The sequence below is a fragment of the Streptomyces sp. NPDC041713 genome, assembly GCF_055591085.1.
Genome location: NZ_JBVIZY010000021.1, coordinates 9,671 through 65,189, shown reverse-complemented (window position 1 = coordinate 65,189; position 55,519 = coordinate 9,671). Strand labels below are relative to the sequence as shown.

Genomic DNA, 55,519 nt, shown 5'->3' with positions numbered 1-55,519 from the left:
CAACGGCTCGATCACCGCCCACGCTTGATCAGTCAGCTCATGACGACGCACCACGAACAGACCAACGACGCCACCACATTGCGGACACGACCTAGCCGTCGAGGCCTGCGAGCGCTGCCCGCGCCTTCTTCGAACAGGCCGGCACTTCGCCACCCGCCCAGTCATCGCCGAGGCCTCACCCGCTGGGGCACATTTTGCTGCCCTGCTCTTGGCCGCACTCGGCATGTTTCCTCATCGAGGGCAGCGCCTTCGGCCTGTGACGTGGCGTGCGCACCTCGCCGTGTCAGAGGCCCTGCACCGGCATCGGCACACCGCCGAAGAGGCCACCGAGCAGATGGCCCGCGAATCGCAGACCCGCCTGTTCACGGGGCGTCAGATCATTGGGCCCGTCGGTGGGGACGGCGGTCGCGGTGCCCGCGGCGAGACAGACTGCGGCAGATCGCCTGGCGAGGACGACGGCGAGACGACGGAGCATGGGAGTTCGTTGGTCGGTGGATGGCCGACGTGTGGCTGGACGCCTACGACTCTTCGCCTTCCGCGACGCACGACGCGGAAGGCGGGGCTGAGGGGCGCCCCGATCGGCTGAGCGGGCCCCATAAACCAGGAGGCTGCTCGGCGGTAGCCTGCCTGCGTGGTTGAGGTCTGGGGTGAAGATCAGTTGATCGCGGACGGCTTCGAGCGTGTGTACGCCGAGTCGGAGTGGTACGACGGGCCGTGGGCGGGTCTTGCTGGCATCGACGGGACGCCTCACTACTTCGAGATGCGCGTCTACGACCACAGCCATGAAGTCGATGAGTACCGGGTCTGGCCCGCAAGCGAGGCGGTGGCGGAGCTGGAGCGTGAGCAGTGGGCGATCTTCGCCAGGTGGTATGGGCGCCGTGAGGCGGGCGAGGTCGGACAGGAGAGCCATCCGGGCCACGGCGGGGTCGACGCCCGCTATGACGAGCTGGAGGCGCTGTTGGCGCCGCACCGCTTGGCGCCGGACGACGCCCGTCGGCTCGTGTGTGAGCTGCGGTTCGTTGCTGGTGTCGACGTTCGCTACCGAGTCGAAGGGCCCGACTACTGGCTTCGGTGGCGTCCGAGGCCGCCGTTGACCACGGGGTGTTGTGTGGACAGCCAATGATCACGTGGCGACCTCGGACGCCGGCGTAGTGCCTGCCCACTGGCAGGAGCATTCCAAGGACTGATGAGCCGGATCGTCGGCCGGTTCTCCCGAGTTCAACCCCGTCGCCGGGTGCAGCAGTTGGTCTCCGGGCTGCTGTCGACCTGCCGAGGAAGGACTGCTTTACGCATCACCAATAGGCGCACATAGCGCGGCATGTATGCGTGTACGGGCCGTTGGGATATGGATCAGCCAAGAGCTGATCCAGGGGCCGGAGGACTTGAGTAGCCAGCGCGCAGTGCAGTGGCGGGGCGTGGGCGGGAATTTTGGGAGGAGGATTTGCGTCAAACCTCCGTGCATAAGGCTCAGACTTCCCATCGTGTATCTAGGCTCACCACGACCACCACAGACCACCCACGGGCTCAACAGTCTCGTTGCAAGCCCGCCTTGAGTTGCTGGGGGAACGTTCGTGCGCTTGTTACACAAGACCGCGATGGCTGCTACTGCCGTCGCTTGCCTTACGTCAGTACTGACACCGGGGGCGGCCACGGCCGCAGAGGAGGATGCCGAGGCCTCCCGTGGCCCGGCTGACATCCAGGTGCTGTCCAACGACGAGTACGTCGCAGAATTTGGGGTGCAGCGGGCTTTGAGTGAGGGGGTGCCGCTCCCGGGGAACCCCGCCGAAACCGAGGAGCCCGGCGTAGTCCCGCCTGACCCGTCCATTCCTTGGTACCGCGTCAACTGGTCGGCACTGGACTGGGACGGCCACGACATCCCCTACACGTCAGGGCAACAACGACTTCGGCGCCCGGCACGCGGCGAAGAAGCACAACGTGACGTCGAAGAAGTTCATCAATGCGCCCTACCATGGCAAGGCTGACCGTGTTCACGGTAAGCGGGCCGAGTACGACGGCGTCATCACCAGCGGCAGTCACGTGCGCATGAACATTCTGAGCAGTGCCGAGCGGGGTGAGAAGGGACCCGGAGGTGTCCATACTCCCGATGGCCGGCCCATTGGGACCATCACTTCCTTCTGCAAGGGGCAGACTTTGTGCCCTGACTGGGTCAACGACATCTGATCGGTAGAGGCAGTCAGCGGACGCTGGCCGGAGGATTCTGGAGACATGGACGATTTCCCGGCCCGCGTCTTGCTGACGCTTCGCCGTTTCATCGGCGCCCCGCTGCCTGGGACGGACTACTACGTGCAGGCTGCCCACCGGACCGGCAGTGAGCGTTACCGGGTCCGCTTGGCGAGTTCAACGGTCGAGTCTCTCCTCGTGGACCTGCCCGAGCGGTGGTCGGACGGACAACAGATCGGCGATTGGTGGTATGTCGGGGCCCTGCGGCACGTAGCGCAGCGAGCCCTGGCCGAAGACCTTCCGTACGCGCGCAGCAATGAGGGACTGCGGGTAATCGATGTCGCAGCACTGGAATCCGCAGGTCTACTGAGTAGAAACAGCGAAGTCTCAGCTCAGGACGCCCTTGACTACGTGATCGCCGACTTGGTGGGAGATCCCCTCTGGCATGGCGCGCCAGCATCCGCTGCTCCGGCTCTGTACCACCTCGTGGGCTTCGACCTGCGCACTCCCACCGTCCTGCGCCTCTACTTGAGTTGCGACTACGGCACCATCGGCGTGGATGTTTCGTTGTACGACGATGACACCCACCAGCTCCGCAACGTGGGGTGGTGGGCCTCAGCCAAACTTATGGCCATCCTCAACCCAGATGACCGTGAGACCCTTCCCGCGCATCGCGTCGATGAGGCTGTTGATCCACGGTGTGACGCGGTCTATGACCTGACCAGGTGGGCATGAGGAGCTTCCAGGCACACTGTGGGCCAGAGACTGTTGTAGGAGTTGCTTCAGCCACCACGGGCCCCGGGGGATCAGCCATTAGGTCCCCGAGGCCCGACTTTATGGAGTCGCACGGTTCAACGACGCCGCCGGCTTGGCGGTTACGCGGTAGCCGGCTGGTGCAAGTCTCGCGTTCGAGTGGGTCTTGTCGCTCTTGTCATGGTGGTGCCGTACGGGCGGCCTGTTTCGTCGGGGCGGCCGACGCGGGTGCGGGCGGGGGTGGCTGGCCCCACCCGCCCGCAGCCTGTCACAAAGGCCCGGCCGGCCGTGTGGAGTGAAACTGGCGCGAGCGGCAGGCTGCCTTCCTTGACGTCTGGGATGCGGCGGGCGTGTCTGTCGGGTCCACTGGCCGGGCTCGGTGATCTCGGGGTGTTCGGCGGCCAGCCAGCGACCGATCTTGGCGAGCACGCTGCGGTAGCCGCTGCGGATCTTCGGAGTCAGCGGGGATGTCGCGTACCAGTGCTCGACCGATGCCGCCCAGGCATCTGGGACGCCCTCCATTGCTGCCGGTCCGGCCTCGTGGCGTGACGGTGGCGGGTCCGCGTGGCCGAGTGCTGCGACCGCCCGTTGGAGGCCGTAGAAATCCTTGCCCCACTGTCCACTCATCGCCGGATGAGCGCGCAATATGGTCAGGGCGTCGGTGGACAGGTCCTCCAGCCAGCGGACTGCGGTTCAGCAGCAGCGTCTGGCAGATCACGGCCGTGAGCTTGTCGGAGTCACGGCGATAGCCCCATTCGGCCAGAACCCTGCAGATCTGTCGGACGGCGTCGTCGACGGGATCGGCCCCGAACACCCTGGTGGCCAGAGCGGGTCGCTGGAAGCGACCGAGTCGATCGAAGGCGGTGACCTCGCCGAGCAGGTAGGCATAGGCGATCACGAACGGCCGGGCATTGGGGCCGATCTGCCGGCCCCATGAGCGTCGGAAGTCGGCGCCGCTGGTGCCGACAAGATCCGCCCAGTCGCCTGGTGACCAGTCCCAGAACGCCCGGCGAAGCTCGCCGCTGCGGATCAGCACCAGACCGGCCGCGTCCCGCGCGAACCGCTGCTGGTGACGGTCGTCCGGCGGCCAGTGGAAGCCGGCGAGAGTGTCCGCCAAGGGCCGCACCAACCGCGCGATCGGGCGAAGAGACGCCGCATCGGGGCTGAGGCCATCGCGCCGCAGCTGATCAATGCCAAGCGCAGCGAGTCCTTCCGCCTCGGGCTGAGTGAGCAGGCCGCGACGGTCGTACGAAGGAAGCGATGGCGTGCAGTTCCCAATCCGACCTGGCCAGGTCGGTCAAGCACAGGTGCCGTGTGGTGTGCGTCGAGAACCGGGGCAGGTCGGCCGCGAGTGCGACGCGCCGGATCACTTTCGACCAGGTCCACAGGGTCAGCGGCTGGCCGTAGTTGCGGCGAGACTCCGATAGGAACAGCGGCCCTCGGGCCCGGCTGATCGTGGCCCGATGCGTGAGGTAGCCGGACAGCAGGACGCCGGTCGCCGCTGAGTAGGGGACGACGCGTTCGCGTCGGGTCTTCGTCGTCTCCGCCCGAATCCGAAGGGTCCGGTGGGCGGGGTCGAGATCGTCGGTCCGCAGAGAGCACAGCTCCTCGCGACGCAAGGCCGCGTCATAGGCGAGAGCGAGCATGACCCGGTTGCGTACGGGCTCCTCACGCGCGACCGCCAGCAGGTCTGGCCACTGCTGTTCGCCCGGGATCCAAGGCAGCTTCGTAAGGCGGGGCACCAGCCCTCGCTGGTGCCCGCCGAAGTTCCGGCCGGGCGTGTAGCGACCGCGGCCGACCGGGTTCGACTCCCGCAGGCTTTCCTCGATGAGGTAGTCGTAGAACAGCCGAACCGGCACCAGCCGTTGCTGCAGCGTCGCATTCGCCAGACCAGCCTCGGAGTCCAGAACGACGACATTGCCTCCGCGCCTGCTCGGCCGCGTGCTCAGCTCCTTCACGAACGCCGCAACGTGCAGGCGCTTCGCAGCAGCCGGATCGATTCCGTCCCGTTCGCAGATCAGTAGGTACTCGGCCAGGCCCCGCGCGTACGCGTCGATCGCCCGGGGAGCCCGCCCCGGATCCGTCCACACTCGGAGCCACTCGGCCGCCAGCTTATGCCGGCACAGGACGGGCCACTTCTCCTCTAGGACCACCGTGTTGCCCAACGGATCTCCTCAGTACGCGGGGACGCCGCAGGATACGAGCTGCATCCTGCGCGAGTGATTCCACGTAACTAATAGGCAGTCGGTCTACGGCTACTTCGCGCACTGGCAAAAGGACGGCATCTTCGTCCAGCTCAACGGCCTGTTGCGCGAACTCGTCCGCCAGCAGGAGGGCAAAAGCCCTGACCCGTCGGCCTGCGTGATCGACGCGCAGAGCGTGAAGACCTCCACCAGCGTCCCCGCCGCCAGCCAGGGCATCGACGCGGGCAAGAAGATCGTGGGACGCAAACGCAGCATCATCACCGACATGTCGGCCTGCTGCTGGTCGTCCTGGTCACCGCGGCAGACGTCCAGGACTCCACCGCCGGCCGCATCCTCCTCGAACAGGTGGCCGCCGATCATCCCAGCCTGCGCAAGATCTGGGTCGACGGCGGCTACCGCAAACATTTCATCGAGCACGCAGCCACCCTCGGCATCGACCTTGAGATCGTCCAACGCACGCCCGGGACCAGGGGCTTCACCCCAATTCCGAAACGCTGGGCGGTGGAGCGGACCTATGGCTGGCTGATGCTCCACCGCCGCCTGGCTCGCGACTACGAAACCCACCCGCACCGCTCCGAAGCGATGATCCACCTCGCCATGACCGACCTCATGGCCCGCCGCCTCAGCGGCGAGAACACCGTCTCCTGGCGCGCCCCGACACCAGCACACCAAAGAGCCGCATTCCGGGATGAAACAACAGGATGAAACGACCTCTCAGCGAGGGAGGCGTCAGAGGAACCCGCACACGGGAGCGTCAACTGGCCGCATCTGGCTGGGAACCGATGCAGGCCGGCTCCATACGTGGGTGATCAGGGTGGCAGTTCCAGGCTGGCGACGGCGCCGCCGTCCGGGGCGTTGTGCAGGTTCAGTGTGGCGCCCAGGACCTGTGCCTGTGCCAGTGCGATGGTCAGCCCGAGGCCGTGACCTGAGCTTCGGTCTTTTGCTCCGGTGCGGAAGCGGCGCGGTCCGTCGCGGAGCACGTCAGGCGGGAAGCCGGGGCCGTGGTCGCGGACGACGACGGTGTGGCCGTCGATGGTGACCTCGACCGGGCTTCGGCCGTGGCGGTGGGCGTTGGCGATGAGGTTGCTCACGATCCGTTCGAGGCGGCGCGGATCGGTCTCTACGGACTCGGGATTGTCCACGGTGGTGATGCGTGTAGGGAGGCCGGTGCGCGCTGCGGCGTCGCTGACGACCGCGGCGAGCGGAACGTGGGTGCGCTCGGCCTGCTCGGCTCCGGCGTCGAGGCGCGAGATCTCCAGGAGGTCTTCGACCAGGTCGCGCAGGTCGCGGACCCGGGCTCGCATCCGATCCTCTGTTTCCCCGGGAGGCAGCAGGTCGGCGGTGGCGAGCAGGCCGCCGACGGGCGTGCGTAGTTCGTGCGCGACATCTGCCGTGAACTGGCGCTCGGTTTGCAGTCGTTGGCTCAGGTTGTCGGCCATGAGGTCCACGGCGGAGGCGATGTCGGCTACTTCGTCCTGAGTCCTGGCCGGCCCGGTGCGGGCGTCGAGATCGCCGGCGCTGATGCGCTGCGCGGTCTGTGAGACCTGGCGCAGGCGGCGTCCCAGCAGTCCGGCCCCGTAGACGGCGAGCGGGGTGGCCACAGCGAGTGCGCTGAGTGAGGCGACGACGATGGTGGCGTCGAGGCGGCGCACGGTGGTCAGCTGCGGTTCGAGGTTCAGGGCAACGGCCAGCACGCGGTCGTCGGATGCTCCCACTCGCTGGGCGGCCCAGACGAACTGGCCATGGAAGGCGGTATGGCGCTCGCTGTCATTCAGCTGGCGCAGGGAGTGGGGCAGCTGAGGCGAGTCGAGTTCGGCGCCGCCGGACAGGACACCGGTGCGTCGGTAGACATCCATGGCCGAGTACAGGCGGTTATGGACATCCATCCTGGCGCGGCTCCGCATTTCGTGGGCGGTCCAGGCGTGGACCATCACGCCTACCACCACGGCGACCAGGCAGGCGGTGGCGGCGGCGAGTGCGGCGGTTTTCCAGCGCAGGGACAGACGGTGCTGGGGCCGGTTCGGGGACTGGGGCATGGGGATCAGCGCTTGAGTTTGTAGCCGAAACCGCGGACGGTCTCGATCCGGTCGCGGCCAAGCTTGGCGCGCAGCCGCTGTACGCACAGGTCAACGACTCGGCTGTCGCCGTCCCAGCCGTAGTCCCAGACGTTGCGCAGCAGCGTGTGCCGTTCAAGGACGATGCCCGGGTGCGCGGCGAACTCCAGGAGCAGCTTGAGTTCGGTGGGGGTGAGCGCGATGGGGCGCCCGGCGAGTGAGACGACCAGCCCCGCCGTGTCGATGGTGAGGTCGCCGAAGACCAGTACGTTGTCCTCGGGCGGTGTCGGCTCGGCGGGGCTGGGGTGCTCGGCTGTGGCGGGCCGCGTGTAGGTGGCGCGTCGCAGCAGGGAGCGGATACGGGCGACCAGAACCCCGGTCTCCACGGGTTTGACGACGTAGTCGTCGGCTCCCGCCTCCAGGCCGCTGACGACGTCGAGCCCGTCACCGCGGGCCGACATCATCAAAATGGGTACCAGGCTGCTCTCGCGGACCCGGCGGCACAGGCCGATCCCGTCCAGGCCGGGCAGCATTACGTCGAGGATCAGCAGGTCGAAGGGCTCATCACGGAATGCCTCCAGTCCCTCGAGACCGTCGGAGACTGCCTTCATCTGGTAGCCGTACCGCTCCAGGGCGACGGTGAAGGAGCGGCGCATCAGATCGTCGTCCTCCACCAGCAGCACCCGAACCAGTTGCTGAGGGGCCGCAGCCGGGGATGTGGACACGGGCAGGTACTCCTGTTCGGGCAGTGCTCTCTTAGTGCGGGTCTACGCATATCAGCGCGTATGGGATCCGGGGAAAGGATAGAGCGATCACGGGGCTCGGTTTGACCTGGTGCGCCTCGGCCCAGGGGTGAGTCGAACGGTGTCTGAGGCCGGTTCGATATCGGCGGTGGTCGTCGGAGGAGCCTGCCGGTCGAGGGCTTCGTTGATCAGTTCTTTGAGGAGTTCGGCGTAGGGCAGGCCGGCAGCGGCGAACATGCTGGGGACTTGTGAGTGGGCTGTCAGGCCCGGGGTGGTGTTGATCTCGTTCAGGACGAGACGGTCCGCGGTGAGGAAGAAGTCGAAGCGGGCTACTCCGGCGCAGTCCAGCTCCCGGAAGAGTACGGTCGCTGCCGTTTCGAGAGCGTCCTGCTCGGCGGCGCCAAGGGGTGCGGGGATGCGGAAGTCGGCGGTGCCGTCGTACTTCCGGCGGGTGTCGAAGATGGCCTGGCCGGGGGTGACGATCTCCAGTGCCGGGCCGGTGACCAGGGAGCCGTCGGTGCGGCGCAGGACGGCGATGTCGATCTCCCGGCCGTGGATGTATTCCTCGACCAGGACCCTGGTGTCCAGCGCCAGGGCCTCGGTCACGGCCTGCTGGTAGTCGCGGGCGTGCTCGACACGGGTGACGCCGTGGCTGGAGCCGGCCGCCACGGGTTTGACGACCACGGGCAGCGGTAGTGGGGGCGTGCCGTGTGCGGAGGTGACGGTCACGGCGCGTGCCGTGTCGATACCGGCCTGTCGGGCGATGAGCTTGGTGGTGGGCTTGTCCATGGCCAGGGCGCCTGCTCTGACTCCGGAGCCCACATAGGGCAGGCCGGCGAGGTCGCACAGAGCGGCGAGGGTGCCGTCCTCACCGTGCGGGCCGTGGACGGCGGGGAAGACGACATCACAGGAGGCGATCAGCTCGAGCGCACTGCTCAGGCCGTTCAGCGGCAGATGGTCGGGGCCGTGCCAGGTCCCGTCGGCAGCGATGGTGAGCGCGAGGGTCGTGTACGCGGCGGGCAGCGCTGCGCAGATCGCAGCGGCGGTAGCCAGCCCGACCTCGTGCTCGCAGTTCTGGCCGCCACCGATCACGGCGACACGGACCGGGCGGGCTGGGGCGGTGGTGCTCATGCGGGGATCTCCTGGGCAAGTGCTGTCCGCGTGGGGGCGGGCAGGTGTGTTCGGGTGATGCGGCGGCCGGCGCAGGAGCCGGTGTGTGTGAGCAGTTCGTGAGGCAGGGTGCCGGCCCAGGCGGCCCACTCGGCCGGGGTGGGCTCCCCTTGATCGCCGGGGCCGAAGAGCGTGGCGACATCACCCGCAGCGGCGGGGTTGTCTTCGATGTCTACGACGATCTGGTCCATGGAGAAGATGCCCACCACTGGGTGGCGGTGGCCGTTCAAGAACACCTGGGCGTGGCCGGAGGCGGCGCGCGGCAAGCCGTCGCCGTAGCCCAACGGCAGCAGCGCCAGGCGGGTGCGGCGCGGTGTGGTCCAGGTGTGCCCGTATCCGACGCAGGCGCCGGCCGCCACCTCGCGGACGGCGATGACCGGAGCGGTCAGCGTCGCCGCCCAGCGCAGCCCGGCCTCCCCGGACGGGTCGATGCCGTACAGGCCGGCCCCGGCGCGGATCAGGTCATGATGGGTGGCGGGATCGTTGAGAAGCGCTGCCGTGGCAGCCAGGTGGCACTGGCGCGGGCGCAGCCCCGCGCGGCGGGCTTCACCCACCGCTCGTTCGAAGGCCAGGCGGCCGGTGCGGTTGTGCGGGTCGCGGGGACGTTCGGCGCACGGTAGGTGTCCCATGATGCCGAGGACGTCGATCGTGCCGGACCGCTGCAGCCATACGGCCCGGCGGCACAGAGCGGGCCAGCTCTCTGGGCCCGCGCCTTCACGGCCCATGCCGACATCCGCATGCAGATGCAGGCCGGCCGGTCGGCGCACCGCACCGGCAGCGGCCGCGACGGCGTGCAGTTGCTCCTCGGATGACACCGCGAGTTCGACACCGGCTTCAAGCGCCGGGCGAAAGTCGGTGTGGACAGAGTTGAGCCAGCTCAGAATGGGTGCCGGTACTCCCGCACAGCGCAGTTCGACGGCTTCGGCGACCGTGGCGACCCCGAGCCGCTCAGCCCCGTGGCCAAGAGCCGTACGGGCAACCTCCACAGCGCCGTGCCCGAACCCGTCGGCCTTGACCACCGCCATGAACGAGGCAGCGGTGCGGGCACGCAGACGGCGGACATTGGCTGCCACTGCCGACAAGTCCACCTGAAGGACGGGCTGGCGTCGCTGTTCTTCGATCACGCCGCCCACCCTGCCCGGCGCATGCGGCACTCGTGCATCGGTCCTGTATCGAGCAGCGCCTTGTTGCGAACGCAGACGGAGCGTCCGCTGATACAGCACCGCCGCGAGCCCGCCACACACGCCCCACACAGTGGAACCCGGCGCCGCTCCACAGGTCCGGGGGGCGCCCAAGCAGCGACAGGAGTCGCCCCGGTCCCTCAGGAGCACGCCATGCCCTCACATGCCCCCGCAAGTTTCGTCGCCCTCGCCGACTTCGACCCCACCATCCGCCAAGACCTGCGCTACGCCACCGACCGCAACTTCGTCGGCACCCCTCTGGCCGGCTATCACGAGGCCACCTGCCTGCTGACGCTGCCCGCCGCACGAGCTCTGAGCCGGGCCCAGCACCTGCTGACCCGCAACGGCTATGCGCTCACCGTCCTCGACGGCTACCGCCCCCAGCGCGCTGTGGACCACATGCGCCGCTGGGCCCAAGACGGGCGCCGGCAGACAACCAAGCCCGACTACTACCCACGCGTGCCCAAAGACCAGCTGTTCGGCCCCCAGTACATCCACTCCCGCTCAGGACACAGCCGGGGCAGCACCCTCGACATCACCCTCACCGCCCTCGACGGCACCCCCATAGACATGGGCACCACCTTCGACTTCTTCGACCCCCGCTCCCACACCGACCACCCCGGCATCAGCCCGGCCGCGCGCGCCCACCGCCAGGCCCTGAACCACGCCATGTCCTGGGCAGGCTTCCAGAACCTGCCGACCGAATGGTGGCACTACACCCTCATCGAGGAGCCCTACCCCCACACCTACTACGACTTCCCCGCCACCCGGACGGCCCTGGCACCACAACCATGTGCTGCATAAGCGGGCACGAACACCGCCAGCGACGCGTCTCACCGGCCACCCGCGACCCGTGAGCTGCCGCATGACGGCGGCGGCACGGGCCAACAACCGCTGGATCCCCGATGCCGGCACGGCGGAATTCGCCCTCGGCACTCTCATCGAGCGCCTCCTTATACCGGTCCGAGGCGGCGACGGCCTGCTCCACCACCCGCGCAAAGGCGCCTCGCGCCGGCACGCGGAGAAGGAGCACGTATCCGTACACGGTCGCCCTCAAATCGATGCAATCATCGGCCACTCTTCGAATGTCCCCGCACAGCTCGGACCGGCTTCACCTTTCTTCGCACAACGACCTCGACCCGACAACCCCCAGGAGCAGCCCATGAGCACCACCGACCACACCGGTTCCCCCCGAGCACAAGAGCACTCGATCACTCCCCGCACCCCGACCGCCCTGCTGTGGACGCTCTGGCTGCTCGGAGCAGTCATCACCGCTGTCTCCCTCTTCCTGGTAGGCAGCGCCCTCGCAACGGACTCATCGGCCGGAGAATCCTGGCAACCCGCCGGTATCCCCGGCCTCCTTGGCCTGGGCATCGGCGGGACGCTCCTGATCGTCGGACTGCTGGCCCGGCACGTCATCAACGGCCGTCCGCGCCCCTGAACCGACGACGGGCCCAGCGGGCCATCACTGCCCCACAACCCTGTCCCGGAAGGACCGTTTCCTCATGCGCACGACGCGCACGACCTCTCGCCCGCCGCGCCGCAGCTTCCTTCTCGCGGTGACTGCCGCCGCGATCACCCTGGGCACCTCCTGCAGTACCTCCCACCCCGACGCCACGGCCAAGACCGACACCACGGGATCAGCCACGATCTCCGCCGAAGCCGGCACGGACCGGACCACCCAGATCACCTACAACCTCGGTGACACCGCCTACGCGCCGCCCGGACTGGACGGAAAACGCACCGAGCTGAAGGCCGCCGTCACCTACCCCCGCCACCTCGGCCGGAACAAACACCCCTTGGTGATGGGGTTGCACGGCTGGGCCGACGTCTGTGCCAAGGGCAACAAACCCGCCCGTCCCGCCACCTGGCCGTGCGCCAAGGGGGCCAAACCGGTCGACAACTACCTGGGCTACTCCTACCTCGCTGATGCCCTGGCCGCTAAGGGTTACATCGTGGTCTCCGTGTCTGCCAACGGCATCCAGGCCCAGGAACACGAACAGGGCAACATCGCCCGCGCCGCCCTGCTGGACAAGCACCTGCAGATGTGGAAAGAACTGGCCGCCGGCAGAGGCCCGCTGAAGCACCTCAAGAAGTTGCGCGGCCACGTGGACATGGACAGAGTCGGAACATTCGGGCACTCGCGCGGCGGGGGCGGCGTCCTCACCCAGGCCCTGGACAGCCACGAACGCCTCTCCGGCATCCACATCCGCGGCACGCTGGCCTTCGCGCCCGCCATGAACGGCATCGACGCCAAGAAGGAAAACATCAGCCGCATCCCTGTCTCCGTCGTCGCCGGGACCTGCGACGCCATGTGGGACGACAGCAAGATCCCCCTCGCCATGGCCACCAAGAACCCGCACGCAGAACACCACGCCGTCACCGGCGCCAACCACAACTACTTCAACACGATCTGGACCCCCGGTACCGGCCCGCGCTTCGCGACAGACGATGTCGCCGTCGAACACCGGAACAGGCCCGGCGGCCGCTGCAAGAGCACGAACGGAACCGGCAGCCCCCGTCGGCTGAAGCCCGCCGAACAACGCGAAACCGCGATCCGCTACGCCACCAAATTCTTCGACAAACACCTGCAGTGAGACGTCAGGCCCCCAGGAAGGCCCACGAACCCCCGGCTGGGACACCCCCGCCGGGGTTACGCGAAGGTACCGTCATCGCGATGGCCGAGTGCGACCGCGGCTAGAGTTCAAAGACAGCTACTGAGTCGGGCGCCGCACTTCTTCGCGGCTATCTTCAACGCCTCCGCACCAGTTCTCCCCAGCTGAGCGACCGCATCAGCGAGGCGTTCACCTCTGGCCGGCACCACACGTTCGCCGAGCTGAACACAATGAACGTACAGCCTCGCTTCACACTGCACGACTGCGGCGGGGTGTGCGGCACACCTCGCTCGGGACCGGACTTCTCTTGCGGCGCTCGCTGAGCAGGAGGAGCGGCGCATCGCCACGGCCGCGGCGGACGCGGCCGGGCGGATTGGAGCGGGCCCTCGACATCGCGGCGCAGCGCCGCACCCTGGTCCAGCGCCACGATTGCGGTAGTGCAACCGACGTCCACGGGGTGAGGGGCGGACGCCGATCGCACACTGCACAGGGTGCGGATGGGTGTGGGCGGAGGACGGGACTGTTGAGGCGTGAGCGAGCTGGCTGCTCCAGATCGGTGGTGGCACGACCGCCAGGTCGACCCGCACTAAACATGTCCGGACGGAGATTTGGACTCTTCGGTTGTGTGGTCGGAGCAGGATTTTTTAAGTGACATGTCGCACGCAATTGACGCCATGAGTGCAGTTGATCTTGCTCTAAATTAATGCGTAATGTACTTCCAAGCGGAATAGGACCAACCGCTTTTGAAAGTTAAACCAGGGGAACAACGTTGAACAATAGTGGCATGCGCGGCAAGATAGTGCTTAAAGCGCTCTGCGTCAGCTTCGGCCCGATGCTGGCCCTTGCTCCAGCGGTACAGGCAGACAATGGCCCCGCCGGTGCGGTAGAGGTTCCCTCGAACTCGACGAGCGCCTCGGACGGCGCCCCCACGCCGAAGACGGAGGGAACTACGAGGATCACGCTGAACGCGGCGAGCGCAGATGCGCGCAGGAGAACGATTCGCGCGTACTGCAATGTCACGACGGACGCCCCCCACTGGCCAAATAAGGGGAAAAGTGTCATCTATAAGACCCGCGCCCAGTGTTACGGCAACATCCCCTCAGTCCAGTTGAAGGTCACATCCAAGTTGATGCGTGCCGGTGCGCCGAAGCCGCTTGTCGCCGCGACGGCGAAGGAAACGCAGACGGTGAGGACCGGTGGCGGCAAGGCGACGTTTTACGCTCCTGTCCCCCACGGCAAGAAGGTGAAGTACGCTGGGCGGTTCTGGGGGCAGAGCACCGCACAGATCGTCTCGCCTATCACTGGTACGAAGACGCAAGTTGTCAGCAAGGCCGCTGATGCAAAGCCCAGGTAGATGGATTCGGATGAGGATGCACCGCAATGGCCAGTGACTGGGAAGTCGACGTGCAGCTACTGCTGGACGTCACCGATGATGAGTGGGCACGGCTTCGGGAAGGAATGGCCGAGGCGCTGGAGAAGGAACCGCAGTACGAAATCGTGCCGACCGCCACGTCCAACAGTCCGACCGGCGCCTTCTTTTCCGTCGGGGCCACCGTGCAGGTCTCGGCTGAAACCCCCGGCGGAGCAGCGGACATCGCGGTCGCTGTGACTCGGCAGGCCATCCGGATTGCCGGAGGTGGCGCTGATCGCGGTGTAGCGGAGGTCAACATTCGGCAAGGTGATATCGATCCCCGGCTTTTGGGCCGGTAGGCCGATACACCATCCTCCGAGAAGCCTCGCTACTATGTCGCGAGGCTTCTCGGTTCTTCACCGCAGTTAAGGAATCGATGTAACCGCTCCATTCGGTGCCTTCTCACGAGACTCGGCCTCGACCTTCGCGTCCGAGTCGCGGGGGCGCGTTCGACGCCGTAGACCAGAGGTATGAGCGAGCACACGGAGCCGGGTGAGCGGGTTTTCAAGCCCGGCGAGATTGTTCCCGAGTCCGGGATCTACGAGTGCGAGTGCGGGCAGCACCACCGGTACAGCACCGATGTGCGGGGCCACCGCTTCCCGCCCCCGCACGAGGGATGCGTAGGCAGCGGCTGGAAGCTCGTGACTGTCGCGCACGACTGACCGCGGCGGCGAGCTCATGGTCCTGCGGCCGCCGGTGGAGCCGATGCTGGCGCAGGCCCGCGAGACCCTGCCCTACCCTGCCCTCGCCCGGCGCGCTCCCCGGCGATCTGATCTTTCAGCCCAAGTGGGACGGTTCTCCAGAAAGCCGCCGCCGATTCGAAGAACCCGGTCCCGGCCGTCATCGACAAGGTGACTTCCTCCCCGCTGGACTCCCTCGGGAACAAGCCGCCTCTCAGCCTGGGCGCGCAGGCCCGTGCCACCGCCGCCACGCGCGCCCCTGGTGATGAGGCCCCCTCGGTGGGTCTCATCAGCGGCACCCTCAACAAGTCCTGCGTGGGCCTTCCGGTCAAGGCCAACATCCAGAACATTGTCGCCCTGGTCAACATCGGCATCCAGGACATCCCCATCCTGTCCGCGCCTCAGACCCAGACGTGCTTGGACAACTCCACCAACGCCAAGGGCGACGAAACGCTCTCCCAAATCCTCGATCAAATCCCGGTCCTGTCCTCGACCGGTGTCAACAACGGGTAACACGCGCTTTGCCCCGGGCAGCAGCCACGCTCCACCCACGCATCCCGGGGCCAGTAGGCCAAGCTACGCAGGGCAAGCAGACTCGATGGCGCATGGGATATCACGCAGTCTGGAGAATGACGGATTCCGGGCGCCGTTGTTCACGCCGAGCTCCGGGTGCGGCGCGGTACTCCTGCAGTCCCGTCGCGGCGCGGCCCTGACGGACCGGTTCCCGGACCTGCTGCGCGCGGCCGGCGACCTGCCCGACGGCTGGGTCCTCGACGGCGAACTGATCGTCACCGACCGCCAGGGCGCCATGTCCTTCGCCGCCCTGCAGCGGCGCGCGACCGCCCGCGGGAAGAACGCCGCCCGCCTCGCGGTCGATCTGCCGGCACACCTGGTGGTATTCGACGCTCTTCAGGCCGACGGCCAAGAGCTCCTCGACGCCCCGTACGCCGAACGCCGGGCACGGCTGGAGAAGTTGTTCGCCGAGGATCGGCTGGCCGCGCCGTGGACGCTCTGCCCCGAGACGGCCGATGTGGGGGTCGCACGCGAGTGGTTCACGACGTGGACCGACGTCCCGGGCATCGAGGGCCTGGTGGTGCGCGGCAGCCGACAGCGCTACCGGCCCGGCGCCCGCGCACTGATCAAAGTTCGCAGGAGAGATACGCAGGAGGCCCTCATCGGCGCCATCACCGGGACGCCGAGCCGCCCCCGCAGCCTGGTGCTGGGGCGCCTGGACCAGCGCGGGGTAGTACGGACCGTGGGCCGCAGCACCCCACTGCGGGCCGACGTCGCACGCCAGCTGGCCGAGCACCTGACCCCTGCCGGGGCCGGGAGCGGGCACCCATGGGAGGGGGTGCGGTTCACCGCTGCGTGGGGCTCCCGCACGCCGCTCGACGTCGTCCTGGTCGAGCCGGACTCGTCGCGGAGATCGAGGTGGACACCGCCCGCGAACGAGGGGCCTGGCGCCACCAAGTACGTGTGACCCGGCTGCGCATGGACCGGGGACCGGCTGACGTGCCCCGGTTCTGAGTGGTCTATTCGGCTGGCCTACTGCTCGTAGGCCCAGGCACGGCCCGTCTGGCGGTACTCCTCGACGGGGATCGGTTCCACGCCGGGTCGCATGCGGGCGGTGTAGAGCAGTCCGTTGAGGTGGTCGATCTCGTGGGCCACGAGCCGGGCGAGCCCGCGTTCGTACACCGTGCTCACCGTGGCGCCGTCGAGTGCGGTGGTCTGCACCGTGATCGTCATCGGGCGGGGGACCAGGCCCCGGACGTCGAAGAAGGACAGGCACCCCTCGTACTGCTCGTCGGCGTCCTCGGAGGATGCAGTGATACGCGGGTTCAACAGGACGATCGCAGGGGTGTTGCGACCGGGCGGCTGGACGGCGGCCACGGCCCGGCCGATGCCAATCTGCGGGGCGGCCAGCCCCATGCCCTTGGCAAAAGGGTGGACCTGGCCGATGCGTTCCATCGAGGCGAACAGCATCTCCACGGCCGCCTCGGCGTTCTCGCTTTCGGCGGGCAGGTCGAAGGGCCGGGCGACCTCGGCGAGGAGGGGGGCGCCGTACTGGACGACGCCGATCTCGCGCATCCGCTGGCTGGGCTGTGGCACCTCGGTCACCTGGACTCCCCGGGAGTTGCGTTGAGTTCGGGGCGTGCCCGGAACCTCCATTCAAGACGGTATCGGGCGTGCAGGGCGGGGCGGCCGTCGTCCAGGTGTAGATCCGCGTCCCGTTCTCCTCCGTGCGCGCCAGCGCGGTCCGCAGCGGGGCGGCCTCGGCGGTCATCGAGGTCTCGGTGCCCCGCACGACGGGGTCCAGGTCGGCGGGGAAGGCGAGTTGGACTTTCGTGGTGTTCGGTGGGCAGACGGGCCGCGCGCTGGAACCACCGGCCCCACTCTCATCGCCCACCGATCCGTTCGAACTTTGCAGGATGCAGAAACCGGTGACGGAGCCTCAGCCGACGGCTCGGAGCCGTTCAAGGAGTTCGCCAACGCCTGCCGTGTGTGCGTACGGCGCGAAGGCCGGTTCGAGGTCGCGGATCATCGTCACGCACCGGGGGGCGTCGGTCCGGCCGGCCAGGTCGAGGGAGCGTGTGGCTGTCTCCGCGGCGATATCGGGTTCGCCGTCGCGGAGGTAGGTCTCGGCCTGGTAGGCCAGGAACACGGACTTGGTCTTCGAGCGGGTGGCGGGCAGCAGGGCGATGCCCTCGTTCATGAGTCGGTGAGCCTGGCGGCGCTGACCGAGATCGGCGAGGCAACGGCCGCCGTCCGAAGCCAGGTCGGCGGGTGACATCCACGAGCACCAGGCGGGCGCGGGGTCGTACGACACGGTGTCCAGCGCCTTTTCAGCGGCGGTGAGGGCCCGGCGGCACAGGCCGTCCTCGTTGAGGACGGCGAGGGCGCGGGCTTGTCGCAGGTGCAGGAGGGACCGGGCGGTGGGGTGCTGGGTGCGGGGGATGGCGTGTTCGAGGATGTCGGCGGCGGTGCGGGCGTCCTTGAGCCATAGCAGTTGGTAGGCGAGGTCGGACAGGATGCCGGCGCCGAGGTCGCGTTGGTGGGCGGTGTGAGCGTTGTGGAGAGCGGTGTGCCAAAAGCGGCTGGCTGAGGCGTGACGCCGTTCGTCGAAGTGCTGCCAGGCGATGGCCTGTGAGAGGGAAGCGGCCAGGGTGTGCAGCCGCTGCCGGGCGGCTGAGGTGTAGCGGGATTCGCTGATGACCTCGGTGACGCTGCTCAGGTGCGCGTCGAGCAGGTGGCGGGTGCGGCGCCTGCGTTCGGTGGCGAGTCGGATCAGCTCCGCTCCGCTCGCCTCCAGCCAGTCGAGCATCTCGGCGTCGACTTCACCGGGTGGGTCGGAGCGGGGGAACCGGCCGGGCTCGGTGACGGCCCACTGGTGAGCCATCATGGTCAGGGAGGCGCTGGTGTAGGCGATGAACGAGCGGCGGTCCAGCGAGGTCATCAGGGCCTCTCGCAGTGAGGGGACGGCGTTGTGGGGACCGAGCGGGTGTGTCGAGGTCTCCCATGACGAGCGTCCGGTGGAGTGGTGGGACCTGACCGACGTCGTGGTGGTCGGGCATCGTCCCTCGCCGAGGGATGCCTCTCTGTTCGACGTGGTGGTCGAAGCCGAGGTGACGAACCCGGACGCGGACTCGAACTCGGACTTGGGCTCGGACCGCAGGAAGCTGCCCGCCGCGCCCCTCCGCTTCGACCTGTTCACGTCGGGTGATCTCTCTCTCGGCTCCTGCACGCGAGTTGAGGGCCTGCACGTGGAGCGGCCGGAACCCGCCGCCGGCACCTCCATGGAACTCATCGGCTGTGAGCCAACGGAGCGCCTGCTCAAGGCGGTGCACGACCAGGAGCAGGGGACTGGCTGAATCTCTGGGCGCTGGACCGCCGGGGCCGCCCCATGGAGACCCGGACCCTGGCGCTTGACGTCGAGTCAGCACGCCCGAGCGGCCTGGGGGGAGGACCTCCTCGACATCACGCTCGCCGAGGGCGTCGAGAGCCCGCCGTCGCCGCGCGTCCGCCCGGTCTGGGAGGCCTGGCCCCGACCGCGCCCAACCTGTGGGCCCGTTACGAGCCGGAGGGCAGGCGCGCGTGGTCGAGGCTCGCCTACCACAACACGGCTGCCTCGGACACGGACGAGGTGGGCGGCGTTTACCATATCGATGGCCGCTTCGTCATGGACGCTGAGGGTTTCTACTGCGCGATCGCCGAGGCGCTCCTCGGCCCGGGCGCCTACTACGGCTCGGACTGGCAGTCCTTCAAGGATTGCCTCGCCGGAGGCTTCGGCGTGGCCCCACCCTTCACGTTGCACTGGCACGACGCGGAGGTCGCCCGCGAGTTCCTGGCCGGGTGGGCGGACGGCCCTGACGGCCTCGATAGTCCTGGCGGTCCGGACGGAAAGGTCACGTACCTGGACGACATCGTGCGGTACTTGGAGGGCCGTGGCGTCACGGTGGTCCTCCGGTGAACGGCCGGGGCAGCGCTACGACGGCCGTCCGGCTCCCGTCAGAGCCTGAATTTCAATCCTTGGTCTGATCTCTGTTGTCAGCGGCGGAGGCGTTGACGACTCGTTCCCTGCCCAGGATGGGGGCGTCCTCACGTCCTTCGGGGGCCCCTATCTGTTTGGTCAAGCCGGGTGAGGATGTTCGGCATGACGGATCGGGATCGGTTGGGGCGGACTGCGGTGCATTATGCGGCTGCCGATGGGGACGCGGATGGCCTGCGGGTGCTCTTGGCCGGAGGTGCCGCTGTGGAGGCAGCCGACGATGCGGGCTGGACCCCGTTGCATTTCGCGGCTCAGGCCCAGGCTCCACCGGCGGTTGATGTCGCGGACCGGCATGGCCATACGCCGCTGTGGAGGGCGGTGTTCTGTTCGCAGGGCGAGGGTGCGACGATCCGGCTGCTGCTGGACGCCGGTGCCGACCCTGACCGAGGCAACGGCCATGGCGTCAGCCCACGGACGCTGGCGGGACGGATCGCCAACTATGACGTGGCTGCCCATCTTCCAGCTGGGGACGGGACTTCGTCCTAGGCTCCGCTGCCTGCGGCGACCGGCGGGGGTTCATAGAACGTGCCGTCGCGGAGCATCGCGAACAGAACGTCGGCCCGACGTCTGGCGAGACAGAGCAAGGCCTGGGTGTGGTGCTTGCCCTGCGCGATCTTCTTGTCGTAGTAGGCCCGGGAGGCCGGGTCGCCCAGGGCGGCGAACGCGGAGAGGAAGAAGGCCCGCTTGAGCTGTTTGTTTCCTCGCCTGGAGGGTTGTTCGCCGCGGATTGAGGACCCAGAACTGCGGGGCGAGGCCGGCGTAGGCGGCGAGGTGGCCGGCAGTCGGGAAGGTGCTGCCGTCACCGACCTCGATCAGGATGCGGGCTCCGGTCCTGACGCCGACTCCCGGCATCGACGTCAAGAGTTTCGAAAGAGGGTGGGCCTCCAGCAGTTCCTCGATCCGCCCGGCCAACAGTTTCCGCTGGTCAAGCGCGGCGGTAAGTGACCCGGCCAGGCTCGGGACGATCAGCGCGGCCGCCTCGGTCCCCGGAACGGTGACGGTCTGTTCGTCCAACGCGGCGAATATCTCCTCGACCAGCCGCTCGGCCATCCTCGGCGCCTTGGGCCGCCGCAGCGTGATCAGCCGCTGCCTCCCCGCAATGCGCATCTGGGCCGGAGACCCGAACCGTTCCAGCAGTGTCAAAACGGCCGGGTGCTGCAAACGCGGCCCCAACACCCGTTCCAGGGACGGGTGGATCTGGGTCAGCAGGCCGTGGAGCCGGTTCGAGACTCGAGTGGCCTCGCCGGCCAGGTCGTCGTCGAACCCCACGATCATCTCCAGCTCGGCGATCGTCTCGTCCTCGCCGTCGATCACCCGCAGAGTGTGGGGCATCGCGCGGGCCGCGCCGGCGATGATAAACGCGTCCTTCGTATCGGTCTTCGCCTCACCCGGGTAGAGGTCGGCGATCCGCCGCATCGTCAGCCCCGGCAGATAGGCGACCGGGCAGCCCATGTCCCGGGCGACCGCCAGCGGCAGGGCACCGATCGAGGCCGGCTGGTCGACCACGACCAGCACTGTTCCGTGCTTGGCCTGGAGTTTCGCGAACAGCTCGCGGAGCTTGGGTTCCGTGTTGGGCAGGCGCTTGTCGAACGCCTTCTTGCCGACCGGGTGACGGCGGTGGCGTGGTGTTCGCCCTTGCCGATGTCCAGGCCGAGGAAGACGTCGATGTCACCGGTGTCGATCACGTGCACGCCCCTCCATCATGCTTTCCTCCGGCCTCACCTCGGCACCGAGCTGGCCACATCCACGTTACGGAGAGCTCTTCCGGCCTTGGGTGAAGCCGGTGCTCAAGCCCCTCATCAGCGGTCCGTCGAAGCCTCCGGGCCCGGTGACACCACCCCCCCCGGGATCATGAACAACAAGGGGGGAAGTCATGCCGGACCCTAAGGCCAGAGGCCCCGTTGCGGAGCCACGAAAAGGTAACGGAGGGGCCGACCCACTAGCGGGAGTAGCCCGTGGGGTCGCTCTGGTCGGGTGGGGGCGGACGAACCACTGGTGCCGGTAGATGCAGCCGGCGGTGTCGCGGGCCCCCGGGTCGTCGTCGGCAGCAGGCCTGATGGACTGGCGGAAGGTGGGGCGCCTTCCGCATCGAACTCCTGCAGTCCGACGCGTCCCATCGGCCAGACATAGACGGGACGGCGTGAGGCCGGTGGTAAAGCGCCGGGTGCAGCGCGAGGGAGAGGAGAGCTGCACCGGCAGCAAGCCGCTCGCGTGCTGGGTTGTTCAGGTGTCCCCATTCCATCCGCAGGGGCTCGCGGGCCGTGGAGAGGGCGCCAGTTCCGTCGTCTCAACCACGGCGGCGATCGTGAGGCCAACGCTGCGCTCCACCGCATCGTGTTCACCCGCCTGCGGATCGACCGGCGCACCCAGGCGTGCTACGAGCGCCGCATCAAGGAGGGCAAGACCCGACGCGAAATCGTCCGTTGCCGCTCACGCTACGCGGCCCGGGAGGTCTTCCACCTGGTCGAACACCTACAGCCAGTACCCCGCGCATAGGCGCTGTCGTGACAGATGAGAGGGTCTGGCGGGTGAGTGAGCCACCGAAGAACACCCTGCAATACCGCTTTGACGGGCCCGAAGACGCCCCCGTGCTGATCCTGGGTGCCTCCCTCGGTACCACATGGCATATGTGGGACCGCCAGATTCCCGAGTTGATCAAGCAGTGGCGGGTCTTCCGGTTCGACATGCCCGGACACGGGGGCGCGCCCGCCCACCCCTGCGGGTCCGTCGGGGAGCTCGCCGACCGGCTGCTCGGCACGCTCGACGAGCTCGGCGTGCAGCGCTTCGGATACGCGGGCTGCGCCTTCGGCGGTGCCATCGGGGCCGAGCTCGCCCTCCGGCATCCGCAACGCGTCGCCTCGCTCGGGCTGATCGCCGCCTCGCCCCGGTTCGGCACGGCCGACGAGTTCCGGCAGCGCGGCGTGATCGTGCGCAGCAACGGTCTCGACCCCATCGCGCGCTCCGCCCCCGAGCGCTGGTTCACCCCGGGCTTCGCCGCCGCCCAGCCCGCCATCACCGAGTGGGCCGTGCAGATGGTCCGCACCACCGACCCGGGGTGCTACATCGCCGCCTGCGAGGCGCTCGCCGCCTTCGACATCCGCGCCGAGCTGGGCCGCATCGGCGTGCCCACCCTGGTGCTCGTGGGCTCGGAGGACCAGGTCACCGGGCAGGGCGAGGCCCGCACGCTCGTCGCGGGGATCCCCGACGCGCGGCTCGCCGTCGTGCCGGGCGCCTCGCACCTCGCCCCGGTCGAGCAGCCGGCCGCCGTCACCGACCTGCTCGTACGGCACTTCTCCTCGGCCTGGCAGGCCGCGCCCGACGCGACCCTCGGCCAGTCGGCCATCAGCGCGCCGCCCGTCAAGCCCGTCCTCGCCCCGCCGCCCGCCGGGCCCGTCTCGCCGGTCGGCGAGATCGCCCCCGTGGAGCAGCCCGAGGCCGTCCCGGATGCCGCGTCGCCCGCCCTGTACGAGGCCGGGATGAAGGTCCGCCGCGAGGTCCTCGGCGACGCGCACGTCGACCGGGTGCTCGCCGCCGCCGACGACTTCTCCGGGGACTTCCAGGACCTCATCACGCGCTACGCCTGGGGCGAGGTGTGGAACCGGCCCGGCCTGGACCGCCGCTCCCGCAGCTGCGTCACGCTCACCGCGCTCGTCGCGGGCGGCCACCTCGACGAGCTGGCCTTCCACACCCGCGCCGCGCTGCGCAACGGCCTCACCCCCGCCGAGATCAAGGAGGTCCTGCTGCAGGCCGCCGTCTACTGCGGGGTCCCCGCCGCGAACTCGGCCTTCAAGGTCGCCCAGGCCGTGATCCGTGAGGAAACCACGCCCCAGGAGTAGCAGGATGGGGGGATGACGCCTTTTGCGGAAGACCACTCCCCGCGCGCGCAGCGCATGACGTTCACGAAGAAGTCCCACGCGTGCGTGCGTCTCGAAAAGGACGGGCGCACGCTCGTCGTCGACCCCGGCGGCTTCAGCGAGGAGGACGCCGCGCTCGGCGCCGACGCGATCCTCGTGACGCACGAGCACCCGGACCACTTCGACGAGGACCGGCTGCGGGCCGCCATGGAAGCGCGCCCCGGCGCCGAGATCTGGACGCTCAAGTCCGTCGCCGACAAGATCTCGGCGGCCTTCCCCGGACGCGTGCACACCGTCGGGCACGGCGACACCTTCACGGCCGCCGGCTTCGACGTGCAGGTCCACGGCGAGCTGCACGCGGTCATCCACCCGGACATCCCGCGGATCACCAACGTCGGCTACCTGGTGGACGGCGCGGTGTTCCACCCGGGCGACGCGCTGACCGTCCCCGACCAGCCGGTCGAGACGCTGATGCTGCCGGTCATGGCCCCGTGGAACAAGATCTCCGAGGTGATCGAGTACGTACGGGAGGTCAAGCCGCAGCGCGCCTACGACATCCACGACGCGCTCCTCACCGACCTCGCGCGGCCCATCTACGACCACCAGATCGGCTCGCTCGGCGGCGCCGAACACGTCAGGCTGACCCCGGGGGAGTCGGCCGAACTCTGACTGTCGGTGGCGCCCGGTAGGTTTGAGGACATGCGCATTGCGACCTGGAACGTGAACTCGATCACCGCCCGTCTGCCGAGGCTCCTGGCCTGGCTGGAGAGCACCGGCACGGACGTGCTGTGCATACAGGAGACCAAGACGACGGCCGAGCAGTTCCCGGCGGCCGAGCTCCGCGAGCTGGGCTACGAGTCGGTGGTGAACGCGACGGGCAGGTGGAACGGCGTCGCGGTGGTCTCCAAGGTCGGCCTGGACGACGTGGTCAAGGGCCTGCCGGGCGGCCCGGGGTACGAGGGCGCCGACGAGCCGCGCGCGATCTCCGCGACCTGCGGCCCGGTCCGCGTCTGGTCGGTGTACGTGCCGAACGGCCGCGAGGTCGACCACGCGCACTACGCGTACAAGCTGCAGTGGTTCGAGGCCCTGAAGGCGGCGGTGGCCGAGGACGCGGCGGGCCCGCGCCCCTTCGCCGTCCTCGGCGACTTCAACGTCGCGCCGACCGACGAGGACGTCTGGGACCCCTCGCTCTTCGTGGGCGCCACCCACGTCACCCCGGCCGAGCGCGCCGCCCTCGCGGCGCTGCGGGAGACGGGCCTCACGGACATCGTCCCCCGCCCCCTGAAGTACGCCCACCCGTTCACGTACTGGGACTACCGCCAGCTGGGCTTCCCCAAGAACCGCGGCATGCGCATCGACCTGGTGTACGGGAACGAGCCCTTCGCGAAGGCCGTCTCCGACGCCTACGTGGACCGTGAGGAGCGCAAGGGCAAGGGCGCCTCCGACCACGCCCCGGTCGTCGTCGACCTGGACGTGTAGGGGGCCACCGGGGCCGTCGGTCAGGCTTTACGGCACCAGCTTCCGCAGGTCCACCGAGTCCGCCAGCGCCGCGAGCCCCGCGTCGCCCGGATGCAGATGGTCCCCGCTGTCGTAGGCGGGCGCCATCCGCGCCGGGTGCGCGGGGTCGCGCAGCACCGCGTCGAAGTCGAGCACGGCGTCGAACGCGCCGCCCGCGCGCACATAGGCGTTCACGGCCTCCCGCTGCCCGTTCGCGGCCGCCGTGCAGAGCGACTCGCCCTCGCACGGCGTGATCGTCGCGGCCACGGCGCGCAGCCCGCGCGCGTGGGCCCCGTCCGCGATCTCCCGCAGCCCGGCGATCACCTGTTCCGCCGACGCGCCCCACCGCACGTCGTTGACCCCCTGGAAGACGACGACGGTGCGCGCCGACGTCTGGGCGAGGACGTCACGGTCCAGGCGGTGCAGGGCGCTCACGCCGCCCGTGTCGGTGGAGACGCCGTCGCCCGGGTAGCGGTCGGCGACCACGCGATTCGCGGAGATGCCCTGGTTGAGCACGCCGTAGCGCGGCACGTCGGACTGGTCGCGCAGCCGGTCCGCCAGCACGTCCGGCCAGCGCCGGTTCGCGTCCGGCGTCGACCGCACGCCGTCGGTGATCGAGTCGCCGAGCAGCACCACGGAGCCGGGCCCGCCGCTCACGTCGACGCCGGTGAGCAGCGGCCACGTCGTCAGGGTCGAGGTGTACGCCGCCGGGGAGCCGTCCGCCGCGTGGTCGCCGGGCGTGCTGACGTAGCTGCGCTGGAGGGCCTGGCTGTGCACCGGCGCCGTCGTCACGGACCCGGGCAGGTGGAAGCTGACCAGGAGGTTGGCGTCGGCCGGCACGGCGAAGCCGAGTGGATCGCTGAACGCCTGGGCGCCCGCCGGGATCTCCGTACCGGGGCGCCCCCGGAACGTCAGCCGGCGCGGGGTGCCGCGCGCCGCCGCGCCGGACTCCTGCACCGCCACCGTCGCCGCGCCGATCCGTACCGGCGCGGCGGCGAAGGTGTTGTCGAGCCGGACGCGGACCCGCGGCCCCCCGGCGCTGGTGTGGACGACGAGCCGCACGGTGCGGTCGGCCCACGGACCCACCGCCGTGTAGCCCGCGGTCGACGCCGACCAGGTGCCCGTCCAGCCCCGCTGCTCGGCCCGCACCGACAGGGCGAACACATGCAGGCCGGGCCCGCCGGGGTCGCGCGGCAACCGCACCGAGTCGACCTCGCGGCCCGGGGCCAGCGGCACCGTCACCACGTACAGCCGTGCCTTCTCGGCGAGTTGGCCGCCGGGCGTGTTGACGTGCGGCAGGGCGACGGCCTTGGTGGCGAGCGGGCCCGAGCGCCAGTCGGGCGCGGTGAGCCGGTAGCTGCCGCGCGAGCCGTCCCGGTAGCGGACCGTGCCCGTGCCGCTCGCGTCGCCGCCCGTGCCGGCGACCAGGAAGGCGAGCGCGTTCCCGCGACCGCGCACCCGTACCGCCTGCCCGTCGGAGAGCACGTTGTCCGGCGCGCCCGGCGCCGTGCGCGGCCAGGTGAGGCGGGCGCCGTCGACGCCCAGCGTCCGCCCGGGGGTCCAGCCCGCGGCGGCCAGGTCCCGTGCCGACAGCGAGCGGCCCGCACCGTCGAAGTCCGCGTCCGCCGGACGGTCGTCGTCGCTGACCGCACGGCTGTCGAAGAGCCGCTCCAGCGGGAGCGGCCCCGGTCTGTGCGGGGCCGCGGCCTGCGCCGATGCCACCGGTACGAGCCCCGTGAGCAGGGCCAGCACGGCGGCCGCCCCCCAGATGTGTCGGCGGTGTCGGCGCACGACGGACCTCCCGCGGATGATGGCCCGTCGACCGGGCGGCCGGGCGACGAGTGAGGACAGATGCGCCATGAAGCTAAGGAGGTGCCGGAGGCGCGTCAATGAGGGGCGCGTGAACACGACGCGAACTCGCCGGGCACACCGGCCGAATCAACGGCAGGGTCTCAACTCCCCGTCGACACCAGCCCGTTCTCGTACGCGATGATCACCAGCTGCACCCGGTCCCGCGCGTCGAGCTTGGCGAGCAGCCGGGTGAGGTACGTCTTCGCCGTGGCGACGCTGAGGCAGAGCTCCTCGGCTATCTCGGTGTTGGAGAGGCCGCGGCCAACCAGTGTCAGGACCTCCCGCTCGCGGTCCGTGATGCCGTCGACGGCCACCTCGCGCGGCGGCGGCGCGACGGGCCGCTGCGCGAACTCCCGGATCAGCCGCCGGGTGACGCCCGGCGCGATCAGGCCGTCCCCCGCCGCGACGGTCCGCACCGCCGCCAGGATGTCGTCCAGCGCCATGTCCTTGACGAGGAAGCCCGCCGCGCCCGCGCGCAGCGCCCCGTACACGTACGCGTCGTCGTCGAACGTGGTCAGGACCACCACATGTGCGTCCGTCGGGCCCGACGTGATCTGCCGGGTCGCCTCGATGCCGTCCATCCCGGGCATCCGGATGTCCATCACCACGACGTCCGGGCGCAGTTCGGCGCAGGCCTCGACCGCCTCGTCGCCCGACGCGGCCTCGCCCACGACCTTGAGGTCAGGGGTCTCGGCGATGACCATGCTCAGGGCGGTACGGACCAAGGGTTGGTCGTCGACGAGCAGGACGCGGACCGTCATCGGGCACCCGCCGGGGCGGGCAGCGGCAGCCGGGCGCTCACCCGGAAGCCTCCGTCGGGACGCGGTCCGGCGCTGAACTCGCCGTGCAGCAGGGCGACTCGCTCACCCATGCCGACCAGACCGAACCCGGTGTCCGTGCCGGTCGCCGACGGCGTACGGGAGTGCGGGCCGGACGCCGTGCCGCGGTCCCGCCCGGGGTCGGCTATCTCGATGACGATCTCCTCGTCGCGGTAGTCCACCAGGACCGTGCAGGCCGTCGCGCCCGCGTGCCGCACCACATTGGTCACCGATTCCCGGACGATGCGGAAGGCCGACAGGTCGACGTCCGGGGGCAGTTGCCGCCGCTCGCCGCGCCACACCACGTCCACCCGTACCCCGGCGGCGGTCGTCGACGCGGCAAGCCGGTCCACGTCCGCGAGGCCATCGGCAGGACCGCGCGGCACCAACTCGGCTGCCGCGTCCGGGTGTTGGTCCGACTCGCTCTCGCGCAGCGCGACGAGCATCCTGCGCAGTCCTGCCAGGGTGTCCCGGCCCGCCAGTTCCACCGCGGTCATCGCCGTCCGCGCGGCGGCGGGCCGGCTCTCGACGACCCGGGCCGCCGCGCCCGCCTGCAGGGCGATGATGCCGATGCTGTGCGCCACCGTGTCGTGCATCTCCCGTGCGATGCGCAGCCGTTCGGCGGTGACGGCCTGCGCGGTGGCCTGCGCGCTCAGCCGCCGCGCGTACGCGCGGGCCCGGCGCACCGAGTCGCCCGCGAGCCAGGCGACGGCGACGAGCAGCACGGGGATCTGCCACTCGGACCAGCTGCTGTCCACGCTGTGCGGTAGCCGGAACGGGAGTCCGAGCAGCTGCCGCAGGATCGCGAAGGCGGGCAGCACGCAGAGCGCGAGGGCCACGGCCGTCCGGCGGGCGCGGGGCGTCCCCGTCGCCACGACGAAGCCGACGGCGATGTCGACGGCCGCGTACTGCGGGAAGGTGAGGCGCGTCTCGCCGAGCGCCAGGGTGGCGGCGTACGAGCAGCCGACCAGCAGCCCGAGGGCCGTGAGCGGGTGGCGCGTCAGGAGCCGGCCGGCCACCAGCGCCGTCCCGGCCGCGGCGACGACGACCAGCCACTCCCACGGGGCGGGGCCGGCGAACGCGCTCGTCGGCATCAGCGGCAGCCCGGAGTAGGCCCGCGCGGCGAACGCCGTGCCGAGCCACCAGGACGCGGCGGCCCACCCGCCCACGGGAGCGTGCTTGAGCAGGTGGAGCGGCGATGTGGCGGACATGCGCCGATCGTAGCCAGACCGGCCCCGACCGGCATCGCACCTGAGGTGTACAACCCCGGTCGACACCGGAGGCGGCAAGTGTCGTCGCAGGGCCGACGCCCGGCGGCCCGGCGCCCGGCACCGTGGCACACGTGATCGAAGCCAACGAACTGACGAAGAGATACGGCACCAAGACCGCGGTGAACGCCCTCAGTTTCCGGGTCCGCCCCGGCCTGGTGACCGGGTTCCTCGGGCCGAACGGCGCCGGGAAGTCCACCACCCTGCGCATGATCCTCGGCCTGGACGGCCCGACCGGTGGCTCCGTCACTGTCGCGGGGCGCCCGTTCCGGGAGCGGTAACGGGGCCTGCGCCACGTCGGCGCGCTGCTCGACGCGGGGGACGTGCACGGCGGCCACGCCGCGCGCGCCCACCTCGCCGTCCTCGCCCGCGGCAACCGCATTCCGCGGCGCCGCGTCGACGAGGTCCTCGCCGAGGTCGGCCTGGAGAAGGCGGCGCGGCGCCGCGTGGCGGGCTTCTCGCTCGGCATGCGACAGCGCCTCGGCATCGCCGCCGCGCTGCTCGGCGATCCGCCGGTACTGCTGTTCGACGAGCCACTCAACGGCCTCGACCCCGAGGGCGTGCAGTGGGTCCGCAGGCTCTTCCGGCGCCTGGCCGCGGAGGGCCGCACCGTGTTTGTCTCCAGTCACCTCATGTCCGAGATGGAGCACACCGCGGACGAGCTGGTCGTCATCGGGCGCGGTGAACTCATCGCCGCCGAGAGCCTCGCCGCGTTCGCGGGCCGCTCGGGCCGCGCCACCGTCGCCGTACGAACGCCCGACGCGAGCACCCTGACCCCGCTGCTGACGGCGGCGGGGGCGACCGTCACCACCGACGACGCAGGACGGCTCGTGGTGACCGGCGTCGACGCGCCCCGCATCGGCGAACTCGCCGCGCACCACCGGATCGTGCTCCACGAACTGGCCACCCGGACGGCCTCGTTGGAGGAGGCGTTCATGGAACTCACCTCCGACAGCGTCGAGTTCCTGGCGGGAGAGCCCCGATGACCGAGACGACCGAGACGATTACCGAGCCCCGTGCCCGCTTCGGCGATCTCGTCGCCGCCGAGTGGCTGAAGATGCGTTCGTTGCGCTCCACCGCCTGGTCCCTGCTGATCGCCGGGCTCGCCGTCGTCGGCATCAACGTCGGCACGGCGTACGACACGTACCACTACTGGACGGACGAGGGACCGGCCGGGCGGGCCCGGTACATCCGCGACGGCATCCCGCTGCAGGAGGCCTTCACCGCCAACTCCTCCCTGGTCCTGGTGCTCGCGTCCGGCGCCGTGGGCGCGCTGTTCCTGGTCGCGGAGTTCCGGACCGGGCTGATCCGTACGACGTTCGCCGCGGTCCCGGCCCGGCGCCCGCTGATGGCGGCCAAGCTCCTGGTGACCGCCGCCGTCATGACCGTCTTCGGCGCGGTCGTCGCGGGCGGCTCCTTCTGGCTGACCCAGGCGATCCTGGCGGGACGGGGCGTCGGCGTGCCGATCGGGCACCCCGGAGCGTGGTCGCTGGTCGTCGCCTCCGCGCTGCTGGCCCCGGTGTCGGCGCTGGTCGGCATGGCGCTCGGCGCGCTCCTGCGGCAGAGCGGCACCACGCTGGTCGCCCTGTTCGTGCTGACGCTCCTGCTGCCCGTCGCGCTCAGTGACGACCGCCACCTGACGGCGGTCGTCGGCCACGCGATGCCGTACAAGGCCTGGCTGTTCTTCGCGGAGCGGGGTGGCCCCGACGTCCTCTTCCCGTCGACGTCCACGGGCGCGTGGCTGGTCCTGGCGATCTGGCCGGTGGTCGCGGCGGCCGTCACCGTGTTCGGCGTGGAGCGCCGCGACCTGTGAGGACGCCGGGCGGGCGTCAGACTCCGCTGACCTCCCCGGCGACGCGGATCACCACCGCGTACGAGCCGACACCGAGCAGCCGGTCGTCCGGGATACGGTCGCCGCGCGAGCCGTACAGCATGTCGATCCGGCCGGACGCCGGGTCGAAGGCGACGTCGGCGAGGGTCCCCGCGGCGTCGCCCAGCTCCGTCAACAGCCGCTTGCCGAGCAGGTTCTGGCGCTCGGAGGAGTCCTTGGAGGTGAACCGGGCCGCGGTCGCCGCCTCGACGACGACCGCGTCGGGCCCCACCGCGTGCACGTCCGCCCAGGCGATGACGTCGCCGCCGTCCTTGACGCCGTCCAGGCGGACGGCGGTGACCACGGCGTCGCCCGGACCGCCCGGACCGCCCGGACCGCCCGCGCCGCCCGGTTCGACGACGAGCCCGGCGACGGTGCCGACGTGCGTGGCGTCCGACGCGCTGACGACCGGACGGCCCACGGTCTGACTGAGCAGCATCATGAGGTCCGCCCCTCGCCCGAGCCGTCGGCCACGCCCGAGCCGTCGACCACGCCCGCGCCGCCGGGCCCACCCGCCACGGAGGGCCCCTTCGTCAGGTGAGCCCCGCCCAACCCGCCAGGACCGGCCTCCGCCCCCGCCCCCGCCTCCGCGAGCCGCCTGCGCCGTACCGCCGCCGCCAGTTCGCCGACGTCCTCGACGACGTACTCCGTGTCCCGCGCGGGGATCATCAGGGTGTCGCCCGTCAGGGCGGGTCGGCCACCGAGCGGCAGGAAGACCGTGCGCTCCTGCCGCCCCAGCGCCTCCGTGGAGGACATCTCCACGCCGACCACCCGCCCCTCCCGCCCGGACTCGACCAGCACGTCGCGCACCGATCCCACCTGCACCCCTTGGTCCGTCAGCACCCGGGCGCCGCGGACCAGGCCGCCGGAGGCCTCCTGCCAGGAAGCCACGGCCGCCTTGTCCTCCAGCGCCTCGGCGGACGTGATCATCACGGCGTCCGCGCCCAGGGCGTGCACCGCCGACCACGGCAGGCTCTTGCGCAGCGGACCGGAGAGCAGACCCCGGCCGGCCAGCGTGAACCCCGCGATCCGGCCGCCCGCCCCGTCCAGCACCACATCCTTGACCTGGGCGACCGCCTCGCCGTCCAACGTCACCACCGGCCGCTTGGTGAGGTCGCCTGCGGCCATCACGGCCGGCGGGGGCGCCGTCACCGCACCCTCCCGCGCCCGGTGCGCCGACCGCGCCGCACCACGATCACTCCGCCGCTGCGCCGCCGGGCCTGCACGCCGGCCACCGCGGCCACCAGCAGCCCCACCACCACGACCGCGGCGATCAACCACGCCCACCACACCATCGCCCACCTCCCGGAACAACCTCAGGACGTTCGGGTACCCCGTGACGGGGAACAGTCACCGATCGGCGCGGCATACAAGGGAGTTGACCCGCGACGCCCACCGCGCCCAGGCGTCCGCCCGCTGTGCCCCCGGCGTCCGCCCGGGGCGGGAGGTGCGCCTGCGCCGAGGCGGGAGGTGCGCCTGCGCCGCGATTCGCCCGATTCCGTGATCAACTGATGCAAGATACATTTGGAGATGCGGAACCAGCGCCCGGCCGCGCGTCCGGCGGCGCCACCCGACGGAAGAGGCCGATCATGAACATCCCGTTCCTCGACAAGTGGCGCAGGCGGCACCCCGCGACGGACCCGGCCGAGGGGCTCGCGGCCGCCTTCCAGGACGACCCGGACGGCGTCGCCGCACTCTTCTCCGAATGCGAGCTGCTGCGCTCCCAGGCGGCCGCCGCCGGCCTCGAACTCGACGACTCCCCGGCCTCGTTGGGCGCACTCGACCAACTCCTGCCGCGCTGGCGCGACGACCCCGAGCTGCTGCCGTGGCTCGGCAACGACGCGGGTCTCTACCTCGGCAGCGTCGTGGTGCGGACCGTGCCGGGCGCGGCCTGGCACGTCTGGCCCGGCGGCAGCCCCGTCGTACGGCTGAAGAGCGGGCGGGGCATCCAGGTCGTCGAGGCGGGACTCGACTGGGCGGTGCACGGCGCGCCCGAGCTGTCGCAGGTCTACGCCGAGGCGTCCGAGACGTAGTCCGCAATACCTCAAATACGGTTAATGCCCATAAGTGCGTGTCGTCCAGTAACTCCCGTTTTCACGTGGATAGTTTGCGCGGACGTACACAGCTGAGAGTGGGCAGGTCTTGCCATGGCCGTCGATCCGTTGATCGAACTGCGCGATGTGAACAAGTACTACGGGAAGCTGCATGTCCTCCAGGACATCAACCTCACCGTCGGCAAGGGGGAGGTGGTCGTGGTCATCGGCCCGTCGGGGTCGGGCAAATCCACACTGTGCAGGACGATCAACCGGCTCGAGACCATCCAGTCGGGAGAGATCAGACTCGACGGACAGCCGCTGCCCGCCGAGGGGAAGGCGCTCGCGAGGCTCCGCACCGAAGTGGGCATGGTCTTCCAGTCCTTCAACCTCTTCGCGCACAAGACCGTCCTCCAGAACGTCGCGCTGGCCCAGGTCAAGGTGCGCGGCCGCAAGAAGGACGAGGCGGCGAAGCGCTCCCGGGAGCTCCTGGAGCGCGTGGGCCTCTCCGCGCACGCCGACAAGTACCCGGCGCAGCTCTCCGGCGGCCAGCAGCAGCGCGTGGCCATCGCCCGCGCCCTGGCCATGGACCCCAAGGCGCTGCTCTTCGACGAGCCGACCTCGGCGCTCGACCCGGAGATGATCAACGAGGTCCTGGAAGTCATGCAGCAGCTCGCCCGGGACGGCATGACCATGGTCGTCGTCACGCACGAGATGGGCTTCGCCCGCTCCGCGGCCAACCGGGTCGTCTTCATGTCCGACGGCCGCGTCGTCGAGGACCGGACCCCCGAGGACTTCTTCACCCACCCGGAGAGCGAGCGCGCCAAGGACTTCCTCTCCAAGATCCTCAAGCACTGACGGGGGGACTGCTCGTGAAGCGACACACCATGTCTCACGCCGGGCGGCACACCCCGCGGGCGCTCCACCTGCTCGTGGCGCTCGTCCTCACCGCCTGCGCCGCCGCGGCCTGCGGCAAGGAAGGCAGCCCGCCGACCAAGGGGCCCGCCGCCGACGAACTGCCCAAGTACCAGGTGGCGACCGGCTTCCAGCTGCCCCAGTCGGGCACCTGGCGGAAGGCGAAGAGCCGCGGCAGGTTCATCGTCGGCGCCAAGGAGGACCAGCCCTACCTCGGCGAGAAGGACCCGGCGAACGGCACCTACTCCGGGTTCGACATCGAGATCGCCAAGATGATCTCGGCCTCGCTGGGTCTCGACCCGAAGAGGATCGAGTTCAAGACCATCGCGTCGGCGAACCGCGAGACCGCCCTGCAGAACGGGCAGATCGACTACTACGTCGGCACCTACACCATCAACGACAACCGCAAGAAGCTCGTCGGCTTCGGCGGCCCCTACTACATGGCGGGCCAGGGCCTGCTGGTGCGCAGCGACGAGGACGACATCAAGGGCCCGCAGGACCTCGACGGCAAGAGCGTCTGCTCGGCCGCCGGATCGACCCCGTACCAGCGCATCCAGCAGGACTACCCGAAGGCCACCCTCGTCGCCTACGACACGTACTCGGTCTGCGTCGACAACCTGCTGACGTACCAGGTCGACGCCGTCACCACCGACGACGCCATCCTCATCGGCTACGCGGCGAAGGTGCCCGACGAACTCAAGGTGGTCGGCAAGCCGTTCTCGAAGGAGCCGTACGGCATCGGCGTGCCCCGCGGCGACAACGCCCTGCGGTTCGCCGTCGACGACGCCCTCGCGGCCCGCGAGAAGGACGGCGACTGGAAGAAGGCGTACGACGCCACCCTCGGCCTCTCCGGCGTGCCGGCGCCGAAGCCGCCCGCCATCGACCGCTACCCGGCGAGCTGAGGAGGCGTCGTGGACGTACTGACAGACAACTTCTCCACCTTCGGCAAGGGCTTCGTCGGCACCGTCGAACTCACCGTCTACGCCTCGGTCCTGGCGCTCGTGCTCGGCTTCGTCATGGCCTCCTTCCGGGTGGCGCCCGTCGGGTCCTTCCGGGCCTTCGGCACCGCCTGGGTGACGGTGCTGCGCAACACCCCGCTCACGCTGCTCTTCTTCGCGGTGCTGCTCGGCCTGCCGCGGTTCGGCCTGGTGCTGCCCTTCAAGGTGTTCGCGGTCCTCGCCCTCGGCTGCTACACCTCCGCCTTCATCTGCGAGGCGCTCAGGTCGGGCATCAACACCGTGCCCAAGGGCCAGGGCGAGGCGGCCCGCAGCCTCGGCATGTCCTTCGGCCAGACCCTGTCCATGGTGGTGCTGCCGCAGGCCTTCCGGTCCGTCATCGCGCCGGTCGGCTCCAACCTCATCGCGCTGGCCAAGAACTCGGCGATCGCGGGCGCCTTCAGCGTCACGGAGCTGCTCGGCACGTACAAGACGCTCAACGAGCTCGGCTACAACATCATCTGGACCTTCGTCTGGATCGCCGTCGGCTACCTCATCATCACCCTCGCCATCAGCGCGATCTTCAATGTCCTCGAAAAGCGCTGGGGAGTCGCCCGATGAAAGCCCTCTCCCACGATTCCACCGCCCTCTACGACATCCCGGGCCCCCGCACGATCCGCCGGCACAAGCTGTACGGGCTGATCTCCACCCTGATCGTGCTCGCCCTGGTCGGCTGGCTGCTCTATCTGCTCTTCGACACCGACCAGTTCACCTCGACCAAGTGGACGCCCTTCGAGTACAAGGGCATCCAGGAGCTGCTCCTGCGCGGCCTCGGCAACACGCTCAAGGCCTTCGCCATCTCCGCGGTCCTCGCCCTCGCGCTCGGCGGGCTGCTCGCGGTGGGCCGGCTCTCCGACCACCGGCCGGTGCGCTGGCTCGCCACGCTCGTCGTGGAGTTCTTCCGGGCGATGCCGGTCCTGGTGATGATCTTCTTCGTCTTCGTGGCGCTGAAGGTCCAGCCACTGCCCGCGCTGGTCGCCGGGCTCACGCTCTACAACGGCTCCGTACTCGCCGAGGTCTTCCGATCCGGCGTCAACTCCGTGGAGAGGGGGCAGCGGGAGGCGGCTTACGCACTCGGAATGCGCAAGACACAGGTCATGACACACGTCCTCGTACCGCAGGCCGTTCGTGCCATGTTGCCCGCCATCATCAGCCAGTTGGTGGTGGCCCTGAAGGACACGTCGCTCGGATATCTGATCACCTACGAGGAGTTCCTCCACGCCGGGAAGCTGATCGCTTCGAACCTCGACTACGATTTGCCTTTCATCCCCGTGGTCATGGTGATCTCACCTGTCTACATCGGGATGTGCATGTTGCTGTCGTGGTTCGCCCAGTGGGTGTCCAGGCGTCAGCGGCGCAACCCCAAGACCGAGGCCGCCGATGTGGCCCCGGCCGAACCGGGGACGCTGCTGCCGGGCGCCCAGTAGGCAGTGGCACGAGGGAACACCGACCCGGCAGCAGCCGGAGATCACTGCTCGCGCAGGGGAACGGACAGGTACGACGGGTCCGTCGCCGGCGAGGAGAAGGTCAGCTGCGCGCCGGCCGGGTTGTGCTCGATGTAGAGCGGGTCGACCGTGTCGACGACCAGGGCGAGCTTGTGGCCCGCCGGTACGTCGTAGGCCGTGGAGAACAACTCCAGGTCCACGCCGAACGGCTTCCCGGGTGTCTTGCCGTGGAAGGTGTACGGCGCGTTGCTGACCAGCTTGCCGAGGCCGAGCGGGCCCACGTCGTAGAGGTACGCGACGAGGGTGCCGCTCTCCTTGGTCGGGGTGAGCGTCGTGTGCAGCTTGGCGGTGCCGCGCACCCGCTGGGCCGAGGTGTAGCGCTCCGACTGCCAGACGCCCGTGTAGCGGCGCGGGAGCAGCGGCACCGACGCCATCGGGGGGATCTTCAGGAACTGGTCGAGGGCGTTGGAGAGGATGGCGATGCCGCCGTTGGCGCCCGAGTCGACGTTCGTGTGGATCGTCGTGGAGCCCGCCATCGCGATCTTCTTGCGGGTGGCGCCGACCGACTTCCAGTCCGGGTAGCCTTCGTAGCCGCCCTCCGAGCGGGACTTGAGCTGGACCGGCTGCTCCTTGTCGATGCCGTTGTCAGCGCCCTTGAGGTAGTGGTCGAACCACCGCCGGGTGGAGGTCCAGGTGTCGTTGGGCAGTCCGAGCAGGCCGGTGGCCTCCGCCGTCGCGTGGTCGCCGGGGCGGAACTCCAGGCGCTTGGGGCCGGTGAGGCGCTCGTAGAACTCGGCGTACTGGTTGGCCGGGAAGAGCGTGTCGCCCCAGGCGTTGCCGAGCATGACGGCGGCGCCGTTCTCGTTGATCTGGTCGAGGTAGGTCGCGGGGGAGCGCTTGGCGCCCCAGGCGATCATCTCGTCCTCCTTGTCCAGGTTGGACCCGAGGAAGTCCTTCAGCGTCTGCTGGAGTTCGGCGCTCGGGCGGCCGGTGAGCGCGCCCGCGCCGCCCAGCAGGGCCGCCGCCTGGGCGTGCTGGGTGCGGCCGCTGTAGATCGAGTCGATGAGGTCGCCCCAGCCGCTGAGGGCGGCGACGGCCTTGACGCGCTTGTCGTGCCCGGCGACGAGCAGGCTGATGCCCGCGCCGTACGAGACACCGGCCATGCCGACCTTCGACGGGTCGGCCGGGGTGTGGGCGAGCGTCCAGTCGATGACCTTGGAGGCGTCGGCGATGTCCTCGGGACCCGCGGTCTCGATCTCGCCGCCGGACTGCCAGAAGCCGCGCGAGTTGTAACTGACCACGACGTAACCGGCGTCGGCGAGCTTCTGGGCCTGGGCGACGTACTCGATCTGCGGCATGGCCCAGCTTGTGGGCAGCACGATCGAGGGGTAGGTCGCCCCGGCCTTCGCGTCCTTGGGGGTGAAGACGTTGGCCTTGAGGATCGTGCCGCCGTCGCCGGGGATGTCGACGAAGCGCACGTCCGCGGAGGCCGCGGCCGGCGGCGCGGCGGCCGGTGCCGCCTGCGCCGTCGGGGCGAGGCCGAGGGCGGCGCCCGCGACGAGGGTCGCGGAGACCGCGCCGACGGTGGTCGTGCGCAGGGCCCGGTGGGGGTACGGAGCTCTCACGGGTCACTTCCTCACTCGTTGAAAGTGCAAAGTGACCCGACGGTAACCGCGATTGTTTACCGGGGGTAACCCGTCGGTAAGTTACGCCCCGGTAACGATAGTTGAAGCCTCAGTGACCCCTGGGGCGAGGACCGGTGGCTACTTCAGCGCGCTCTTGGCCTGCCAGTCCGACCAGGAGAGGTTCCACTCGCCGTAGCCGTTGCCCGGGTCCGGGACGCCCTTGGAGCCGCTGCCGGTGACCTCGAAGGGGTCGCCGATCTGCGCCTGGCCGTAGAGCCAGTCGGCGTTGGCGTCGCTCATGCCGATGCAGCCCGAGCTGTGGTTGGTGTTGCCGAAGTACGCGGCGTTCCACGGGGCCGCGTGGGCGTACATGCCCGACCAGGTCAGCCGCATCGAGTCGTCGACCATCTTGTCGTAGCTGTTGCTGCCGGAGAGGCCGACCGTCTCGGAGCGCATGTTGATCGTGCCCTCCTTCGACATCAGGACGGAGGTGCCGCCCCAGGAGGCCTTCTCGCCGCCGGGGGTGCCGGCCGACATCGGCACCGACTTGACGGTCTTGCCGTCGCGCTGGAGCGCCGCCGTCTTGCTGTCCAGGTTCACCTTGACGACCTGGTTCCTGCCGACGGTGAAGTGCGTGGCGTAGTCGCGCACGAACCAGTCGTCGCCGCCCGAGTCGATGCCGTTCAGCTTCGCGTCCAGCTTCACCTTGGTGCCGGACTTCCAGTACTCCTTGGGGCGCCAGTCGACGCGGTCCTTGCCGTCGTAGTTCTTGATCCAGCCCCACGATCCCGTAGTGCCGTTCGAGGTCGTCACCTTGAGGTTCTTCTCGACCTCGGCCTTGTTCCGCACCGCGTGGTCGAAGGTGATCGACAGCGGCTGGGCGACGCCGACGGTGGTGCCCTTGCCCGGGGCCAGGGTCACCTTGTTGACCTTGTCGGGCGCGGCCGTCCTGAAGGTGGACTTGGCGGTGCCGCCCTGGTCGGTGCCGGCCTGGACGCGGTACGCGGTGCCGGGGGTCACCGTGCGCTGCGAGGTCCAGGTGGTGCCGTTCGCCGCGACCTTGCCGGGCAGCTTGGCGCCCTTGTCGTCGGTGACGGTCACCTCCTTCAGCTTGCCGGTGGCCAGCTTCACCGTGACCGGGCCGCCCGCCTTCGCCTGCTGTCCCGCAAGGTTCACCGAGATCCTCGGTTTCTCGGCGGCCCGGTCGTCGCCGGACGAGCCGCTGCCGCCCGAACAGGCGGACAGGGCGGCGGTGAGCACCGCGAGGCCCGCGACCGCCGTGGGGCGGGCGCGAAGGGGGCGTCGGCGGCTCGAAGAGCTCTGGGGGGTCAAGGAACGTACCTCCGTGCGAATAGGTCTGCACGGAGAGAGGGCGGATCGCCCCGGCGGGTTGTCCGTTGTCCGGAAAATGCCTGCTAGGTCACAGAAGGGCCAAAATGGCGTCGACGTTCGTCGACGTTCCGTGAGGAACGGATCACTTGGCGCGATGGGAGGCGCGGGCGGGCGTGGGCAGCGGCGTCCGGGCGTCCTGCGTCACGTCCGCGACGACCTCGACGACGTCGGGCCCGTACGCCTGCGAGTTCACGATCTTCAGGAGCAGTACGAAGGGCTTGTTGCCGTGCTTGCGGGCGAGCTTCTCGTGGTGCCGGGCCAGATAGCGGGTGGCCGCCTGGCTGGTCACCGCGCGCTGCCCGCAGAAGAGGAAGACCGGCCGGGCGTCCTGGCCCTGGTCCGCGGTGAGCCGGGCGAGGATCACGTACTCGGTGAGTCCGGACTCCAGGCGGTAGCGCTCGGGGCCGATCTGGAAGGCGCCGCGGTCGGGCACCGGCTCGGGCTCGGTGTTCACCCGTACGCCCGGCAGCAGGGAGTGCATGTGCGCGGCCATCCGGCGGTTCGCCACCGGGTTGCCCACACAGAACTCGGTGCGCTCGCCGAAGCCCTGCTGGGCCGCGTCGTGCGCGACGACCTGCGCGTGCGCCCCGCACTCCTTGACCACCCCGGCCAGCTCGATCAGCGCGAACACGTCCTGCCGCACCACCATCAGCTCGGGGCCGCCCGCGTCGCGGTTCACCACGAGCAGCGACTCGGAGTTCTCGGGCAGCCCGAAGAAGGCCTGCTTGCGGCGGAGCCTGCGCTTCCACAGGGCGCCGCGGACGAGCCAGCCAAGGGCGGCGCTGATGCCGACCGCGATCAGGCCGAGGACGATGTTCCGCACGTCTTCAGTCATGGGGGCGCATGCTAGCGGCCCGCCGGACCCGTGTTCGAGGAGGTCCTGACGCGACGGGGGACTCGAAGTTACGCTGCGCAGACGGCTGTTGACTGGAGGTACGAATGCGTCGTGCTGTCGTACGGAATCTGACCCTATTGGCGGTCGGAGGGGTATTGGTGTCGGTCGGTGCGGCAGCGCCCCCTTCGCCTACGCGCTCAGCGGAACCGGCATCCGCACAGGGTCCCGCGAGGACCCCGGACAAGACGCCGGTCGCCGTCGGTGCGGGCGGCGCCGTCGCCAGCGTCGACCCGGACGCCTCGGCGGCCGGCATCGAGGTCCTGCGGAAGGGCGGCAACGCCGTGGACGCGGCCGTCGCCACCGCCGCCGCGCTCGGCGTCACCGAGCCGTACTCGGCGGGCGTGGGCGGCGGCGGATACTTCGTCCACTACGACGCCAGGACCCACAAGGTCTCCACCATCGACGGCCGCGAGACCGCCCCGCGCACCGCGGACTCCGGACTCTTCCTGGAGAACGGCAAACCGCTGCCCTTCGCCGACGCGGTCACCAGCGGTCTCAGCGTCGGCACCCCCGGCACGCCCGCCACCTGGCAGTCGGCTCTCGACACCTGGGGCAGCAAAAGCCTCGGCACGCTCCTGAAGCCCGCCGAGCGGCTCGCGCGCGACGGATTCACCGTCGACCCGACGTTCCGCGGCCAGACCGAGTCGAACCAGGAGCGGTTCGCGGACTTCCCCGCCACGGCGAAGCTCTTCCTGCCCGGCGGCAAGCTGCCGGTGGTCGGCTCGACGTTCAAGAACCCCGACCTGGCCCGCACCTACGCGGAGCTCGGCCGCAAGGGCGTGGACGCGCTCTACCGCGGCAAGCTGGCCGAGGACATCGTGCGTACGGTGAACAAGCCGCCCGTCGACCCCGGATCCGGCCGGGTGGCCCGGCCCGGCGACCTCTCCGCGAAGGACCTCGCGGCGTACGGCGTGAAGCGGCAGAAGCCCACGAAGACCTCCTACCGCGGCCTCGACGTCTACTCCATGGCCCCCTCCTCCTCCGGCGGCACCACGGTCGGCGAGGCGCTGAACATCCTGGAGCGCACCGACCTCTCCAAGGCGTCGAAGGCGAAGTACCTGCATCGCTACATCGAGGCAAGCCGCATCGCGTTCGCTGACCGGGGGCGCTGGGTGGGCGACCCCGCCTTCGAGGACGTACCGACGAAGGAACTCCTCTCCCAGCGGTTCGCCGACTCGCGGGAGTGCCTGATCAAGGACGACGCCGTCCTCAAGAGCCCGCTGGCGCCCGGCGACCCGCGCCACCCCGAGGCGTGCGGCACGGGTGACGAGGCGGCCCCGACGACGTACGAGGGCGAGAACACCACGCACCTCACGGCGGCCGACAAGTGGGGCAACGTCGTGGCGTACACCCTCACCATCGAGTCGACGGGCGGCAGCGGCATCACCGTCCCGGGCCGGGGCTTCCTGCTCAACAACGAACTCACCGACTTCTCCTTCGCGCCCGCCGACCCGGCGGTGCACGACCCGAACCTGCCGGGACCCGGCAAGCGGCCGCGCTCCTCGATCGCACCGACCATCGTGCTGAAGCACGGCAAGCCGGTGGTGGCGCTCGGATCGCCGGGCGGCGCGACCATCGTCACGACCGTGCTGCAGACCCTGACCGGCTTCGTGGACCGGGGCCTGCCGCTGGTCGACGCCATCGCCGCGCCCCGTGCGAGCCAGCGCAACGCCGCGCAGACCGAGCTCGAACCGGAGCTCTGGAACAGTCCGTTGCGCGCGTCCCTGGAGTCCCTCGGGCACTCCTTCAAGCAGAACCCCGAGATCGGCGCGGCCACGGGCGTGCAGCGGCTGCCCGGCGGCAAGTGGCTCGCCGCCGCCGAGAAGACCCGCAGGGGCGGCGGTTCGGCGATGGTGGTGCGGCCGGACAAGTGAGTCGGTGAAACTCGGGGTGACCTGCGGTAAGCCAGGCCCGGAAAACTGCATGTAGTCGTCCCGTAACTCATCTGGTGTTATCTTCCGGACCGGAAGACTCCAAGTCTCCACGGGGCGGTGCAGATCAGATGGCAGTGGGACAACTCCCGGACAAGGTGGGGGAGTTCGCGAAGTACCTGAGGGAACTGCTCGGGTGTCTCGACCAGGACGCGGGCTGGTGCGGCGTGTTCTGGCAGCGCGACCCCGACGGCATGCGGGCCTGTGTGGACGGCGCCGAGGTGCCGCCCTGGGACGTGGTGCAGGCGCTGCTCCACGACCTCGCGGCGGACCGCGGCGTCCCCGAGGCCGAGCGCGAACGGGGCCGGGCGCAGGCCCTGCACCGGGCCTCGCTCGACGCGTACGACGCCCGGCCCGGCGGCCGTGAACTCCTCGCCGACCGGCTCGACATGATGCTCAGGGAACAGCGGGTCGCCCTGGATCGGCAGGCGGACCTGTCGCGGCAACTGGCCGCGGCGGTCGACGCGGACGAGGCCGACCGCATCAACCTCGACCTGGCGTGGGTACGGGACGACCACGAGCGGGCGACGGCACGCTGCGCCGAACTCCGGGAGCGGATGGACCGCCTGACCCAGGCGGAGCGTCCGACGTGGGTGGACCTCGGCGCGGGGGCGCCGGGGGGCGACTTCTCGGCGGACTCGTTCGGCGGGGGAGCGGGCTTGGACGTGGGCTTGGGTGGGGGTGCGGGTGTGGATGCCGGTGGGTTCGCCGGGGGCTTCGCCGACTTCGGGGTGGAGGGCGGTGGGGTGGTGGCCGACGACCACGCCGTGAGCCCAGTCCCGGTCGACGACTTCGACTTCGATCCCGCGCCCGCCGCGCCGCGGCACTCGGCGCCGGACGCCGGACCCCACGTACCCCGGCAGGGCGCCGAGCGATCCCGGCGCTGGCCGCGCGGTGCACGGTTCGCCGGGTTCGGGGACAGCGGGGGACAGGGCGCGCGCGGGCCGGTGACCGGGCCTGAACCGGGGTCCTCGGGCGAGCCGCCCCGAGGCGCGCGCTTCCCGCAGGTCGCGGCTTCGTCGGCCTCGTCGGGCGCACCCGCTCCGGCGGCGCAGGAACGCGCCCCGCACCACACCGAGGCCCAGGCGCGGCCCCGGAGTCATGCCGAAGTCGCACCCGACCCCGGCCCCGACGCCGACGCCCGCGCCACCTCCGACGCCGTCCGCGACCTCATCCGGCTCCGGGGCGAGGGCCGCAGCGGGGAGGCGCACGGCGTGCTCGTCGAGGCCACGGCCTGGCCCGCCGCCCGGCTGCCGCTCTTCGCCGGCGAACTGCACCGCGCCGGCCTCGGCGCCGACTGGGCCACCCTGCTGTGGGAGGCCGCCTCCCTGCCGCCCGACCGGCTCGTCGCGCTGGCCGACGCGCTGGCCGGGGCGGGCCGCGGCGACGACTGCAGAAAGCTGCTGCGGCAGGGCGTCGCGCGCCCCGCCCCCGAGATCGCCGAGGCGACCCTCGCCCTCATGGACGCCGGCCGGGAGCGGGAGGCCCGCGCGCTCCTGGACTCCTACGTCCGCGTCCGCACCTCCGAGGACGTGGCCCGCTGCGCGCACACGGATCCGCACCGCCTCATCCCCGTCCTCCTGGAGACGGCCAAGGGAGTCTCCGACGAACACCACTGGGATCTCGTGCACGCCCTGCGCGTCGCGGGCTTCAGCGCCTGACCCTGTCCTGCCCCTGACCTGACCGTGTCCCGGCCCCTGACTCTGTCCCTTTCGGCCCGTTTCTCGGCCGCTCGGGTGCGAAACATGATCGACTGGGCCGGTTGACGGCGATGGTCTTGCTCAGCCCGTCGGCGGAGGCTTACGTTCTCCTAATCCACGCAGCAAGTCTACGTGCGTAGAAGCTCTCTGACGTCCTCTCACGGACTTGCGAAGGAGCAGCTCATGGTCAACGTCGTACGCGCCGCACTGGTCCAGGCAACCTGGACGGGCGACACCGAATCCATGATCGCCAAGCATGAGGAGCACGCCCGCGAGGCGGCCCGCCAAGGGGCGAAGGTCATCGGCTTCCAGGAGGTGTTCAACGCCCCCTACTTCTGCCAGGTCCAGGAGGCCGAGCACTACCGCTGGGCGGAGCCGGTGCCCGACGGCCCCACCGTGACCCGGATGAAGGCGCTCGCCCGCGAGACCGGCATGGTGATCGTCGTCCCCGTCTTCGAGATCGAGCAGTCCGGTTTCTACTTCAACACCGCGGCCGTGATCGACGCCGACGGAAGCTACCTCGGCAAGTACCGCAAGCACCACATCCCCCAGGTGAAGGGGTTCTGGGAGAAGTACTACTTCAAGCCCGGCAACCTCGGCTGGCCGGTCTTCGACACCGCCGTCGGCAAGGTCGGCGTCTACATCTGCTACGACCGCCACTTCCCCGAGGGCTGGCGCCAGTTGGGACTCGGCGGCGCCCAGCTCGTCTACAACCCCTCGGCCACCTCGCGCGGCCTCTCCGCCCACCTCTGGCAGCTCGAACAGCCCGCCGCGGCCGTCGCCAACGAGTACTTCGTCGCCGCGATCAACCGCGTCGGCCAGGAGGAGTACGGCGACAACGACTTCTACGGCACGAGCTACTTCGTCGACCCCCGCGGCCAGTTCGTCGGCGACCCCGCGAGCGACAAGACCGAGGAACTAGTCGTCAGGGACCTCGACTTCGCCCTCATCGAGGAAGTGCGCCAGCAGTGGGCGTTCTACCGCGACCGCCGACCCGACGCCTACGAAGGACTGGTGCAGCCGTGACCGACCTGTACGACCGCCACCGGGCCGTGCTGCCCGACTGGCTCGCGCTCTACTACCAGCGGCCCATGGAGCTCACCCACGGCGAGGGCCGTCACGTGTGGGACGCCGCCGGCAACAAGTACCTCGACTTCTTCGGCGGCATCCTCACCACCATGACGGCGCACGCGCTGCCCGAGGTCACCAAGGCGGTGAGCGAGCAGGCGGGCCGGATCATCCACTCCTCGACCCTCTACCTGAACCGCCCGATGGTCGAACTCGCCGAGCGGATCGCGGCGTTGTCCGGCATCCCCGACGCGCGCGTCTTCTTCACCACCTCGGGCACCGAGGCCAACGACGCGGCGCTGCTGCTCGCCACCGCCCACCGCCGCTCGAACCAGATCCTGGCGATGCGCAACAGCTACCACGGCCGCTCCTTCACCACCGTCGGCATCACCGGCAACCAGTCGTGGTCACCCACCAGCCTCTCGCCGCTCCAGACGCTGTACGTGCACGGCGGCGTCCGCAGCCGCGGCCCGTACGCCGACCTGAGCGACGCCGAGTTCACCGCCGCCTGCGTGGCCGACCTGCGCGACATGCTCGGGCAGAGCCGCGGGGGAGTGGCGGCCCTCATCGCCGAACCCGTCCAGGGCGTGGGTGGCTTCACCTCGCCGCCCGACGGCCTCTACGCGGCCTTCCGCGAGGTCCTCGACGAGCACGGCATCCTGTGGATCGCCGACGAGGTGCAGACCGGCTGGGGGCGCACCGGCGACCACTTCTGGGGCTGGCAGGCGCACGCGGGCAGCGGCCCGCCGGACATCCTCACCTTCGCCAAGGGCATCGGCAACGGCATGGCGATCGGCGGCGTGGTGGCCCGCGCCGAGGTCATGAACTCCCTGGACGCCAACTCCATCTCGACCTTCGGCGGCTCCCCGGTCACCATGGCGGCCGGCCTCGCCAACCTCGCGTACCTCCTGGAGCACGACCTGCAGGGCAACGCCCGGCGGGTCGGCGGCCTCCTCATCGAGCGGCTGCGGGCGATCTGCGCGCAGCTGCCCGTCGTACGCGAGGTGCGCGGCCGCGGACTCATGATCGGCGTCGAACTGGTCGAGCCGGGCACCGACCGGCCCAACCCGCGAGCGGCCGCCGCCGTGCTGGAGGCGGCCCGCGAGGGCGGCCTCCTGATCGGCAAGGGCGGCGGGCACGACACCAGCGTGCTGCGCATCGCACCGCCGCTCTCGCTGACCGTCGCGGAGGCGGAAGAAGGCGCCTCGATCCTCGAACGGGCCCTGCGGAGCGCCTAGTTCGTCCAGAGGCCCGCGCGGCACCGCGCGGGCCCGCAGGAAAGGGAGCGCACCACATGAGCAACCGCACGCTGATCACCGGCGGCCTGGTCATCACGGCCTCCGACGAACTGCCCGTCGACGTCCTGGCCGAGGACGGCCGGGTGGTGGCGCTGGCCACCCACGACAGCCACGGCTTCACCGCCGACCGCGTGATCGACGCCACCGGGAAGTACGTGATCCCGGGCGGCGTCGACGCCCACACGCACATGGAGATGCCGTTCGGCGGCACCACCGCGGCGGACACCTTCGAGACCGGCACCCGCGCCGCGGCCTGGGGCGGCACGACCACCATCGTCGACTTCGCGATCCAGCCCAAGGGCGGGACGCTCGCGGAGGGACTGGACACCTGGCACGCGAAGGCGGCCGGACGGTGCGCCGTCGACTACGGCTTCCACATGATCATGTCCGACGTGAACGCGTCCTCGCTCAAGGAGATGGACGCGCTCGTCTCGGCCGGGGTCAGCTCGTTCAAGCTCTTCACCGCCTACCCCGGCGTCTTCCTCTCCGACGACGGACAGATCCTCCGGGCGATGCAGCGCGCGAGCGCCAACGGCGGCCTGGTGATGACGCACGCGGAGAACGGCCTCGCCATCGATGTCCTGGTGGAACAGGCGCTGGCCCGCGGCGAACGGGACCCCCGCTACCACGGCGAGGTCCGCAAGGCGCTCCTGGAGGCCGAGGCCACGCACCGCGTCATCAAGCTGAGCCAGGTGGCCGGCGCCCCGCTGTACGTGGTGCACGTCTCCGCGCAGGAGGCCGTCGCCGAGCTGGCCCGCGCGAGGGACGAGGGGCTGCCGGTCTTCGGGGAGACCTGCCCGCAGTACCTCTTCCTGTCCACCGACAACCTCGCCGAGCCCGACTTCGAGGGCGCCAAGTACGTCTGCTCCACGCCGTTGCGCCCGCGCGAGCACCAGGCGGCGCTGTGGCGGGGGCTGCGCACGAACGACCTCCAGGTCGTCTCCACCGACCACTGCCCGTTCTGCTTCAAGGGGCAGAAGGAGATGGGCCGGGACGACTTCTCCAAGATCCCGAACGGCCTGCCGGGCGTGGAGAACCGCATGGACCTGCTGCACCAGGCAGTCGTCGACGGGCACATCAGCCGGCGCCGCTGGATCGAGGTCGCCTGCGCCACACCGGCCCGGATGTTCGGCCTCTACCCGAGGAAGGGCACCATCGCGCCGGGCGCCGATGCGGACATCGTCATCTACGACCCGCACGCGGAGCAGACCATCTCCGCGCAGACGCACCACATGAACGTCGACTACTCGGCGTACGAGGGCAAGCGGGTCACCGGACGCGTGGAGACCGTGCTGTCCCGGGGCGTTCCGGTGATCGAGGACCGGGTGTACGCGGGGCGCGCGGGGCACGGGACGTACGTGCCGCGGGGGATCTGCCAGTACGCGTGAGCGGTGCGGCGGGGCCGAACTCAACGACCCCGCCCCGCCGTTGGTGTGACCCGGGTCACTCGGGGAGGGGCTTGGCCCGGCGGTCGGCCCCGTGTCACTATTTCTGCACGCCGACTCTGCCCAAAACCCGCCGCGAGGCCGGGGGTTGAGCGCCGTAGCCGCCGGTAGATGCTGGCGAGACCGGGCCCGAGCCCGACGCAGTTCCGATTCCCACCGCATTCCATCTCATGCGTGCCGTCCTGCCTCAATGCGGGCGGCGCGAGAGCCGCGCGTGCGATGGAGGCCCCTCCCTTTGCAGGTGTGCCGATGGGCCTGCCCTGACCCGGAGTTGTTCCGAGGGGGAACTCCGCAGGTCGAGGAGGGAATTGATGACCCTAAGCGTGAGATTCACCCTGCCGTTCCGCAGGCGTCCGCCGATCGCTCCATGGAGGAACCATGTCTGAGACCACCGATTTGAACGAGCTGTACTCGATCATCGAGAAGACGGCTCAGGTCGTGGACGTCACGAGTTCGCGCGAGAAGGTCTGGCCGATCCTGAACGCCTACAAGGAGTTCGTCGGCAACTCCGTGATCTCCTTCCGCGCGTCGACCGGCAGCAGCGCCGACGACCTCGACTGCCGCTTCACGATGCTGCCGAAGGGCTTCGACCCGTACGCCCGCGCCCTGGAGCACGACCTCACGCCGAAGACGGACCACCCGGTCGGCAGCCTGCTGAAGGAGGTCCACGAGAACCTCCCCATCACCAGCTGCGGCGTCGACTTCGGCGTCGCCGGCGGGTTCACGAAGACCTGGTCCTTCCCCAGCGCCGAGAACCTGGTCAAGGTCGACGACCTGGTCAAGCTCCCCTCGATCCCCGAGGGTGTCGCCGCCAACCTCGACTTCTTCAAGAAGTGGGGCCTCGCCGACATGGTGAGCACGGTCGGCATCGACTACTCCAAGCGCACCATGAACCTGTACTTCGGCGGCGGTGTCGGTGACCGCGTGCCGGCCGAGGTCTTCGAGGAGAAGGGCGTCAGGGCGATCCTCGGCGAGCTCGGCCTCGCCGAGCCGAGCGCGGAGCTGCTGCGGTTCTGCGAGCGCTCGTTCGTCATCTACGTGACCCTCGGCTGGGACTCGCCGGAGATCAACCGCTTCACGTACTCCGTCATGACGCCGGAGCCGCTGGGCCTGCCCATCGACCTGGCGCCGACGTTCGACCGGCTCATCAGGAACGCCCCGTACGACACGACGGGCCGCAACTACGTCTACGGCATCGCGTCGACGCCCAAGGGCGAGTACCACAAGATCGCCTCGTACTACCAGTGGCAGAAGCGCGTGGAGAATCTGCTGCGTTCGGACTCCTGACGGCAGTTCGGATTCCTGACGGCAATTCGCCCGCCAGGGCCTGAAGATCTTTCTCTGAAACGGCCGGATTCCGCACGGAATCCCGGCCGGCTTCATTTCTTCCTAGAACTCTGGATGATGCGATCTCCATGCAGAAAAGACAAAGGGAGCTGAGCGCGTTGACGCCATCGGCCTCGGCGGAGGGATTGCCGGACATACGACGCGCTCGGTCGGTCGGAATCGGGCGCGCCCACGCGAAGACCATCGTGCTGGGGGAACACGCGGTCGTCTACGGCGCCCCCGCTCTCGCGCTCCCGGTGCCGCAGCTGGCGGTCACGGCGAGCGCCGGCTGGTCGGCCCGCACCCCGGGCGACTCCGGCGACGTGTCCCTGACGATGACCGGATCCGCCTCGCGGCCGGTGGCGACGCAGGCGTCCGACTGGCTGCAGCGGCTGACCGCCGAGTTCCGGTCGACCATGGACGTGACCGACGACGTCCACCTCGACGTGATCCTGGACTGCGCGATCCCGCCGGGCCGCGGCCTCGGCTCCAGCGCGGCGTGCGCGCGTGCCGTCGTCTTCGCGCTGGCCGACCTCTTCGACCGCGAGGTCACCCCGCAGACCGCCTTCGACCTCGTCCAGACCGCGGAGAACGTGGCGCACGGACGCGCGAGCGGCGTGGACGCCACCGCCGTGGGCGCCTCGGGCCCGCTCCTCTTCCAGCAGGGCCAGGCCGAGGAACTCCCCATCGGCTGCGAGGGGTTGTTCATCGTCGCCGACAGCGGCGAGGTCGGCCGCACCAAGGACGCCGTCGGGCTGCTGCGCGAAGGCTTCCAGCGGCACCCCGGGGCGCAGGAGCGGTTCGTGGGCCGCGCCACGGAGCTCACCGACGCGTCCCGGCACGCCCTGGCCGACGGTGAACCCGAGCGGTTGGGCAGCCACATGACGGAGTATCACGAGCTGTTGCGCGAGGGCGGGTTGAGCACCGACCGCATCGACGCGCTGGTCGAGGGCGCGCTCGGGGCGGGCAGCCTCGGCGCCAAGATCACCGGGGGTGGCATGGGCGGCTGTGTGCTCGCGCTGACCCGGTCCGAGCAGGCCAGCGCGGTGACCCGGCGGCTGCACGAGGCCGGCGCCGTCCAGACGTGGGTCGTACCGCTGAGGGGGTTCACCGGCTATGGGCGCTGAACAGCAGGCCACCGCGGTGCGGTCGGCCGAGTCGGTGCGATCGGCCGAGTCGGTGCAGTCGGTGCAGTCGGCGCAGTCCGTGCGCGCGGGTGCGCCGGGCGCCGCGACCGCCGTGGCCCACCCCAACATCGCCCTCATCAAGTACTGGGGAAAGCGCGACGAACGGCTCATCCTGCCGCGCACCGACAGCCTGTCGATGACCCTGGACATCTTCCCCACGACCACCCGGGTCCGGCAGGCCCCCGGCGAGGACCACGACGAGGTGACGCTCGGCGGCAAGCCCGCCGAGGGCGACGCGCGACAGCGCATCGTCACCTTCCTCGACCTGGTGCGCGAGCGGGCCGGGGCCACCCACCGGGCCGTCGTGGACACCGAGAACACCGTGCCGACCGGCGCCGGACTCGCCTCCTCCGCCAGCGGCTTCGCGGCCCTGGCCGTGGCAGCGGCCGCCGCCTACGGACTCGACCTGGACGCCACCGCCCTGTCGCGGCTTGCCCGGCGCGGCTCCGGCTCGGCCTCCCGCTCCCTCTTCGGCGACTTCGTGGTCTGGCACGCGGGCCGCGAGGACGGCACGGAGGAGGAGGCGGACCTCAGCTCGTACGCCGAGCCGGTGCCCACAGGTCCCCTCGACCCCGCGCTGGTCGTCGCCGTCGTCAACGCCGGACCCAAGGACGTGTCCAGCCGCGCGGCCATGCGACGCACCGTCGACACATCGCCGCTGTACGAGCCGTGGGCCCGGTCCAGCGGGGACGACCTGACCGACATGCGCCGGGCGCTCGGCCGCGGCGATCTGGCGGCCGTCGGGGAGATCGCGGAGCGGAACGCGCTCGGCATGCACGCCACGATGCTGGCGGCCCGACCCGCGGTGCGCTACCTCTCCCCGGCCACGCTCACCGTGCTCGACGCCGTGCTGCAGCTCCGGCGGGACGGGGTTGCGGCCTACGCCACCATGGACGCCGGGCCGAACGTGAAGGTGCTCTGCCGCAACGCGGACGCCGACCGGGTGGCCGAGGTCGTGCGCGCCGCCGCGCGGGGCGGCGCGATCCACGTCGCCCGGCCCGGACCCGCCGCCCGGCTCCTGAACGAGGACGGGTGATGTCGCCCCGGACGGTCGTGCGGCGCGCGCCGGGCAAGCTGTTCGTCGCGGGCGAGTACGCCGTGGTGGACCCGGGCAACCCCGCGATCCTCGTGGCGGTCGACCGGTACATCACCGTCACCGTGTCCGAGCCCGACGCGCCCGGCGTCGTCCTCTCCTCCGACCTCCTCGCCTCGCCGGCGCACTGCCGGTGGCGGGACGGCGAACTGACCGGGTCGGCGCCGCAGGACACCCGGCAGCTCGGCGAGGGCCTCGCCCACGTGGCGGCCTCCGTCGGAATCGTGAACCGGCTCCTCGCCGAACGCGGCCTGACCTCACCGGAGTTGCACGTATCGGTGAGCAGTGGCCTGCACGAGAACGGCACCAAGTTCGGGCTCGGGTCGAGCGGGGCGGTCACCGTCGCGACCGTCGCCGCCGTGGCCGCGTACTGCGGTCTCGACCTGTCGTACGAGGACCGGTACCGGCTCGCCATGCTCGCCACGGCCGGCCTGGAACCCAAGGCCTCCGGAGGCGACCTCGCCGCGAGCACCTGGGGCGGCTGGATCACCTACCAGGCACCCGACCGCGCCGCCGTACTCGACCTGGCCCGCGCGGCCGGCGTCGAGAAGGCGCTGCGGGAGCCCTGGCCGGGCTTCGCGGTACGCCGACTGCCGCAGCCCGCGGGTCTTGCGCTGCAGGTCGGCTGGACCGGAAACCCCGCATCGACCACCACGCTCGTCTCCGGCCCCGACCGCGGAGCCTGGCGGGACACCGCCGGTTACCGGACGTTCGTGGAGACCAGCAACGACTTCGTGCGCGCCGCCGCCGACGCACTGGAGCGCGGCGACCGCGCCACCCTGCTGCACCAGATCCGAAGAGCCCGCCAGGAGCTGGCGCGCCTCGACGACGCGGTCGGGCTCGGCATCTTCACCACCCGGCTGACCGCGCTGTGCGACGCCGCCGAAGCCGTCGGCGGCGCGGCCAAGCCCTCCGGGGCGGGCGGCGGCGACTGCGGCATCGCGCTGCTGGACGCCGGGGCGGCCCAGGACATCGCTCACGTACAGAAACGGTGGACCACGGCGGGCGTGCGGCCCTTGCCGATCCGTCCCGCCATGGAAGGGAACGAGGAATGATCTCTCAACGCAAGGACGACCACGTCCGGCTGGCCGTCGAGCACCAGCGCCAGCACAGCGGACAGAACCAGTTCGACGAGGTGTCGTTCGTCCACCACGCGCTGGCGGGCATCGACCGGCCGGACGTCTCCCTGGCCACGAGCTTCGCCGGCATCTCCTGGCCGGTGCCGCTCTACATCAACGCGATGACCGGCGGCAGCGTCAGCACCGGCGTCATCAACCGGGACCTGGCCATCGCCGCCCGCGAGACCGGCGTCGCCGTCGCCTCCGGCTCCATGAGCGCGTACTTCAAGGACCCGTCGTGCGCCGAGACGTTCAGCGTGCTGCGCAAGGAGAACCCCGACGGGTTCGTCCTCGCCAACGTCAACGCGACCGCCTCCGTCGACAAGGCGCAGCGCGCCATCGACCTGGTGCGGGCCAACGCCCTGCAGATCCACATCAACACGGCCCAGGAAACGCCGATGCCCGAGGGCGACCGGTCGTTCTCCTCCTGGGTCCCGCAGATCGAGAAGATCGCCGCGGCCGTCGACGTCCCCGTGATCGTCAAGGAGGTCGGCAACGGCCTCAGCCGTGAGACCGTCCTCCTCCTGGAGAGCCTCGGCGTCAAGGTCGCCGACCTCGGCGGCCGCGGCGGCACCGACTTCGCGCGCATCGAGAACGGCCGCCGCGAACTGCGCGAGTACGCCTTCCTGCACGGCTGGGGCCAGTCCACCGCCGCCTGCCTCCTGGACAACCAGGACGTCGGCATCCCGGTCCTCGCCTCCGGCGGCGTGCGCAACGCCCTCGACGTGGCCCGCGCCCTGGCGCTCGGCGCGTCCGGCGTCGGCGTCTCCGGCGGGTTCCTGCGCACCCTGAAGGACGAGGGCGTCTCCGCCCTCATCGCACAGATCTCCACCTGGCTCGACCAGCTGGCCGCCCTGCAGACCATGCTCGGCGCCCGCACCCCCGCCGAACTGCAGCGCTGCGACCTGCTGATCCACGGCGAACTCCGCACCTTCTGTGCCGACCGGGGCATCGAGACCGGGCCCTTCGCCCAGCGCTCGCGCTCCGTCGCGGCCGCCACCGAGCTGACGGGAAGCACCCGATGACCGACACACACGCCATCGCAGGCGTCCCGATGCGCTGGGTCGGCCCGCTGCGCATCTCCGGGAACGTCGCCACCACCGAGACGCAGGTCCCGCTCGCCACCTACGAGACGCCGCTGTGGCCCTCCGTGGGACGCGGCGCGAAGGTCTCCATGCTGGCCGAGAAGGGCATCGTCGCCACCCTCGTCGACGAGCGGATGACCCGCTCGGTGCTCGTGGAGGCGACGGACGCGCAGACCGCGTACGTGGCGGCCCGCGCCATCGACGCGCGCATCGACGAGCTGCGCGAAGTGGTGCGCGGCTGCAGCCGGTTCGCCGAGCTGGTGAACATCCGGCACGAGATCAACGCCAACCTGTTGTTCATCCGGTTCGAGTTCACCACCGGTGACGCGTCCGGGCACAACATGGCGACGCTGGCCTCCGACGCGCTCCTGAAGCACCTCCTGGGGACCATCCCGGGCATCGCCTACGGATCGATCTCCGGCAACTACTGCACGGACAAGAAGGCCACCGCGATCAACGGCATCCTCGGCCGGGGCAAGAACGTGGTCACGGAGCTGCTCATCCCGCGGGACGTCGTCACCGACGTGCTGCACACGACCGCCGCCAAGGTGGTCCAGCTGAACATCCGCAAGAACATGCTCGGCACCCTGCTGGCCGGCGGCATCCGCTCGGCCAACGCCCACTACGCGAACATGCTGCTCGGCTTCTACCTGGCGACCGGCCAGGACGCGGCCAACATCGTCGAGGGCTCGCAGGGCGTCACCATGGCCGAGGACCGCGACGGCGACCTCTACTTCGCCTGCACCCTGCCGAACCTGATCGTCGGCACGGTCGGCAACGGCAAGGGGATCGAGTTCGTGGAGACCAACCTCGCCCGGCTCGGCTGCCGGGCCGAGCGCGAGCCCGGGGAGAACGCGCGGCGCCTCGCCGTCATCGCGGCGGCGACCGTGCTGTGCGGGGAGCTCTCGCTCCTCGCCGCCCAGACCAACCCCGGTGAACTGATGCGTGCGCACGTCCAGTTGGAGCGCGACAACACGACGGAAAAGGTCGGTGTGTGAGGCATGGCCAGTGGTTCAGGCATAGGTATTCATGATCTGTCGTTCGCGACGACCGAGTTCGTGCTGCCGCACTCGGCGCTCGCCGCGTACAACGGCACGGAGATCGGCAAGTATCACATCGGCATCGGCCAGGAGTCGATGAGCGTGCCGGCGGCCGACGAGGACATCGTGACGCTGGCCGCGTCGGCGGCCGCGCCGATCGTCGAGCGGCACGGCAGCGAGCGCATCCGTACCGTCGTCTTCGCGACGGAGTCCTCCATCGACCAGGCCAAGTCGGGCGGCGTGTACGTCCATTCGCTGCTCGGACTGCCCTCGGCGGCCCGTGTGGTGGAGCTCAAGCAGGCCTGCTACGGGGCGACGGCCGGGCTGCAGTTCGCCCTCGGCCTGGTGGCGCGCGACCCCGAGCAGCAGGTCCTTGTGATCGCCAGCGACGTCTCCAAGTACGAGCTGGACAGCCCCGGCGAGGCCACCCAGGGCGCCGCCGCGGTGGCCATGCTGGTGGGCGCGGACCCGGCCCTGGTGCGCATCGACGGCCCCTCCGGCCTGTTCACCGCCGACGTGATGGACTTCTGGCGGCCGAACTACCGGGACGCGGCGCTGGTGGACGGGCAGGAGTCGATCTCCGCCTATCTGCAGGCGGTCGAGGGCTGCTGGAAGGACTACACCGAGCAGGGCGGCCGGGCGCTGGAGGACTTCGCCGCGTTCTGCTACCACCAGCCGTTCACGAAGATGGCGTACAAGGCCCACCGCCACCTGCTCAACTACTGCGGGTACGACACCGACAAGGACGCCATCGAGCAGGCGCTGGGCCGGACCACCGCGTACAACCGGGTGATCGGCAACAGCTACACCGCGTCGGTGTACCTGGGCCTCGCCGCCCTCCTCGACCAGGCCGACGACCTGACCGGACGCCCGATCGGGTTCCTGAGCTACGGCTCGGGCAGCGTCGCCGAGTTCTTCGCGGGCGAGCCGGTCCCCGGCTACCGCGAGCGGCTGCGCACCGCGGAGAACCGCGCGGCCATCGAGCGGCGCACGCCGCTGGACTACGCGGGCTACCGTCAGCTGCACGAGCGGTCGTTCCCCACGGACGGCGGGGACTACCCGACGCCGGTGCAGAACGGCGGACAGTTCCGCCTGGCGGCCCTGCGCGGTCACAAGCGGATCTACGAACGGCGGTAGGGCCCCGTGCGGTACCGCAGGTGCGGGGGCGGCCCGTCGGGGGCGCCCCCGCACGCCGCGTCCAGGTATGGCGGTGGCGAACAGGCGCCGGACAC

Annotated in this window: 53 protein-coding genes and 3 pseudogenes; 38 read left to right on the top strand and 18 right to left on the bottom strand. The window is 70.2% G+C overall.

Annotated features, from left to right (window positions below; translation table 11 throughout):
- Nucleotides 1-283: 283 nt before the first annotated feature.
- Complete coding sequence (locus ACZ6CV_RS35925; RefSeq protein ID WP_469255939.1) at nucleotides 284-475, bottom strand: hypothetical protein; 192 nt, start codon at nucleotides 473-475, stop codon at nucleotides 284-286.
- Nucleotides 476-631: 156 nt separating this feature from the next.
- On the opposite strand from ACZ6CV_RS35925, the gene ACZ6CV_RS35920 reads away from it, so the two are divergent.
- The 4 genes from ACZ6CV_RS35920 (at nucleotide 632) to ACZ6CV_RS35905 (ending at nucleotide 3,871) form a co-directional block, all read left to right on the top strand.
- Complete coding sequence (locus tag ACZ6CV_RS35920) at nucleotides 632-1,123, top strand: hypothetical protein (protein WP_469255938.1); 492 nt, start codon at nucleotides 632-634, stop codon at nucleotides 1,121-1,123.
- An 812-nt stretch (nucleotides 1,124-1,935) separates the two neighbouring features.
- Complete coding sequence (locus ACZ6CV_RS35915) at nucleotides 1,936-2,181, top strand: hypothetical protein (protein ID WP_469255936.1); 246 nt, start codon at nucleotides 1,936-1,938, stop codon at nucleotides 2,179-2,181.
- A gap of 45 nt (nucleotides 2,182-2,226) precedes the next feature.
- A complete protein-coding gene (locus ACZ6CV_RS35910; protein ID WP_469255934.1) occupies nucleotides 2,227-2,916 on the top strand; it encodes a hypothetical protein in 690 nt (229 codons plus the stop codon).
- A 679-nt stretch (nucleotides 2,917-3,595) separates the two neighbouring features.
- The gene (locus ACZ6CV_RS35905) at nucleotides 3,596-3,871 is read left to right on the top strand and encodes a hypothetical protein (protein ID WP_469255932.1); all 276 of its coding nucleotides are present in this window, start codon (nucleotides 3,596-3,598) and stop codon (nucleotides 3,869-3,871) included.
- A gap of 250 nt (nucleotides 3,872-4,121) precedes the next feature.
- Here ACZ6CV_RS35905 and ACZ6CV_RS35900 read toward each other — a convergent pair whose 3' ends face one another.
- Nucleotides 4,122-5,099 (bottom strand): tyrosine-type recombinase/integrase, encoded by a 978-nt coding sequence (locus ACZ6CV_RS35900; protein WP_469255931.1) that lies wholly within the window; start codon nucleotides 5,097-5,099, stop codon nucleotides 4,122-4,124.
- A gap of 79 nt (nucleotides 5,100-5,178) precedes the next feature.
- Here ACZ6CV_RS35900 and ACZ6CV_RS35895 point away from each other — a divergent pair.
- Nucleotides 5,179-5,843, top strand: a pseudogene (locus ACZ6CV_RS35895) (IS5 family transposase); the annotation flags it as partial.
- A 104-nt stretch (nucleotides 5,844-5,947) separates the two neighbouring features.
- On the opposite strand, the gene ACZ6CV_RS35890 reads toward ACZ6CV_RS35895, so the two are convergent.
- From ACZ6CV_RS35890 to alr, 4 genes are all read right to left on the bottom strand, one after another.
- Entirely contained in the window at nucleotides 5,948-7,174 is a 1,227-nt protein-coding gene (locus ACZ6CV_RS35890; RefSeq protein WP_469255929.1) for a sensor histidine kinase, read from the bottom strand.
- A 5-nt stretch (nucleotides 7,175-7,179) separates the two neighbouring features.
- Nucleotides 7,180-7,917: a two-component system response regulator CseB gene (gene cseB / locus ACZ6CV_RS35885; RefSeq protein ID WP_469255927.1), complete on the bottom strand. Its 738-nt coding sequence runs from the start codon at nucleotides 7,915-7,917 to the stop codon at nucleotides 7,180-7,182.
- 87 nt (nucleotides 7,918-8,004) lie between these two features.
- Nucleotides 8,005-9,066: a D-alanine--D-alanine ligase family protein gene (locus ACZ6CV_RS35880; RefSeq protein WP_469255925.1), complete on the bottom strand. Its 1,062-nt coding sequence runs from the start codon at nucleotides 9,064-9,066 to the stop codon at nucleotides 8,005-8,007.
- Nucleotides 9,063-10,229, bottom strand: a complete 1,167-nt coding sequence (gene alr, locus ACZ6CV_RS35875; protein WP_469255924.1) for an alanine racemase — start codon at nucleotides 10,227-10,229, stop codon at nucleotides 9,063-9,065. Before alr ends, ACZ6CV_RS35880 begins: the two co-directional genes overlap by 4 nt.
- 210 nt (nucleotides 10,230-10,439) lie before the next feature.
- Here alr and ACZ6CV_RS35870 point away from each other — a divergent pair, with 210 nt between their 5' ends.
- From ACZ6CV_RS35870 to ACZ6CV_RS35835, 8 genes are all read left to right on the top strand, one after another.
- A complete protein-coding gene (locus ACZ6CV_RS35870; RefSeq protein WP_469255922.1) occupies nucleotides 10,440-11,090 on the top strand; it encodes a M15 family metallopeptidase in 651 nt (216 codons plus the stop codon).
- Nucleotides 11,091-11,448: 358 nt separating this feature from the next.
- Nucleotides 11,449-11,727: a hypothetical protein gene (locus tag ACZ6CV_RS35865; RefSeq protein ID WP_469255920.1), complete on the top strand. Its 279-nt coding sequence runs from the start codon at nucleotides 11,449-11,451 to the stop codon at nucleotides 11,725-11,727.
- Between the two features lie 64 nt (nucleotides 11,728-11,791).
- Nucleotides 11,792-12,883 (top strand): alpha/beta hydrolase, encoded by a 1,092-nt coding sequence (locus tag ACZ6CV_RS35860; RefSeq protein WP_469255919.1) that lies wholly within the window; start codon nucleotides 11,792-11,794, stop codon nucleotides 12,881-12,883.
- 802 nt (nucleotides 12,884-13,685) lie between these two features.
- Nucleotides 13,686-14,255, top strand: a complete 570-nt coding sequence (locus ACZ6CV_RS35855) for a hypothetical protein (protein ID WP_469255918.1) — start codon at nucleotides 13,686-13,688, stop codon at nucleotides 14,253-14,255.
- A 26-nt stretch (nucleotides 14,256-14,281) separates the two neighbouring features.
- The gene (locus ACZ6CV_RS35850) at nucleotides 14,282-14,611 is read left to right on the top strand and encodes a hypothetical protein (protein ID WP_469255916.1); all 330 of its coding nucleotides are present in this window, start codon (nucleotides 14,282-14,284) and stop codon (nucleotides 14,609-14,611) included.
- Nucleotides 14,612-14,782: 171 nt separating this feature from the next.
- Entirely contained in the window at nucleotides 14,783-14,974 is a 192-nt protein-coding gene (locus ACZ6CV_RS35845; RefSeq protein ID WP_469255914.1) for a hypothetical protein, read from the top strand.
- A 189-nt stretch (nucleotides 14,975-15,163) separates the two neighbouring features.
- A complete protein-coding gene (locus ACZ6CV_RS35840; RefSeq protein WP_469255912.1) occupies nucleotides 15,164-15,505 on the top strand; it encodes a rodlin in 342 nt (113 codons plus the stop codon).
- A gap of 136 nt (nucleotides 15,506-15,641) precedes the next feature.
- Entirely contained in the window at nucleotides 15,642-16,472 is an 831-nt protein-coding gene (locus ACZ6CV_RS35835; protein ID WP_469255911.1) for an ATP-dependent DNA ligase, read from the top strand.
- 65 nt (nucleotides 16,473-16,537) lie between these two features.
- Here ACZ6CV_RS35835 and ACZ6CV_RS35830 read toward each other — a convergent pair whose 3' ends face one another.
- The gene (locus tag ACZ6CV_RS35830; protein WP_469255909.1) at nucleotides 16,538-17,110 is read right to left on the bottom strand and encodes a peptide deformylase; all 573 of its coding nucleotides are present in this window, start codon (nucleotides 17,108-17,110) and stop codon (nucleotides 16,538-16,540) included.
- Nucleotides 17,111-17,444: 334 nt separating this feature from the next.
- Nucleotides 17,445-18,446 (bottom strand): XRE family transcriptional regulator, encoded by a 1,002-nt coding sequence (locus ACZ6CV_RS35825; RefSeq protein ID WP_469255907.1) that lies wholly within the window; start codon nucleotides 18,444-18,446, stop codon nucleotides 17,445-17,447.
- Between the two features lie 76 nt (nucleotides 18,447-18,522).
- Here ACZ6CV_RS35825 and ACZ6CV_RS35820 point away from each other — a divergent pair, with 76 nt between their 5' ends.
- From ACZ6CV_RS35820 to ACZ6CV_RS35810, 3 genes are all read left to right on the top strand, one after another.
- Nucleotides 18,523-18,861, top strand: coding sequence for a hypothetical protein (locus ACZ6CV_RS35820; RefSeq protein WP_469255905.1), 339 nt, complete (start codon nucleotides 18,523-18,525; stop codon nucleotides 18,859-18,861).
- A 32-nt stretch (nucleotides 18,862-18,893) separates the two neighbouring features.
- Nucleotides 18,894-19,460: a barstar family protein gene (locus ACZ6CV_RS35815; protein WP_469255903.1), complete on the top strand. Its 567-nt coding sequence runs from the start codon at nucleotides 18,894-18,896 to the stop codon at nucleotides 19,458-19,460.
- Between the two features lie 183 nt (nucleotides 19,461-19,643).
- Nucleotides 19,644-20,024 (top strand): ankyrin repeat domain-containing protein, encoded by a 381-nt coding sequence (locus ACZ6CV_RS35810; protein WP_469255901.1) that lies wholly within the window; start codon nucleotides 19,644-19,646, stop codon nucleotides 20,022-20,024.
- Here ACZ6CV_RS35810 and ACZ6CV_RS35805 read toward each other — a convergent pair.
- Nucleotides 20,021-21,223: pseudogene (locus ACZ6CV_RS35805) on the bottom strand (IS110 family RNA-guided transposase). The gene ACZ6CV_RS35810 and the pseudogene ACZ6CV_RS35805 overlap by 4 nt on opposite strands.
- 843 nt (nucleotides 21,224-22,066) lie before the next feature.
- On the opposite strand from ACZ6CV_RS35805, the gene pcaDC reads away from it, so the two are divergent.
- Genes pcaDC through ACZ6CV_RS35790 form a run of 3 tightly spaced genes read left to right on the top strand, consistent with a single transcriptional unit; the run spans nucleotide 22,067 to nucleotide 24,871 of the window.
- The gene (gene pcaDC, locus ACZ6CV_RS35800) at nucleotides 22,067-23,374 is read left to right on the top strand and encodes a bifunctional 3-oxoadipate enol-lactonase/4-carboxymuconolactone decarboxylase PcaDC (protein ID WP_362365344.1); all 1,308 of its coding nucleotides are present in this window, start codon (nucleotides 22,067-22,069) and stop codon (nucleotides 23,372-23,374) included.
- 54 nt (nucleotides 23,375-23,428) lie between these two features.
- Nucleotides 23,429-24,061: an MBL fold metallo-hydrolase gene (locus ACZ6CV_RS35795; RefSeq protein WP_469255940.1), complete on the top strand. Its 633-nt coding sequence runs from the start codon at nucleotides 23,429-23,431 to the stop codon at nucleotides 24,059-24,061.
- A 30-nt stretch (nucleotides 24,062-24,091) separates the two neighbouring features.
- Nucleotides 24,092-24,871, top strand: coding sequence for an exodeoxyribonuclease III (locus tag ACZ6CV_RS35790; protein ID WP_469255899.1), 780 nt, complete (start codon nucleotides 24,092-24,094; stop codon nucleotides 24,869-24,871).
- A 27-nt stretch (nucleotides 24,872-24,898) separates the two neighbouring features.
- Here ACZ6CV_RS35790 and ACZ6CV_RS35785 read toward each other — a convergent pair whose 3' ends face one another.
- From ACZ6CV_RS35785 to ACZ6CV_RS35775, 3 genes are all read right to left on the bottom strand, one after another.
- Nucleotides 24,899-26,680, bottom strand: a complete 1,782-nt coding sequence (locus ACZ6CV_RS35785) for an SGNH/GDSL hydrolase family protein (protein WP_469255897.1) — start codon at nucleotides 26,678-26,680, stop codon at nucleotides 24,899-24,901.
- 161 nt (nucleotides 26,681-26,841) lie between these two features.
- Nucleotides 26,842-27,501, bottom strand: a complete 660-nt coding sequence (locus tag ACZ6CV_RS35780; protein ID WP_469255895.1) for a response regulator — start codon at nucleotides 27,499-27,501, stop codon at nucleotides 26,842-26,844.
- Nucleotides 27,498-28,769 (bottom strand): sensor histidine kinase, encoded by a 1,272-nt coding sequence (locus tag ACZ6CV_RS35775; RefSeq protein WP_469255894.1) that lies wholly within the window; start codon nucleotides 28,767-28,769, stop codon nucleotides 27,498-27,500. The genes ACZ6CV_RS35780 and ACZ6CV_RS35775 overlap by 4 nt, the downstream gene beginning before the upstream one ends.
- A 131-nt stretch (nucleotides 28,770-28,900) precedes the next feature.
- Between ACZ6CV_RS35775 and ACZ6CV_RS35770 the strand changes: the two are divergent.
- Nucleotides 28,901-29,812 (top strand): annotated as a pseudogene (locus ACZ6CV_RS35770) (ATP-binding cassette domain-containing protein).
- Nucleotides 29,809-30,639: an ABC transporter permease gene (locus ACZ6CV_RS35765; RefSeq protein WP_469255892.1), complete on the top strand. Its 831-nt coding sequence runs from the start codon at nucleotides 29,809-29,811 to the stop codon at nucleotides 30,637-30,639. Before ACZ6CV_RS35770 ends, ACZ6CV_RS35765 begins: the two are co-directional and overlap by 4 nt.
- Before the next feature lie 16 nt (nucleotides 30,640-30,655).
- Here ACZ6CV_RS35765 and ACZ6CV_RS35760 read toward each other — a convergent pair whose 3' ends face one another.
- From ACZ6CV_RS35760 to ACZ6CV_RS35750, 3 genes are read right to left on the bottom strand one after another with little or no spacing between them, the layout of a single operon-like run.
- On the bottom strand, nucleotides 30,656-31,138 hold the full coding sequence (locus ACZ6CV_RS35760) for a hypothetical protein (protein WP_469255890.1): 483 nt from the start codon (nucleotides 31,136-31,138) through the stop codon (nucleotides 30,656-30,658).
- Nucleotides 31,135-31,848: a PRC-barrel domain-containing protein gene (locus ACZ6CV_RS35755; RefSeq protein WP_469255888.1), complete on the bottom strand. Its 714-nt coding sequence runs from the start codon at nucleotides 31,846-31,848 to the stop codon at nucleotides 31,135-31,137. The genes ACZ6CV_RS35760 and ACZ6CV_RS35755 overlap by 4 nt, the downstream gene beginning before the upstream one ends.
- Nucleotides 31,845-31,991: a hypothetical protein gene (locus ACZ6CV_RS35750; protein ID WP_362365320.1), complete on the bottom strand. Its 147-nt coding sequence runs from the start codon at nucleotides 31,989-31,991 to the stop codon at nucleotides 31,845-31,847. The genes ACZ6CV_RS35755 and ACZ6CV_RS35750 overlap by 4 nt, the downstream gene beginning before the upstream one ends.
- A 294-nt stretch (nucleotides 31,992-32,285) precedes the next feature.
- On the opposite strand from ACZ6CV_RS35750, the gene ACZ6CV_RS35745 reads away from it, so the two are divergent.
- From ACZ6CV_RS35745 to ACZ6CV_RS35725, 5 genes are all read left to right on the top strand, one after another.
- Nucleotides 32,286-32,729: a DUF6278 family protein gene (locus ACZ6CV_RS35745; RefSeq protein ID WP_469255886.1), complete on the top strand. Its 444-nt coding sequence runs from the start codon at nucleotides 32,286-32,288 to the stop codon at nucleotides 32,727-32,729.
- 114 nt (nucleotides 32,730-32,843) lie between these two features.
- Complete coding sequence (locus ACZ6CV_RS35740; protein ID WP_469255884.1) at nucleotides 32,844-33,587, top strand: amino acid ABC transporter ATP-binding protein; 744 nt, start codon at nucleotides 32,844-32,846, stop codon at nucleotides 33,585-33,587.
- A gap of 29 nt (nucleotides 33,588-33,616) precedes the next feature.
- On the top strand, nucleotides 33,617-34,546 hold the full coding sequence (locus ACZ6CV_RS35735) for a glutamate ABC transporter substrate-binding protein (RefSeq protein WP_469255882.1): 930 nt from the start codon (nucleotides 33,617-33,619) through the stop codon (nucleotides 34,544-34,546).
- A 9-nt stretch (nucleotides 34,547-34,555) separates the two neighbouring features.
- Nucleotides 34,556-35,200, top strand: a complete 645-nt coding sequence (locus ACZ6CV_RS35730; protein WP_355806125.1) for an amino acid ABC transporter permease — start codon at nucleotides 34,556-34,558, stop codon at nucleotides 35,198-35,200.
- On the top strand, nucleotides 35,197-36,066 hold the full coding sequence (locus ACZ6CV_RS35725) for an amino acid ABC transporter permease (protein ID WP_362365306.1): 870 nt from the start codon (nucleotides 35,197-35,199) through the stop codon (nucleotides 36,064-36,066). Before ACZ6CV_RS35730 ends, ACZ6CV_RS35725 begins: the two co-directional genes overlap by 4 nt.
- 41 nt (nucleotides 36,067-36,107) lie before the next feature.
- Here the strand turns inward: ACZ6CV_RS35725 and ACZ6CV_RS35720 are convergent, their stop codons facing one another.
- From ACZ6CV_RS35720 to ACZ6CV_RS35710, 3 genes are all read right to left on the bottom strand, one after another.
- Complete coding sequence (locus tag ACZ6CV_RS35720) at nucleotides 36,108-37,709, bottom strand: alpha/beta fold hydrolase (RefSeq protein WP_469255880.1); 1,602 nt, start codon at nucleotides 37,707-37,709, stop codon at nucleotides 36,108-36,110.
- Between the two features lie 138 nt (nucleotides 37,710-37,847).
- Nucleotides 37,848-39,041 (bottom strand): L,D-transpeptidase, encoded by a 1,194-nt coding sequence (locus ACZ6CV_RS35715; protein WP_469255878.1) that lies wholly within the window; start codon nucleotides 39,039-39,041, stop codon nucleotides 37,848-37,850.
- Nucleotides 39,042-39,183: 142 nt separating this feature from the next.
- A complete protein-coding gene (locus ACZ6CV_RS35710; RefSeq protein ID WP_469255877.1) occupies nucleotides 39,184-39,936 on the bottom strand; it encodes a hypothetical protein in 753 nt (250 codons plus the stop codon).
- Between the two features lie 104 nt (nucleotides 39,937-40,040).
- Here ACZ6CV_RS35710 and ggt point away from each other — a divergent pair, with 104 nt between their 5' ends.
- The 12 genes from ggt (at nucleotide 40,041) to ACZ6CV_RS35650 (ending at nucleotide 55,424) form a co-directional block, all read left to right on the top strand.
- Nucleotides 40,041-41,870, top strand: coding sequence for a gamma-glutamyltransferase (gene ggt, locus ACZ6CV_RS35705; protein WP_469255875.1), 1,830 nt, complete (start codon nucleotides 40,041-40,043; stop codon nucleotides 41,868-41,870).
- Between the two features lie 128 nt (nucleotides 41,871-41,998).
- Nucleotides 41,999-43,588: a hypothetical protein gene (locus tag ACZ6CV_RS35700; RefSeq protein WP_469255873.1), complete on the top strand. Its 1,590-nt coding sequence runs from the start codon at nucleotides 41,999-42,001 to the stop codon at nucleotides 43,586-43,588.
- A 222-nt stretch (nucleotides 43,589-43,810) separates the two neighbouring features.
- Entirely contained in the window at nucleotides 43,811-44,653 is an 843-nt protein-coding gene (locus ACZ6CV_RS35695) for a nitrilase-related carbon-nitrogen hydrolase (protein WP_358773787.1), read from the top strand.
- Nucleotides 44,650-45,933, top strand: a complete 1,284-nt coding sequence (locus ACZ6CV_RS35690) for an aspartate aminotransferase family protein (RefSeq protein WP_469255871.1) — start codon at nucleotides 44,650-44,652, stop codon at nucleotides 45,931-45,933. The genes ACZ6CV_RS35695 and ACZ6CV_RS35690 overlap by 4 nt, the downstream gene beginning before the upstream one ends.
- Nucleotides 45,934-45,989: 56 nt before the next feature.
- Nucleotides 45,990-47,381: a dihydropyrimidinase gene (gene hydA, locus ACZ6CV_RS35685; protein WP_469255869.1), complete on the top strand. Its 1,392-nt coding sequence runs from the start codon at nucleotides 45,990-45,992 to the stop codon at nucleotides 47,379-47,381.
- Between the two features lie 435 nt (nucleotides 47,382-47,816).
- Complete coding sequence (locus ACZ6CV_RS35680) at nucleotides 47,817-48,725, top strand: aromatic prenyltransferase (protein WP_469255867.1); 909 nt, start codon at nucleotides 47,817-47,819, stop codon at nucleotides 48,723-48,725.
- A gap of 128 nt (nucleotides 48,726-48,853) precedes the next feature.
- The gene (gene mvk, locus ACZ6CV_RS35675; RefSeq protein WP_469255865.1) at nucleotides 48,854-49,891 is read left to right on the top strand and encodes a mevalonate kinase; all 1,038 of its coding nucleotides are present in this window, start codon (nucleotides 48,854-48,856) and stop codon (nucleotides 49,889-49,891) included.
- Complete coding sequence (mvaD, locus tag ACZ6CV_RS35670; protein WP_469255864.1) at nucleotides 49,881-50,987, top strand: diphosphomevalonate decarboxylase; 1,107 nt, start codon at nucleotides 49,881-49,883, stop codon at nucleotides 50,985-50,987. The genes mvk and mvaD overlap by 11 nt, the downstream gene beginning before the upstream one ends.
- Entirely contained in the window at nucleotides 50,987-52,099 is a 1,113-nt protein-coding gene (locus tag ACZ6CV_RS35665) for a phosphomevalonate kinase (RefSeq protein WP_469255862.1), read from the top strand. The genes mvaD and ACZ6CV_RS35665 overlap by 1 nt, the downstream gene beginning before the upstream one ends.
- Nucleotides 52,096-53,187, top strand: coding sequence for a type 2 isopentenyl-diphosphate Delta-isomerase (gene fni / locus ACZ6CV_RS35660; RefSeq protein ID WP_469255860.1), 1,092 nt, complete (start codon nucleotides 52,096-52,098; stop codon nucleotides 53,185-53,187). The genes ACZ6CV_RS35665 and fni overlap by 4 nt, the downstream gene beginning before the upstream one ends.
- On the top strand, nucleotides 53,184-54,245 hold the full coding sequence (locus tag ACZ6CV_RS35655; RefSeq protein ID WP_355806166.1) for a hydroxymethylglutaryl-CoA reductase: 1,062 nt from the start codon (nucleotides 53,184-53,186) through the stop codon (nucleotides 54,243-54,245). The genes fni and ACZ6CV_RS35655 overlap by 4 nt, the downstream gene beginning before the upstream one ends.
- A gap of 3 nt (nucleotides 54,246-54,248) precedes the next feature.
- A complete protein-coding gene (locus ACZ6CV_RS35650) occupies nucleotides 54,249-55,424 on the top strand; it encodes a hydroxymethylglutaryl-CoA synthase (protein WP_362365265.1) in 1,176 nt (391 codons plus the stop codon).
- Nucleotides 55,425-55,519: the final 95 nt, after the last annotated feature.

Coding starts and splice junctions, on each gene's coding strand:
- ACZ6CV_RS35890 (WP_469255929.1), bottom strand. CDS start 7,174: ATGCCCCAGTCCCCGAACCGGCCCCAGCACCGTCTGTCCCTGCGCTGG.
- ACZ6CV_RS35655 (WP_355806166.1), top strand. CDS start 53,184: ATGACCGACACACACGCCATCGCAGGCGTCCCGATGCGCTGGGTCGGC.
- ACZ6CV_RS35740 (WP_469255884.1), top strand. CDS start 32,844: ATGGCCGTCGATCCGTTGATCGAACTGCGCGATGTGAACAAGTACTAC.
- ACZ6CV_RS35845 (WP_469255914.1), top strand. CDS start 14,783: ATGAGCGAGCACACGGAGCCGGGTGAGCGGGTTTTCAAGCCCGGCGAG.
- ACZ6CV_RS35765 (WP_469255892.1), top strand. CDS start 29,809: ATGACCGAGACGACCGAGACGATTACCGAGCCCCGTGCCCGCTTCGGC.
- ACZ6CV_RS35665 (WP_469255862.1), top strand. CDS start 50,987: ATGTCGCCCCGGACGGTCGTGCGGCGCGCGCCGGGCAAGCTGTTCGTC.
- ACZ6CV_RS35860 (WP_469255919.1), top strand. CDS start 11,792: ATGCGCACGACGCGCACGACCTCTCGCCCGCCGCGCCGCAGCTTCCTT.
- ACZ6CV_RS35750 (WP_362365320.1), bottom strand. CDS start 31,991: ATGGTGTGGTGGGCGTGGTTGATCGCCGCGGTCGTGGTGGTGGGGCTG.
- ACZ6CV_RS35850 (WP_469255916.1), top strand. CDS start 14,282: ATGGCCAGTGACTGGGAAGTCGACGTGCAGCTACTGCTGGACGTCACC.
- ACZ6CV_RS35880 (WP_469255925.1), bottom strand. CDS start 9,066: ATGAGCACCACCGCCCCAGCCCGCCCGGTCCGTGTCGCCGTGATCGGT.
- ACZ6CV_RS35925 (WP_469255939.1), bottom strand. CDS start 475: ATGCTCCGTCGTCTCGCCGTCGTCCTCGCCAGGCGATCTGCCGCAGTC.
- mvk (WP_469255865.1), top strand. CDS start 48,854: ATGCAGAAAAGACAAAGGGAGCTGAGCGCGTTGACGCCATCGGCCTCG.
- ACZ6CV_RS35865 (WP_469255920.1), top strand. CDS start 11,449: ATGAGCACCACCGACCACACCGGTTCCCCCCGAGCACAAGAGCACTCG.
- ACZ6CV_RS35775 (WP_469255894.1), bottom strand. CDS start 28,769: ATGTCCGCCACATCGCCGCTCCACCTGCTCAAGCACGCTCCCGTGGGC.
- mvaD (WP_469255864.1), top strand. CDS start 49,881: ATGGGCGCTGAACAGCAGGCCACCGCGGTGCGGTCGGCCGAGTCGGTG.
- fni (WP_469255860.1), top strand. CDS start 52,096: ATGATCTCTCAACGCAAGGACGACCACGTCCGGCTGGCCGTCGAGCAC.
- ACZ6CV_RS35810 (WP_469255901.1), top strand. CDS start 19,644: ATGACGGATCGGGATCGGTTGGGGCGGACTGCGGTGCATTATGCGGCT.
- ACZ6CV_RS35815 (WP_469255903.1), top strand. CDS start 18,894: ATGGAGACCCGGACCCTGGCGCTTGACGTCGAGTCAGCACGCCCGAGC.
- ACZ6CV_RS35780 (WP_469255895.1), bottom strand. CDS start 27,501: ATGACGGTCCGCGTCCTGCTCGTCGACGACCAACCCTTGGTCCGTACC.
- ACZ6CV_RS35870 (WP_469255922.1), top strand. CDS start 10,440: ATGCCCTCACATGCCCCCGCAAGTTTCGTCGCCCTCGCCGACTTCGAC.
- ACZ6CV_RS35790 (WP_469255899.1), top strand. CDS start 24,092: ATGCGCATTGCGACCTGGAACGTGAACTCGATCACCGCCCGTCTGCCG.
- ACZ6CV_RS35855 (WP_469255918.1), top strand. CDS start 13,686: ATGCGCGGCAAGATAGTGCTTAAAGCGCTCTGCGTCAGCTTCGGCCCG.
- ACZ6CV_RS35700 (WP_469255873.1), top strand. CDS start 41,999: ATGGCAGTGGGACAACTCCCGGACAAGGTGGGGGAGTTCGCGAAGTAC.
- ACZ6CV_RS35650 (WP_362365265.1), top strand. CDS start 54,249: ATGGCCAGTGGTTCAGGCATAGGTATTCATGATCTGTCGTTCGCGACG.
- ggt (WP_469255875.1), top strand. CDS start 40,041: ATGCGTCGTGCTGTCGTACGGAATCTGACCCTATTGGCGGTCGGAGGG.
- ACZ6CV_RS35825 (WP_469255907.1), bottom strand. CDS start 18,446: ATGACCTCGCTGGACCGCCGCTCGTTCATCGCCTACACCAGCGCCTCC.
- ACZ6CV_RS35795 (WP_469255940.1), top strand. CDS start 23,429: ATGACGTTCACGAAGAAGTCCCACGCGTGCGTGCGTCTCGAAAAGGAC.
- ACZ6CV_RS35710 (WP_469255877.1), bottom strand. CDS start 39,936: ATGACTGAAGACGTGCGGAACATCGTCCTCGGCCTGATCGCGGTCGGC.
- ACZ6CV_RS35735 (WP_469255882.1), top strand. CDS start 33,617: ATGTCTCACGCCGGGCGGCACACCCCGCGGGCGCTCCACCTGCTCGTG.
- ACZ6CV_RS35725 (WP_362365306.1), top strand. CDS start 35,197: ATGAAAGCCCTCTCCCACGATTCCACCGCCCTCTACGACATCCCGGGC.
- ACZ6CV_RS35695 (WP_358773787.1), top strand. CDS start 43,811: ATGGTCAACGTCGTACGCGCCGCACTGGTCCAGGCAACCTGGACGGGC.
- hydA (WP_469255869.1), top strand. CDS start 45,990: ATGAGCAACCGCACGCTGATCACCGGCGGCCTGGTCATCACGGCCTCC.
- ACZ6CV_RS35745 (WP_469255886.1), top strand. CDS start 32,286: ATGAACATCCCGTTCCTCGACAAGTGGCGCAGGCGGCACCCCGCGACG.
- ACZ6CV_RS35680 (WP_469255867.1), top strand. CDS start 47,817: ATGTCTGAGACCACCGATTTGAACGAGCTGTACTCGATCATCGAGAAG.
- ACZ6CV_RS35910 (WP_469255934.1), top strand. CDS start 2,227: ATGGACGATTTCCCGGCCCGCGTCTTGCTGACGCTTCGCCGTTTCATC.
- ACZ6CV_RS35760 (WP_469255890.1), bottom strand. CDS start 31,138: ATGATGCTGCTCAGTCAGACCGTGGGCCGTCCGGTCGTCAGCGCGTCG.